Origin of the sequence: Caldicellulosiruptor acetigenus, assembly GCF_026914305.1 — a bacterium.
Lineage (GTDB): Bacteria > Bacillota > Thermoanaerobacteria > Caldicellulosiruptorales > Caldicellulosiruptoraceae > Caldicellulosiruptor > Caldicellulosiruptor acetigenus.
Genome location: NZ_CP113866.1, coordinates 337,501 through 394,541, shown reverse-complemented (window position 1 = coordinate 394,541; position 57,041 = coordinate 337,501). Strand labels below are relative to the sequence as shown.

General features: G+C 38.6%; 64 protein-coding genes, 2 tRNA genes, 2 rRNA genes, 2 pseudogenes and 1 riboswitch (2 of these 71 only partly in view). Of the genes and pseudogenes, 14 read left to right on the top strand and 56 right to left on the bottom strand.

All coding sequences use genetic code 11. From position 1 onward, the window contains the following. From OTK01_RS01725 to OTK01_RS01700, 7 genes and pseudogenes are all read left to right on the top strand, one after another. Positions 1-75: the end of a YopX family protein gene (locus OTK01_RS01725; protein WP_269011678.1), read on the top strand. Its footprint begins 339 nt before the window's first position; 75 of the gene's 414 nt are visible here — the last part of the coding sequence; its start codon lies beyond the left edge, outside the window; its stop codon occupies positions 73-75. 5 nt (positions 76-80) lie between these two features. Beyond that, a complete protein-coding gene (locus OTK01_RS01720; RefSeq protein ID WP_269011677.1) occupies positions 81-455 on the top strand; it encodes a hypothetical protein in 375 nt (124 codons plus the stop codon). Positions 456-457: 2 nt separating this feature from the next. Then, positions 458-718: a hypothetical protein gene (locus tag OTK01_RS01715; RefSeq protein ID WP_269011676.1), complete on the top strand. Its 261-nt coding sequence runs from the start codon at positions 458-460 to the stop codon at positions 716-718. Positions 719-825: 107 nt separating this feature from the next. Further along, positions 826-1,041: pseudogene (locus OTK01_RS13265) on the top strand (hypothetical protein); the annotation flags it as partial. Between the two features lie 25 nt (positions 1,042-1,066). Further along, on the top strand, positions 1,067-1,342 hold the full coding sequence (locus OTK01_RS01710) for a hypothetical protein (protein ID WP_269011675.1): 276 nt from the start codon (positions 1,067-1,069) through the stop codon (positions 1,340-1,342). A 21-nt stretch (positions 1,343-1,363) separates the two neighbouring features. After that, positions 1,364-2,125, top strand: a complete 762-nt coding sequence (locus OTK01_RS01705) for a radical SAM protein (RefSeq protein ID WP_269011674.1) — start codon at positions 1,364-1,366, stop codon at positions 2,123-2,125. 116 nt (positions 2,126-2,241) lie between these two features. Then, positions 2,242-3,944 (top strand): annotated as a pseudogene (locus OTK01_RS01700) (IS1182 family transposase). Here the strand turns inward: OTK01_RS01700 and OTK01_RS01695 are convergent. From OTK01_RS01695 to OTK01_RS01500, 40 genes are all read right to left on the bottom strand, one after another. Next, positions 3,935-4,462, bottom strand: coding sequence for a hypothetical protein (locus tag OTK01_RS01695; RefSeq protein WP_013433336.1), 528 nt, complete (start codon positions 4,460-4,462; stop codon positions 3,935-3,937). The pseudogene OTK01_RS01700 and the gene OTK01_RS01695 sit on opposite strands and share 10 nt — an antisense overlap. A 65-nt stretch (positions 4,463-4,527) precedes the next feature. Next, a complete protein-coding gene (locus OTK01_RS01690) occupies positions 4,528-4,833 on the bottom strand; it encodes a hypothetical protein (RefSeq protein WP_269011672.1) in 306 nt (101 codons plus the stop codon). A 25-nt stretch (positions 4,834-4,858) separates the two neighbouring features. Next, on the bottom strand, positions 4,859-5,293 hold the full coding sequence (locus tag OTK01_RS01685; protein ID WP_269011671.1) for a hypothetical protein: 435 nt from the start codon (positions 5,291-5,293) through the stop codon (positions 4,859-4,861). A gap of 64 nt (positions 5,294-5,357) precedes the next feature. Further along, positions 5,358-5,927: a thymidine kinase gene (locus tag OTK01_RS01680; RefSeq protein WP_269011669.1), complete on the bottom strand. Its 570-nt coding sequence runs from the start codon at positions 5,925-5,927 to the stop codon at positions 5,358-5,360. A gap of 55 nt (positions 5,928-5,982) precedes the next feature. Next, on the bottom strand, positions 5,983-6,468 hold the full coding sequence (locus tag OTK01_RS01675) for a hypothetical protein (protein ID WP_269011668.1): 486 nt from the start codon (positions 6,466-6,468) through the stop codon (positions 5,983-5,985). Between the two features lie 68 nt (positions 6,469-6,536). After that, entirely contained in the window at positions 6,537-7,061 is a 525-nt protein-coding gene (locus OTK01_RS01670) for a hypothetical protein (protein ID WP_269011667.1), read from the bottom strand. Positions 7,062-7,129: 68 nt separating this feature from the next. Further along, a complete protein-coding gene (locus tag OTK01_RS01665; RefSeq protein WP_269011666.1) occupies positions 7,130-7,315 on the bottom strand; it encodes a hypothetical protein in 186 nt (61 codons plus the stop codon). Positions 7,316-8,528: 1,213 nt separating this feature from the next. Continuing rightward, entirely contained in the window at positions 8,529-9,071 is a 543-nt protein-coding gene (locus OTK01_RS01660) for a hypothetical protein (RefSeq protein ID WP_269011665.1), read from the bottom strand. 125 nt (positions 9,072-9,196) lie between these two features. Then, positions 9,197-9,526 (bottom strand): hypothetical protein, encoded by a 330-nt coding sequence (locus tag OTK01_RS01655; protein WP_269011664.1) that lies wholly within the window; start codon positions 9,524-9,526, stop codon positions 9,197-9,199. A 167-nt stretch (positions 9,527-9,693) separates the two neighbouring features. Beyond that, a complete protein-coding gene (locus OTK01_RS01650) occupies positions 9,694-10,080 on the bottom strand; it encodes a hypothetical protein (RefSeq protein WP_269011663.1) in 387 nt (128 codons plus the stop codon). Next, the gene (locus OTK01_RS01645; RefSeq protein ID WP_269011662.1) at positions 10,077-10,442 is read right to left on the bottom strand and encodes a hypothetical protein; all 366 of its coding nucleotides are present in this window, start codon (positions 10,440-10,442) and stop codon (positions 10,077-10,079) included. Before OTK01_RS01645 ends, OTK01_RS01650 begins: the two co-directional genes overlap by 4 nt. Positions 10,443-10,583: 141 nt before the next feature. Then, positions 10,584-11,084 carry a hypothetical protein gene (locus OTK01_RS01640; protein ID WP_269011661.1) on the bottom strand — a complete coding sequence of 167 codons (501 nt, stop codon included), beginning with the start codon at positions 11,082-11,084 and terminating at the stop codon, positions 10,584-10,586. A gap of 65 nt (positions 11,085-11,149) precedes the next feature. Continuing rightward, a complete protein-coding gene (locus OTK01_RS01635; RefSeq protein ID WP_269011660.1) occupies positions 11,150-11,644 on the bottom strand; it encodes a hypothetical protein in 495 nt (164 codons plus the stop codon). A 40-nt stretch (positions 11,645-11,684) separates the two neighbouring features. Then, complete coding sequence (locus OTK01_RS01630; protein ID WP_269011659.1) at positions 11,685-11,966, bottom strand: hypothetical protein; 282 nt, start codon at positions 11,964-11,966, stop codon at positions 11,685-11,687. 54 nt (positions 11,967-12,020) lie between these two features. Further along, positions 12,021-12,299, bottom strand: coding sequence for an HU family DNA-binding protein (locus tag OTK01_RS01625; RefSeq protein ID WP_269011658.1), 279 nt, complete (start codon positions 12,297-12,299; stop codon positions 12,021-12,023). Positions 12,300-12,359: 60 nt separating this feature from the next. After that, the gene (locus tag OTK01_RS01620; RefSeq protein ID WP_269011657.1) at positions 12,360-12,686 is read right to left on the bottom strand and encodes a hypothetical protein; all 327 of its coding nucleotides are present in this window, start codon (positions 12,684-12,686) and stop codon (positions 12,360-12,362) included. 80 nt (positions 12,687-12,766) lie between these two features. Continuing rightward, positions 12,767-13,918, bottom strand: a complete 1,152-nt coding sequence (locus tag OTK01_RS01615; RefSeq protein WP_269011656.1) for a Druantia anti-phage system protein DruA — start codon at positions 13,916-13,918, stop codon at positions 12,767-12,769. Positions 13,919-14,040: 122 nt separating this feature from the next. Then, positions 14,041-14,346, bottom strand: a complete 306-nt coding sequence (locus tag OTK01_RS01610; RefSeq protein ID WP_269011655.1) for a hypothetical protein — start codon at positions 14,344-14,346, stop codon at positions 14,041-14,043. A gap of 126 nt (positions 14,347-14,472) precedes the next feature. Then, positions 14,473-14,637, bottom strand: coding sequence for a hypothetical protein (locus tag OTK01_RS01605; RefSeq protein WP_269011653.1), 165 nt, complete (start codon positions 14,635-14,637; stop codon positions 14,473-14,475). Between the two features lie 16 nt (positions 14,638-14,653). Further along, the gene (locus OTK01_RS01600; RefSeq protein ID WP_269011651.1) at positions 14,654-15,424 is read right to left on the bottom strand and encodes a S1 RNA-binding domain-containing protein; all 771 of its coding nucleotides are present in this window, start codon (positions 15,422-15,424) and stop codon (positions 14,654-14,656) included. Positions 15,425-15,498: 74 nt separating this feature from the next. Beyond that, positions 15,499-17,403, bottom strand: coding sequence for a VirD4-like conjugal transfer protein, CD1115 family (locus OTK01_RS01595; RefSeq protein ID WP_269011650.1), 1,905 nt, complete (start codon positions 17,401-17,403; stop codon positions 15,499-15,501). Beyond that, positions 17,400-18,362: a hypothetical protein gene (locus OTK01_RS01590; protein ID WP_269011649.1), complete on the bottom strand. Its 963-nt coding sequence runs from the start codon at positions 18,360-18,362 to the stop codon at positions 17,400-17,402. Before OTK01_RS01590 ends, OTK01_RS01595 begins: the two co-directional genes overlap by 4 nt. A gap of 98 nt (positions 18,363-18,460) precedes the next feature. Then, complete coding sequence (locus OTK01_RS01585; protein ID WP_269011647.1) at positions 18,461-18,676, bottom strand: hypothetical protein; 216 nt, start codon at positions 18,674-18,676, stop codon at positions 18,461-18,463. A gap of 232 nt (positions 18,677-18,908) precedes the next feature. Then, complete coding sequence (locus OTK01_RS01580) at positions 18,909-19,655, bottom strand: hypothetical protein (protein WP_269011646.1); 747 nt, start codon at positions 19,653-19,655, stop codon at positions 18,909-18,911. 63 nt (positions 19,656-19,718) lie between these two features. Further along, positions 19,719-19,964: a hypothetical protein gene (locus OTK01_RS01575; protein ID WP_269011645.1), complete on the bottom strand. Its 246-nt coding sequence runs from the start codon at positions 19,962-19,964 to the stop codon at positions 19,719-19,721. Between the two features lie 265 nt (positions 19,965-20,229). Beyond that, on the bottom strand, positions 20,230-21,180 hold the full coding sequence (locus OTK01_RS01570) for a ParM/StbA family protein (RefSeq protein ID WP_269011644.1): 951 nt from the start codon (positions 21,178-21,180) through the stop codon (positions 20,230-20,232). Positions 21,181-21,407: 227 nt separating this feature from the next. Further along, on the bottom strand, positions 21,408-21,983 hold the full coding sequence (locus tag OTK01_RS01565) for a hypothetical protein (RefSeq protein WP_269011643.1): 576 nt from the start codon (positions 21,981-21,983) through the stop codon (positions 21,408-21,410). Between the two features lie 5 nt (positions 21,984-21,988). Beyond that, on the bottom strand, positions 21,989-22,537 hold the full coding sequence (locus OTK01_RS01560; RefSeq protein WP_269011642.1) for a hypothetical protein: 549 nt from the start codon (positions 22,535-22,537) through the stop codon (positions 21,989-21,991). Between the two features lie 130 nt (positions 22,538-22,667). Next, on the bottom strand, positions 22,668-24,755 hold the full coding sequence (locus OTK01_RS01555) for a hypothetical protein (RefSeq protein WP_269011641.1): 2,088 nt from the start codon (positions 24,753-24,755) through the stop codon (positions 22,668-22,670). 138 nt (positions 24,756-24,893) lie between these two features. Beyond that, a complete protein-coding gene (locus tag OTK01_RS01550; protein ID WP_269011640.1) occupies positions 24,894-25,832 on the bottom strand; it encodes a JAB domain-containing protein in 939 nt (312 codons plus the stop codon). A gap of 72 nt (positions 25,833-25,904) precedes the next feature. Further along, positions 25,905-27,776, bottom strand: a complete 1,872-nt coding sequence (locus tag OTK01_RS01545) for a VirB4 family type IV secretion system protein (RefSeq protein ID WP_269011638.1) — start codon at positions 27,774-27,776, stop codon at positions 25,905-25,907. Further along, complete coding sequence (locus OTK01_RS01540) at positions 27,724-28,518, bottom strand: hypothetical protein (protein ID WP_269011637.1); 795 nt, start codon at positions 28,516-28,518, stop codon at positions 27,724-27,726. The genes OTK01_RS01545 and OTK01_RS01540 overlap by 53 nt, the downstream gene beginning before the upstream one ends. Before the next feature lies 1 nt (position 28,519). Beyond that, positions 28,520-28,813, bottom strand: coding sequence for a PrgI family protein (locus OTK01_RS01535; RefSeq protein WP_269011636.1), 294 nt, complete (start codon positions 28,811-28,813; stop codon positions 28,520-28,522). Positions 28,814-28,884: 71 nt separating this feature from the next. Then, positions 28,885-29,232: a hypothetical protein gene (locus tag OTK01_RS01530; protein ID WP_269011635.1), complete on the bottom strand. Its 348-nt coding sequence runs from the start codon at positions 29,230-29,232 to the stop codon at positions 28,885-28,887. A gap of 21 nt (positions 29,233-29,253) precedes the next feature. After that, a complete protein-coding gene (locus tag OTK01_RS01525) occupies positions 29,254-29,538 on the bottom strand; it encodes a hypothetical protein (protein WP_269011634.1) in 285 nt (94 codons plus the stop codon). Positions 29,539-29,638: 100 nt separating this feature from the next. Next, positions 29,639-29,712, bottom strand: a tRNA-His gene (locus OTK01_RS01520). A 53-nt stretch (positions 29,713-29,765) separates the two neighbouring features. After that, complete coding sequence (locus tag OTK01_RS01515; protein ID WP_269011633.1) at positions 29,766-30,020, bottom strand: hypothetical protein; 255 nt, start codon at positions 30,018-30,020, stop codon at positions 29,766-29,768. Between the two features lie 10 nt (positions 30,021-30,030). Next, positions 30,031-30,555 carry a hypothetical protein gene (locus OTK01_RS01510; protein WP_269011632.1) on the bottom strand — a complete coding sequence of 175 codons (525 nt, stop codon included), beginning with the start codon at positions 30,553-30,555 and terminating at the stop codon, positions 30,031-30,033. 27 nt (positions 30,556-30,582) lie between these two features. Beyond that, positions 30,583-30,942, bottom strand: a complete 360-nt coding sequence (locus OTK01_RS01505) for a helix-turn-helix domain-containing protein (RefSeq protein ID WP_269011631.1) — start codon at positions 30,940-30,942, stop codon at positions 30,583-30,585. Beyond that, a complete protein-coding gene (locus OTK01_RS01500; protein ID WP_013433363.1) occupies positions 30,939-31,133 on the bottom strand; it encodes a helix-turn-helix domain-containing protein in 195 nt (64 codons plus the stop codon). Before OTK01_RS01500 ends, OTK01_RS01505 begins: the two co-directional genes overlap by 4 nt. 194 nt (positions 31,134-31,327) lie before the next feature. Here OTK01_RS01500 and OTK01_RS01495 point away from each other — a divergent pair, with 194 nt between their 5' ends. The 5 genes from OTK01_RS01495 (at position 31,328) to bioB (ending at position 34,833) form a co-directional block, all read left to right on the top strand. Next, the gene (locus OTK01_RS01495) at positions 31,328-31,765 is read left to right on the top strand and encodes a helix-turn-helix domain-containing protein (RefSeq protein WP_013433364.1); all 438 of its coding nucleotides are present in this window, start codon (positions 31,328-31,330) and stop codon (positions 31,763-31,765) included. A 7-nt stretch (positions 31,766-31,772) separates the two neighbouring features. Next, the gene (locus OTK01_RS01490; RefSeq protein WP_013433365.1) at positions 31,773-32,207 is read left to right on the top strand and encodes an ImmA/IrrE family metallo-endopeptidase; all 435 of its coding nucleotides are present in this window, start codon (positions 31,773-31,775) and stop codon (positions 32,205-32,207) included. Beyond that, positions 32,204-33,331: a tyrosine-type recombinase/integrase gene (locus OTK01_RS01485; protein WP_269011630.1), complete on the top strand. Its 1,128-nt coding sequence runs from the start codon at positions 32,204-32,206 to the stop codon at positions 33,329-33,331. Before OTK01_RS01490 ends, OTK01_RS01485 begins: the two co-directional genes overlap by 4 nt. A gap of 146 nt (positions 33,332-33,477) precedes the next feature. Next, positions 33,478-33,573 (top strand) — tRNA-Ser (locus OTK01_RS01480). A 243-nt stretch (positions 33,574-33,816) separates the two neighbouring features. Then, positions 33,817-34,833, top strand: a complete 1,017-nt coding sequence (gene bioB / locus OTK01_RS01475; protein ID WP_029228280.1) for a biotin synthase BioB — start codon at positions 33,817-33,819, stop codon at positions 34,831-34,833. 76 nt (positions 34,834-34,909) lie between these two features. Here bioB and bioA read toward each other — a convergent pair whose 3' ends face one another. The 4 genes from bioA to OTK01_RS01455 all read right to left on the bottom strand — a co-directional run bounded on the left by bioA (position 34,910) and on the right by OTK01_RS01455 (position 39,783). Then, positions 34,910-36,259, bottom strand: a complete 1,350-nt coding sequence (gene bioA, locus OTK01_RS01470; protein WP_029228279.1) for an adenosylmethionine--8-amino-7-oxononanoate transaminase — start codon at positions 36,257-36,259, stop codon at positions 34,910-34,912. Further along, positions 36,253-36,984 (bottom strand): dethiobiotin synthase, encoded by a 732-nt coding sequence (gene bioD, locus OTK01_RS01465; RefSeq protein WP_029228278.1) that lies wholly within the window; start codon positions 36,982-36,984, stop codon positions 36,253-36,255. Before bioD ends, bioA begins: the two co-directional genes overlap by 7 nt. A gap of 23 nt (positions 36,985-37,007) precedes the next feature. Then, positions 37,008-37,586 carry a biotin transporter BioY gene (locus OTK01_RS01460; RefSeq protein WP_029228277.1) on the bottom strand — a complete coding sequence of 193 codons (579 nt, stop codon included), beginning with the start codon at positions 37,584-37,586 and terminating at the stop codon, positions 37,008-37,010. A 466-nt stretch (positions 37,587-38,052) separates the two neighbouring features. Continuing rightward, positions 38,053-39,783, bottom strand: a complete 1,731-nt coding sequence (locus OTK01_RS01455) for an ATP-dependent nuclease (protein ID WP_029228276.1) — start codon at positions 39,781-39,783, stop codon at positions 38,053-38,055. 421 nt (positions 39,784-40,204) lie between these two features. Then, positions 40,205-40,426, top strand: a riboswitch (cobalamin riboswitch). A 266-nt stretch (positions 40,427-40,692) separates the two neighbouring features. Here OTK01_RS01455 and metE point away from each other — a divergent pair. Next, on the top strand, positions 40,693-42,966 hold the full coding sequence (gene metE / locus OTK01_RS01450) for a 5-methyltetrahydropteroyltriglutamate--homocysteine S-methyltransferase (protein ID WP_029228275.1): 2,274 nt from the start codon (positions 40,693-40,695) through the stop codon (positions 42,964-42,966). A gap of 72 nt (positions 42,967-43,038) precedes the next feature. On the opposite strand, the gene OTK01_RS01445 is transcribed toward metE, so the two are convergent. The 10 genes from OTK01_RS01445 to OTK01_RS01400 form a co-directional block, all read right to left on the bottom strand. Then, complete coding sequence (locus tag OTK01_RS01445) at positions 43,039-44,547, bottom strand: response regulator transcription factor (protein WP_029228274.1); 1,509 nt, start codon at positions 44,545-44,547, stop codon at positions 43,039-43,041. Continuing rightward, entirely contained in the window at positions 44,522-46,312 is a 1,791-nt protein-coding gene (locus OTK01_RS01440) for a sensor histidine kinase (RefSeq protein WP_029228273.1), read from the bottom strand. The genes OTK01_RS01445 and OTK01_RS01440 overlap by 26 nt, the downstream gene beginning before the upstream one ends. A gap of 60 nt (positions 46,313-46,372) precedes the next feature. Beyond that, entirely contained in the window at positions 46,373-47,275 is a 903-nt protein-coding gene (locus OTK01_RS01435) for a carbohydrate ABC transporter permease (protein WP_029228272.1), read from the bottom strand. A gap of 26 nt (positions 47,276-47,301) precedes the next feature. After that, the gene (locus OTK01_RS01430) at positions 47,302-48,228 is read right to left on the bottom strand and encodes an ABC transporter permease (RefSeq protein WP_013433374.1); all 927 of its coding nucleotides are present in this window, start codon (positions 48,226-48,228) and stop codon (positions 47,302-47,304) included. A 124-nt stretch (positions 48,229-48,352) separates the two neighbouring features. Beyond that, the gene (locus OTK01_RS01425) at positions 48,353-49,999 is read right to left on the bottom strand and encodes an ABC transporter substrate-binding protein (RefSeq protein WP_029228271.1); all 1,647 of its coding nucleotides are present in this window, start codon (positions 49,997-49,999) and stop codon (positions 48,353-48,355) included. Positions 50,000-50,243: 244 nt separating this feature from the next. Beyond that, positions 50,244-51,230 (bottom strand): glycoside hydrolase family 130 protein, encoded by a 987-nt coding sequence (locus OTK01_RS01420; RefSeq protein ID WP_014041916.1) that lies wholly within the window; start codon positions 51,228-51,230, stop codon positions 50,244-50,246. A gap of 71 nt (positions 51,231-51,301) precedes the next feature. After that, entirely contained in the window at positions 51,302-52,309 is a 1,008-nt protein-coding gene (locus OTK01_RS01415) for a substrate-binding domain-containing protein (protein ID WP_029228270.1), read from the bottom strand. Between the two features lie 103 nt (positions 52,310-52,412). Beyond that, on the bottom strand, positions 52,413-53,585 hold the full coding sequence (locus tag OTK01_RS01410; RefSeq protein ID WP_029228269.1) for an AGE family epimerase/isomerase: 1,173 nt from the start codon (positions 53,583-53,585) through the stop codon (positions 52,413-52,415). A gap of 170 nt (positions 53,586-53,755) precedes the next feature. Next, the gene (locus tag OTK01_RS01405; RefSeq protein WP_029228268.1) at positions 53,756-54,400 is read right to left on the bottom strand and encodes a ThuA domain-containing protein; all 645 of its coding nucleotides are present in this window, start codon (positions 54,398-54,400) and stop codon (positions 53,756-53,758) included. A gap of 30 nt (positions 54,401-54,430) precedes the next feature. Beyond that, on the bottom strand, positions 54,431-54,886 hold the full coding sequence (locus OTK01_RS01400) for a VOC family protein (protein WP_013433380.1): 456 nt from the start codon (positions 54,884-54,886) through the stop codon (positions 54,431-54,433). 265 nt (positions 54,887-55,151) lie between these two features. Between OTK01_RS01400 and OTK01_RS01395 the strand changes: the two genes are divergently transcribed. Then, the gene (locus OTK01_RS01395) at positions 55,152-56,099 is read left to right on the top strand and encodes an AAA family ATPase (RefSeq protein ID WP_029228267.1); all 948 of its coding nucleotides are present in this window, start codon (positions 55,152-55,154) and stop codon (positions 56,097-56,099) included. A 149-nt stretch (positions 56,100-56,248) separates the two neighbouring features. Here the strand turns inward: OTK01_RS01395 and rrf are convergent. Then, positions 56,249-56,365 (bottom strand): 5S ribosomal RNA (gene rrf, locus OTK01_RS01390). A gap of 62 nt (positions 56,366-56,427) precedes the next feature. Beyond that, a 23S ribosomal RNA gene (locus OTK01_RS01385) occupies positions 56,428-57,041 on the bottom strand; it runs 2,337 nt beyond the window's last position.

The window sequence follows — 57,041 nt, the reverse complement described above, 5'->3', positions numbered from 1 at the left end:
CGGCAGGATTTAGGCTACTGGGTTAAAAAATGCAGGGTCACAGGAGATATATTTTCAAACCTTGAAGGAGAGTGATTCTGATGATTTTGTCTCTTGAAGATGTGAAGCGTTACAGAGAAATGGAATTTGATGTTACGATTACAAAGGGTACTGTTTATCCTGAACGTGATAGAGACATAATCAAAAACCTGTGTGAGACAGCGGAGTATCTCTACGGCAGAGTACTGGAAACACAGGAACTAAAACAGATTAGAAATATCTTATATGGTGTTTCTGTGGAACAGCGCAATTTGAAAGACACACTCAAGAGGAAGGCAGCAAAACTGAAAAGAAGTGGTCTGAATGAAGCAGCAAACTATGTTGATACACTGGCTTTTATTGTTGATTTAAAGCTTGGTGATATCGAGAAATTGATTGCAAAAATTGAAAAAATTCTTTCAAAGGAAAGTGATTAATTATGTCGTACATTTATTTCAGGGTAAGCGAACAGGCAAAATGGGGTGTTGATGGGAACGGCAATTATGTCACGGTGTATTCAAAAATCAAAATTAACCGGTCCGTTGATACAGTCGAGAAAGTAGAAGCTCTGCGTGAATTTTTGGCTGACGTCATGCACATCAAAAAGGAATACATCACTGTGATTGACAGAGAAGAATATTTGCAAAATGTTGAGGAGGATGATGAAGAAGATCTGGAAGATGAGGAGTGTGATGAATAATGCCAAGACCGGTAATAGAAGAGCTTCTTGAGAATCTGATCTATAATGCGGTTGTTGAGTACCGGGAAGAGCTTGAGAACAACTAGGAGTGGTGCAGGACAAAAGAAGAGTTTGAAAATCTTGTCAGGGAAATAAAGAAGAATATTGAAATTTTAACTTCGACTGCTGAGGACGAACAGAAAGTACTGGATCTTATTAACAAGCTGCTGGACAGGCACATGTATCTTATGAATCTTGCGGAGCTAAACAGTTACCGGAATGGTTTTCATGATGGTGCGAAATTGATTTTAATGATTCTGAGCGGTCAAATAGTTTCGGGCTGAAAATAGCTACTGGGGGTTGAAAGACATGGAGTATTGCAGGTATTGCAGATACAACAAGAAGATAGGTGGTACACCGCACTCATACTGCAAGCTTTTGTATGATTTTGGGCTGGAGTGTCCTGTTAAGGATGTTGTGGAAAAACTCTGTGGAAACTGTGATTATAAAGAGTACATGCAGCACAGATGTTTTTCCTGCAGGCACAATCCAAAGCCATGGGAACCTTTTGCTGTGTGTGAGATAAAACAGCAGTGGGTGAGCCCTGACGATGGTGCCTGTGAGAAGTTTGAACCAAGATTTTGAACCACAGGGGAGATGATACAGTTGGAGAAAGTTATTAGAAAGCAACTGCTGTACAGAACCGGTGTTGAATACGGCGACTATGCATTGAACCATGTCCTGGGCTGTGCTCACGGCTGCAGATATCCCTGCTATGCGTTTTTGATGAACAAGCGGTTTAGAAACATCACGTACGAAGACTGGACCAAACCTAAGATTGTTGAAAATGCAATTGAGCTTCTGGAAAAAGAACTGCCGAAACTCAAAGGGAAAGTCAGATACATCAACATGTGTTTTGCGACAGACCCGTTCATGTACAACCGGCCGGAAGTTGTGAAACTTTCCTGCGATGTAATTGCTTTTATTAACTCTCATGGTATTCCTGTGAGAACACTGACAAAGGGCGTTTACACACTGGATGTAGCAAAAGTCTCAAATCATCCCGAAAACAGTTTTGGTATAACTCTGGTGTCGCTTTCGGAAAAGTTCAGGCAAAAATACGAACCAAACACAGCACCTGCCAATGAACGGCTCAAAAGTCTTTTTGCAATGCACATGTGCGGTTTTAAAACATGGGTTAGCATTGAGCCTTATCCAACTCCCAATATCATCGAACAGGACATAGAAGAACTGCTGGAAAGCATCAGTTTTGTGAACAGGATAGTTTTTGGGCGGTGGAATTATGGAAAGCTCAATTATCCAAAACCAGACCAATTCTATCGTGAAATGGCTTTGAAAGTACTTGAGTTTGGGGAGAAGAAAGGAATAGAAGTGGTGATTAAGAAGGAAGTTGAGAATGTGAGATAAAAGAAAAGGGGCTGTCCAAAAAGATAAGTGGATAGTCCCTTTAATTTTGCTCTTTTGACATAGTGATATATTTTTGATATAATATATCAAAAATGATAATACAAGGGGATGCGACAATGGCTCGCAAACATGATAAAGTGGTCTTCAAAAATTACAATCCAAACCAATATCTAATGCCAATTGACCCAGAGGCCTTTATCCCTCAAAATCACTTGGTACGAACAATTGATAAAATCATTGATAAACTAGACATCTCAAGTTTAATAGAAAAATATAAAGGTGGTGGCACAAGCAGCTACCACCCATTGATGCTCCTAAAGGTTTTAATCTATGCCTACATACAGGGTATTTATTCATCAAGAAAAATAGCAAGGGCTTTGCAAGAGAATATTACCTTCATGTGGCTTGCCAAATACCAAACGCCTGATTTTAGAACCATCAACAGATTTAGAAAAGAGATTTTGGGAGATACAATTGAAGATGTTTTTGCCGAAGTGGTTGAGCTTCTTGTAGAGTTGGGGTACGTAAACTTCGAGTATTACTATCTCGATGGGACAAAGATTGAAGCTAATGCAAACAAGTACACATTTGTATGGGCTAAAAGTACAAGAACTTTCAAGAAGAAGTTAAGAGAAAAAGTGAAAAACATACTTGAAGAGATTGAAAGGATAAATGAAGAAGAAGATAAGGCATTAGGAGATTTAGATGTGAAGTTAGAGACTGACTATGATAGCAAGCAATTAGAAGAAAGTGTTGAAAAAATAAATCGAAAGCTTGAGGAGGCTGAATTTAAAAGCAAAAGGAAAGAGAAAAGAGTGAAGAAGTTGGTAAAAGTGTTGAAGAACGATTGTGTTTTCAGACTTAAAAAGTATGAGAATTACGAACAGATTTTAAATGGCAGGAACAGTTTCTCTAAGACAGACAATGACGCCACATTCATGAGGATGAAGGAAGACCATATGAAAAATGGGATGCTAAAACCTGGGTATAATGTGCAAATCGGCACACAGAACCGATTTGTGATAGGTTTTAGCATCCACCAAAGTCCCACAGACACTGTCTGTCTAAAGGAACACCTTGAGCTTGTGGAGAAGATAACAGGCCACAAGCCCAAGAACCTTGTAGCAGACAGTGGCTATGGGTCTGAAGAAAACTACCTTCATCTGAAAGAATGTGGCATAAATAGCTACATTAAGTATAACACATTTGACATGGAGCAGACAAGAAGATTTAAGAAGGATATTTTTAATGTAAAGAACTGGGAGTACATAGCTGAAGAAGATGCCTATATTTGTCCTGCGGGTAAGAAGGTTAAATATTTGTATCCGAAGATAAGTGCAAATGAGAGAGGATTTGTAAGTTATGAGAAGGTATATCAATGCGAAGAGATTTGTAATGGCTGTGAACACAGAGAAAAATGTTATAAAGGTAAAAGATGGAAGAAGAGATTTAGTATAAGACCTAGGTTAGAGAAATTGAAGGAAGAGGTAAGGCAAAGGCTATTGAGTGAAGAAGGCAAAGAGATTTACGAAAAAAGGAAGATAGAAGTTGAGACAGTATTTGGGATAATAAAGAACAATAAAGGGTTTAGGAGATTCCTGCTCAGGGGTATGAAGGGTGTAAAGCTTGAGTGGGGTTTGGTTTGTATTGCCTATAACATAGAAAAATTAGCGAAGATAATAATAGGGGCTGGAGTAAAACTGCCACCCAACCCTCTTTTTGTTTACTGCATAGTTCAATATTAACATTTAATGGCATTAAATCCTCGATTCTGGTTATTAAAAATTATTGTTTTTGGACAGCCTCTTTTCAGTGGTGATTTAGTATCATCTGTGGAATGATTATAGCTGCAATTATACCTGCAAAACCCATCAGTAGCGCTGCTATTATACCGACAGTGTTCCAGCGAAAAGTGTTTTTGATATCGGCAATTTCGTTCCTGATTGCTGCTATCTCGTTCCTGACAGCTGCTATTTCGTTCCTGATTGCTGCTGTCTCGTTTCTTACGCCGTTTACTTCTTTTGCGGTATCATTTTTGAACCCGGCTGTTTCACTTTTGATATTGCCCATTTCTCTTGCAATGTCATTTTTAAGGTCAGCTATATCGTTTTTTAATTCTGCCCTGACTTCGTTGATTCGACTGCTCAATTCAGTTCTTGTTTCGTTGATTTTAGAACTAAGTTCTGTTCTTGTTTCAGCAATTTCACGTCTGATATTTGCTGTTTCCTGTTTCAGTTCCAGACGCAGCATGTCAATCTTGTTGTCAAGCAACCTTGCAGTTATTGCTGGCAATTTCCCTGGTTTGCTGTTCTGGTTTGGCATTGTACCTGTCTCCATCTATATGCCCCCTTTGCTAACTTTGTTTGGCAAACTGCCGGGCAAAGGGGAAGTTTCTAATTTGATTATACCACGTTAACTCCCCTTATGGAAAAGCTAATTTTGTTTTTACCAAAAACTTCTTCTAAAGCATGTAGACCAATTTGATACATACTGTGATAATATTTGAGTTTCTCGGCAATCTTAGCAGCATCTTTATATGAGAATGCTCTTTCTACTGCGTCTACTGGCAGGGTTTGCAGGATATCCTTAATTTCCTCAACCTGAGATAACAGGTACTTTCTATACTCTTCTAAAAATGTTTCTACTTCTTTTTGCGTGATGCTCAAATTAATCCCCCTTTCTGCAAACAGTTTTTGGCAAACCACCACAGGCAGGGTTTACTCCCCTGCCTTCTTAATAAGCATACATCTTTACAAACATATCGTTGATACTGCCCAGATCTGTATCGAGTGCTCTTTCTATTGCTTCTATTGCTTCTTTTGCCGGTGTACGTTCAAACTGCTGGAAAAGCTTGTAGCATTCCACAAAGCCATCGGGTGTTCTGACAATGCTAAACAGTACCCTGTGCCTTGCAAGTTCCAGTGTTTTACCGTCAAATCTTGCTTCTATCAGTTTGATGACGTCTTTATCCGGATACGGTTTTCCTTTGCCATACCTGTTTCTGTAAGAGTTATCGTCCGGTAGTTTGCTGTTAACTGTTTTCCATACCTGCTTCCAGCCAAGTTTTTGAACAGGGTACTTTGGGTTGAACAGTTCCTGCAGCGTGTCCAGAAAAGCATCTTTTACTTCTTTGATTTCCCTTGCAATTTCCCTCGCCAACTCGGACATGACAAACCCTCTCCCTTCCAGCTAACTTTGTTTGGCTAACTTCCAAAAAGGGAGAGGGAAGATTTTACTTCCCCTGAGTGACTCTGTAGAAGCACCTTCTGCACAAAGGTTGATACTTTTCTTCTGCGCCTATTACGATTCTCTCCCCTTCGTCTGTTGTACGGTGAGAGATCCATGCGTCCTGTCCGCACTTAACACATATTGCATGCAGCTTGTACACATAATCCGCAACAGGCAGTACTTCTTTCATACTTTCGAATGGTCTTCCCTTAAAGTCAATGTCCAGTCCTGCAATAATTATTGTTTTATCCCTGAGAAGCAATTTGTCGATTGTTTTCAGAGGACCAAATATTGATTTGATAAACTGGAACTCGTCTATACCAATAACCTGGACACTTTCAGCATATCGTTCTATGTCTTCTATATATTCGATACTGACAGCAGAAAATCTGTAGTTTTTGGGATGGTTAACAACTTCCGAAATACTGTACCGTGTATCTATTGATGGTTTGAACAGCATAGTTGAATATCCCGCTATCTGGAACCTTCTCAGGGTTTCCAGAAGTTGCGTCGTTTTCCCGCTGAACATACTTCCGGTGTATACTATCAGTTTGCCAACATAGTTATTAATCACACTTATCTCCCCCTGCAAACTTTATTTTTGCAAACTTCCAAGCTACTGGCAGAGCTTATAACCCTGCCAGTAGCTTTTGAATTTTTTGCCTGATTTCTTGTTTTTCCCTGATTATCCTGAGTATCTTGTTCTGGACTGCTGTGGTGTTTTCTGTGTAGCAGATTGTTGCTACATCTCCGTGGATCTCTACGATAACGATATATCCTGTCGTTAGAAGTTTGTGCGGGTACTTTTCGAAAACTTTCCAGATTTGCAGTTCGAAAAACTCAAAACCGTCTACTTCTTCTATTGTACCATCTGTGTGTATGAGATACGTTTTCTGGCAGTGTTCCCATGGTTCGTACGACCACACTGTCCCACCAAGCGGCCAGTTATCGTTTGTTACCCTTGCCCAGTAGGCAATGTCGTAGATAATGTCTTCTGATTTGAAAAACTGCAGGCAGTTTACGCCTTCTTCCTGTTCAAAGTACTCTAAAAACTTTTGTAACTCTTTTTTTGCCTTTTCTTCTGGCACAGGAATTTTGTAGATGAGATTATCCATTACTCATCACCCCTGCAAACCTTGATTTGCTAACTTCCAGAGCAAGGGAAACTCCCTTGCACAACTTTTTACCAGCATACAAAGTCTCTTATCAGCTTTTCAACTTCTATTACGCTTTCCTGCAGGATTTTAAGAAGCATGTTGACATAGTTTTCTGCTACTGTCCTGTCGAGTGTGTGAATTACAGGGTACTCTTCAGAAAGACTGTTTTCAATAAATACTGTATATTCTTCTCCAAATGTTGTTTTTTTGCTGTCTATCCTTACCTGTCTGATATACTTTGCATTGACCCAGTAGATATCATCATCAGAATATGTTGTTTGCACAAACAACGCTTTACCCAGATCGTAGTCTTCCAAAGGTTTGTAACTTCTAAATACCTGTATTCTTAGTTTTTGTAGCAACAATTCTACGAACCTTGCTGCCGGTGAGCTTTTCAAATCAGTTCTCTGGTTGTATATGCTGAAAATTCTCATGATACCGTTGAATGTGCAAACATCCACGTTGTCCATATCAGTCTTCTGGTCTCTTATTACTCTGATGGACTTGAAGTTTTCGGGACTTACCAGTATACCACCGCAGGATAACTTCATTTTTTTCCAACCTCCCTGCAAACTATTTCTGGCAAACTGCCATGGGAAAGGAGATTCCCTTTCCCTGCTTACCGGTCTTCTTTTTCTTCTCCTGTGTCCAGTTCTTTGTTGACTTTTTGTCTGAGATACTTTGCAAGCAGCCATGCCGGACAGCGCTCATCGTTATTCAACATTTTTAAAACTTTGCAACCCGGGTATTTTTCAGAACCACCATACGGACAAACTTCGGAACAAAATTTTTGGATCAGGTTCATATCCAATACCCCCTGCAAACTATTTTTGGCAAACAGCCAATTGCGGGGGTAATAAAAACGAAAAGCCCTGAGAAGGAAGCTTCCGCTTCCCAGCTCAGGGCTAACTTTCATTGGCAAACTTTTCGATATTCACTTCCTGATTTTATTATACCACAAAAACTTTTGTTTGCAACAGCTTTTTTCTACCGGGCAGGAATACCAGTCCGGGCTTTTTAGCTGGCTTTTCTGCTGCCCAACGCTGCAAAAGTCTAAAACCTGCCTTGTGATTGCCTTCTAACTTTAAGCTAACATTTGTTCGCTATTGTCGGTTTTCCCCTTTGAAAACTCCGTCGCTGTTTGTCGTCTGTTGCTGTTTCGGCTGATTCCAAAGCCCAGATCGGCATTTTTATGAGCTTGAAACTTAGTATTTTCAAGGTTTCCGGGGAACACCCAGGTCTTGAAATTGAAGTTGGAAGTTCAGCATATACACCCCCAAAAATACCCCATGAAACCGTTTGCTTTTTCCCTACATTGAACGATTTTTGCATGAAAGGTAATTTTTTATATTACCTGCACATTTGCAATGCGATTTTTAAGCCTTTATTCATTTTGCGAATTTGCAGTTACCCAAAATCCTTGATTTTACTGTGTTTTTGCCCATGTGCTGTTTCCTGTCCGGGCTTTTGAGCTGACCTGCCCCAGACTACATTTGCAAAGACCTGCTTTTCATGTGCTTTGCTTTTAAATAGCGAACAAATGTTGGCCTTTCTTGTAGAACTGTCCTGAACGGGGAGTTCTGAACCTTCTGGCAGGGGATGGCTGCACGAAAAGCCCGGACAGAACTTCCGGGTATCTCAAAATGTTGTGTTTTCAGGTCTTTTGAACATGACAGTGGTTTTGCAAACAAAATGTTAAAATTTAAAATTCTCCACTGTACAGCTATCTTTAGCACATATAAACATAGGACCTATTTCGCCACGCAGATATTGAATTCGCATCTTTAATTTAATCGTAACATTGTACACTTCGCAGTCTAGAAAGTTTTTGCAGTTTGGTTTCTTTTTGTTGATCGGGATATCATTGTTCAGGTAATCACATTTCAGACATCGTCTTCTTTGCAGCTCATCCAAGAAAAATCATCTCCCTTTTGGATTCTAATTGCTACTGGGCAGGGAATAGTTCCCCACCCAGTAGCCTGTATGAAAACAGGCAGGCTTTGGACCTGCCCAGTGGTTTACTCAAACTCTCTCTTGTCTATCACTGCATTGCAGCGGTAGTATTCTTCTATTTCGTATTCGTCTTTTGAGAGTCTCTTGAAAATTGCTGTGATTTTGTCTTTTTCTACATCGTAGTATGCTGCTTCTTCGCCTATCGGTGTGTCATCATTCACAAGGCACTCTAATACAAACTTGAGCACTTTGTCTTTTGGTGGGTATTCGTCTTCTTCGGCGTCTTCTAACAGATCTTCTGGCGGGAAGTATGGTGCGAAGCAAACTTTGACTTTTCTGCCGTTTGGAAGGGTATATTCTTTGAACTCTCTTGGTTCGTTGTCTTTGAAGTATTCGCTGATTCTTGTGTACCACTCAATGACGTATGTCTTATCTTTTCGTCTTATCACTCTTGTTGCAAGGTCTTCTTCTTCGCTTGTAAATGCAAACATCGGCTCTTCTTCTTCGAATGTTTCGTTGTCTAAATTGTATTCAGCTATCTGTCTTTCTACAAATTCTAACACTTCTCTGTCTTCTTTTAAACCTTCTGCAAACTTGACTGTTGCCATTTTCTATCTACCCCTTTCATAAGGTCTTATTAAAGGCAAAAGGGTGGAAAGCGACAACCGGGCTGTCTTCCCACAGCCTTTGCCTCCACCCTGTTTGCCTTTTTACTCTCCATTTATTCACTTTTTTACTCAAAAAATCTTTTGTCGATTATTATGTCTGTTTCTTTTTTGGGTGTTACATTGGACTTGTCAATCACTGTTTTAATATGTATTTCGATATCTGTTCCGTTGCATTTAACTATGATTACTGGGGCAAACCATTTTGCCTGAATAATGATCTCTGTCTCAGTTGGATAATCAAGAATTTCGGGTGATATTTCTAACAATTGCTTGATTTTATATTCCGGTACTTTTCTTCTGGCGCAGCGTGAAAGTGCATGGTCTTTCCACTCAATTTTGCATTTAATTCCGTCTATTATTACTCTGGTTGGTACGTATGGTGACTTTTCTTCCATCTCTTCCACTCCCCCTTGCTTACTTTGATTGGCTAACTTCCATGCAAGGGGAGTTTGCATTTTCCCGGGGAGTGGAAGAGACCTTGTTTGCGCCTTCTGTTATTTATTATACCACGTTTTTTAATTTTGGTACCATAATTTTTACTTTACTTTTGCAACGAATGGTGTCACAGTTGAAGAATGGAAAAGTAAAAATTCACTTTTCGCTTCCCACTTTCACGGAAGACGACAGCAGGGGAAATGGTTACAATGTCTGCTTCTCTAATTGAAAAATCTGTTACCGGCACAACAATAATGTCAAGCTGTGTTTTGTTTTGAATATACTGTTGTACTCTGTCTCTCAGTTTTTGTACAAGTGTCAGGTCGTTCAAATTGAGAGTGGTGAAAAATATTCTTATTTTTTCTGGCCAAAGATACTGTTCAAACACATGCACTTTGTCATCGTTTTCTTCTCTGTCATATCCATCGTATTTTTCGTCATGGTATATGATTATTGTGTCTTCCTGGATTGTCTCTGGAAGACCGATTATAAGTTTGCAATCAGGTGGGATCATTGTTTTTCGTCTCCTTTCATTCTTTTTCGTATTTCCTCTGCGAAAAGTGCATCACTTATCTGACCTGCAAATTCGTATACGCTCGCTCCATCTTTCAGGTTTATTTCTTCACCCAGTTCCTTTGCCGTATCATGCAAAACCGCTTTCCCCAGGTATCTCAAAACTATCAAACCTGCGAACTCATCCATGAATGCTGTTCTAAGGTTTTCGTACAGTTCCTGAAGTACACCATCGTATTTTATGTCAAGCAGTGCCTTTCTGAACAAACTCATTCCACCTTCGCTGCGTTTTATCCTGTCTACTATCTCTTTAACACATGATGAGTATTCACACTTGTAAAACATTCCAAACATACGAAACAAAGAACTCATTCCAATCCGACATAAGAGAGTGTCCAGAATGTCTGATACACAGAGTTTCTCTTCAGTACTCCATTCTATGTGATTGCTGGGAATACATTTGATGATTCTTTCAATTTCGTACTTTTTTTATCCTCATTTCTGTTACTCTCCCTTCATAAGATGATGACTGTATTTTCTCAAGTATGCAAAGAAGTCAAGGAATGCTTTTTTCTCGTCTTCATAGAAGATTCTGTCCGGGAAAAGTCTTAGAATTTCGCCTCCTGATTCCCTCGCACGGTCAAAAACCGTATCATGTACTTTTCTCCATATTTTCTGTGCTACATAAAATATAAGCAGTTTTATCAACGTTTCATGTGTCCTTCCTCTGCTGTACAGCAGTTCGGCAAGTTTTTCATCATCTTCAAGTGCTTCATCTGTAACTATGTCTGCAATTCTGTTCGAATACCCGTGGAGTCCCAACCTTGCTTCAAACGTCCTGCATTCATTCTCGTCAAATTCCATGTTTAGTGCTTTTATATACCGTTTGTAAAATTGTTCATCGTTCTCCGTATCTTCTGTGAAAACAACGTACACTATTCTGTCAACTTCACTCAGTCCTTTAATTTCACCAGTACACTTTTCCCAGAAATCCTTTACACTCATGGTTGTATCCTCCTCTCACTGTATGTTTTTAAAGAAAACAGGCAGGCTTGGAACCTGCCGGGCGATTACTCAGTACCTGTTATCATTCCCCATGCAACAATCATGACAATTGCAAAGATGAGAACTATTATCAGATCATAAACAACAAGGTAACTTGTTATCTCGTTATCTACTGCATTGTAGAATGAAGTGTTCGAAAGCTCAGTAGTTTTTTTGAACTTTTCTAAATATTTCTGTACGTGTTTATCACTCTGCAGTCTTTCGATAACTTTCTTTTGAACCCTGTATGGCTGCCGGAATCCTTCTGAGTCTACCGGGAAGACAATGTATGAGTTTGTATCATCTCTGAACACCATAGTCTTCCCTTCATATATCAGTCCAAGCAACTGTGATGCATTTGCTTCTTTTGCTTTGCTGACCATGTACAGGCTCTGTGCGCTTTTTAGTGTGAAATTTTCAGTGTATATTCTGTTAACAAGAGACAGTATACTGATACAGAGAACTAAAAAGCCAGTTTCTACAACCAGCAGTGTTATTAGCTGTTGTTTTCTGGTACCCAAAATCATCGCCTCCGGCAAATAAAACAGGGCAGGTTTGATTTTACCTGCCCTGTCTTATTAATCTTGTCCTCAGACTTGCAAAAACTGCTCTGGCTATATCGTTTGGAATGTCAGCAAGTAAGTTGTTTAAATTTCCCTCATTGACCAGGAGTATTTTTAACACTTCATCTGGATTCTGTTTTTCCGCAGGTCTTGCTTCTTTCACATATGATACCAGTGCCCTGAGCAATTTTATTTCTGCCTGTCCCCAGAACGGGTCTCTTCCTGTTTCTGCTCCAATTGTTGTTTCCAGCTCATTCACCATGGTATCCAGAGTTTTCACTTCTCATTCACCTCCCCTTCTTAAAGTAAACAGGGCAGGTCTGTCTCCCTGCCCCTACTTTGCAACTACAGCCTGCTTTAACATTTTGCCTGCTTTGAATACAGGCACCTTTGTTGCCGGGATGATGATCTCTTCTTTTGTCTGCGGGTTTCGACCTTTTCGCTCTGCACGCTGTCTTACTTCGAATGACCCAAAACCTACAAGCTGAATCTTTTCACCCCTTGCCAGGGTTTCAGTAATAACGTCTGTTAATACGTTCAGTGCCTTCTCACAATCCTTCTTTGTCAGTCCGCTCTTCTGGGACATTGCTTTGATTAACTCTTCTTTTGACATCTAAAACACACCCCCATCAGAGTTTGTTTTTATTCCAACAGGCTTTTTGCCTGTTGTTTGTTAGGTGTTCTGTATTGTTTCTATTTCTATTATGTCTTGCTGGATTATGGCTTTTAAAAGTTGTCTTACATATTCTTCAGCTTCCTCATGCTTCTTGAATGTAGAAAGAATGTAGCGTTGAGCTTGTACTTCTAAGATTATTTTATAACAAAGTATTCCATCTTCTATCATTATCTTTCTTATTTTGTTAACTGGCAACCATTCGTCTTTAATTCTTAGCCATTTCATGTTCACGTTTTCACCTTCTTCAAATTCAAAAATTTCCTCATTCTCTTGTTCTCTCCACCATCTCTGCAAAATAACAAACCAGCTGTAGTTGTTTGACATTATTCAACTTCCCTTCTTCTTTTGCTTCCATTATAGTTATACCACGCTTTTTAAAAACTTTCCCTGCTTTTAAAAAAGACTCATAAGAACCTAGCAATGTCCTGCCATGCCTGTTCCTTTCGCCATGCCTGCCATTCCCTGTTTCTTTTACTCCTGGGCAGGCAGTATCTTTCCTTCCAGTAGTTCGCCAGCTCAGAAAACGGGTAATCGTAGTAATCTGGTCTAGTTGTATCCGGTGCTCTGACATACTCATGCAGGTTTTTAATCAGCGGGAACACGTACACTTCTCTCTGCACACCATGGGTTACAAGTTCAATCTCAATCCCTTCCAATTTTAGCTGTTTTGCCAGCGCTTTTGCAAGTCTAAACTTGTAGTTTGGTCCGTTCCCATAGCCGCTTTTAACTTTCACGCCTTTGTTTTGCAGGTATTCTCTTACTTTTTCGCATAGACTACTGGTCAGGAACAATGTACCCTGCCCTTCTGTATACCCAACAGGTATGCAGGTGAGATTGCCTTTGTATTTGACTCTATTGTAGATGGAGCTTCTGCCGTATGCAGATGTGGTTGTCAGCATTATCAAGCGCCCGTCTATTGTATTCTTCTCTATTTCCGTTGTTTTTCCTTCATACCTGCGGCGATATGCTTCCCTCACTTCGTTCGAAACTGCACTTAATACCATCAGTTTCCCGCCCAGCAGAAAGTTGTACGGTGGCACTGCCCCAAGTGTGTATATGTCCATTGTACGGTTGAGCACCTTGAGTTTTTCTGCACCCGTGCCAAGTCCCAAATACTCGTTCCTTGCCTTCAGTCCCAGCACCGGCGACTGCAAACCTAAAATACCCATCAGCTTGCCGTTGTGATTGTCGAATATCAAAAACTTTAACCGTCTGCCATAGCCTTCTGTATATGGCAGGCTCCACGTGAATCGTGCAGTCTTGAATATGCTGTTCTGTGCGTCGTTTTCTACCGGGATGAGAACAGGTTCTATCTTCTCAGGTTCTATTTCAAAGCCGTCTGCAAAAAACGTGTTTACTATCTTTTGACTTTCGCTTAGAAGAAAATCTCTGTGCTTTTTGATTTCTTCGCTTCTTGCAATCTCGTGAAGTTTTCTCATGCTTTCTTTGTCTGTGGTATTTAAGCACTTTTGGAATTTTTCAAGTTCTTGCAAAATTTCTTGTTTGAGTGCATCGACATACTCAGCAAAGCAAAGTTGATATGCTGCCATGCTCATTTGGCAAATTCTCCTTCTCTGCTTGCTATTATTGTTATACCACCATTTTTGAAAATGCACCCCAAAAAACAAAAAGCTCTGGCTTTTTACCAGAGCTTTTTTCTCTGCTGCAGGTGCTTTTGCTAAAACAGACCGCCAAAGAAGTTTTCGGGCTTTTTGCTTACAACAGTTTTGCCTGTACTTGCTAAAAATAACAGTATCTCACCTGTTACCATTGACTGAACATGTCCTATCAGCCAGGTTTCAAATTTGTATTTTGGTTTTGAAAATTTTTCTACAACTACTGGAAAAGGTTCTATTATTACTCCTTTACTGCCTGTCGGAAGTTTTTTGAACGTTCTTAAAACCCTGCCCTTAAATCTGGCGTCTTTCAATGTTTCTTCAGCTAAATTCAGATAATCATCAATACTCTCAAACAAATTCGCCATGTTCGCATCACTCCCTGCTAAAAGGTTTACAAAAAACAAAAAGCTCCGGTTGAAAAAGGCCGGAGCTTTTATTTTTACATTCCTGTAGATACTTTTTTCTTGCATTTTACCCATCTGTTGTTATTATTATACCACTCTGTTTTTTCTTCTGCAAGCTGTTTTGATTTTTATTTTGATTTTGATAAGCATAATCTGCAGATGGGTTATCATATCAGATATTTTCTTCTGCCATGCCGGTCTTTTGTCGTACTTCTCAATTAATTGAGAGACCGGTATAAGTTTTGGTGCCAAGCCCCATCATCCTTTCTTATCTCAGTATTCTCTGTATCGTTCCAAAGATTCTCTTTTTCTCTAAATCAATTTTCTGTATCTGCACCACCACCTTTGTGCCAATGGTTGGTATTTCTCTCGCATTCGAGTACGGCGGACACAGACACTGTTTGCCGTCGTCCAGCCTAACTAAAAACCCGAAAGGTGCAATGGCGTCTACTGGCGCAGCAACAACCTGACCTACCGACACAGTTGGTGGTGTATCCCACGGGTTTGACAGAGTTTCTTTGACGCTTATTTTCGGTGGATCCTTGCTTATCACTTTTGCCTTAACCCTGTCTGCTATCTTGAAATGCCTTCTCAAATCATTTGTGTAGTTCCACAGCATTTCTTCTGCCGGCAGGGCAAATTCATACCCTAACACTTCAACAAATGCGTTGCGTGGTGTTACTCCTGTTATCCTGCCTTCTATAATATCACCTTCTTTCACTTTCTCCTGCCAGATTTTTCTTCGCTTCTCCATTGCCTTTACCCTTGAAATGTAAAATTTGCCGTGCTGCTGGGCTACCACAACAAACTCAATCAAAGCTCCAAGCAGGGCGTCCGCTTTGTTTTTCACCTGTTCCTGCAGCCCAAGCTCCGCCTCATCGCAGTACAGTCTCAGTCCTTTCCATTTCACAACTGCATACCATTTGTCGTTTTGCTGTTCTTTGGTTATTACTTCACCCAGTAGAATTTTCCCTGTTTTTAGTGCCTGCTGGAGTTCATAAATCCTTCTGTCTGTTTTTGTTTGTGATGTGCTTTGCATTTTTCATCTCTCCCTTCCCTGCAAACTTGTTTTTTAAAGTGCCAGTAAAAAAGCCCTGAGTGTTTGCTCAGGGCTTATAGCAGTTCATCTTTTTCTGTTGCTTCCTGCTCTTTACTTCCTACTGGCGGTGGAGAAATAGTTCGTGTTTGTGCAGTGTTTACCTGCGGCTGGACTGCTGACGCTCCGGTTTCTACCTGTGAATCTGCATCAGTTTTCTCTGCTGTCGCAACTGTATTCTGATTTGACTGCTGGCTTAAAACTTCTACTGCCCACGGTCTTAAATAGTCTTTCACAGGTCTGACCGTTAATTCCCTGCTTTCTTTCAGCTCGCTTATATCAATCTTCTCAACCATAAGTGGTTTTTGTCCCCTGAGTATCACAATCGCATTTTTGTTGTCAAGCCTTGCCACTTCGTCAGGAGTGAGCAGTTGTCTTTTTCCCACTGACTGTGTTATCCTTTCTATTTCACTTAATCCTTCAAAACCGCCTTTTCTTGATTTGCTGCTGGTGTGGATTGATTTAACCCCAAGGACATTTGATATATATTCCGCCGTCCTTGTATCGTTGCAACCCAAAAAGTATTTAGTGTCACAGCTTCCAAGAATCTCTTCCCATTGATTGTTAGGGTATCTGTTTTCAAGCTGTGATATACTTTGAAATATGATTGCACAGTGCAATCTTCTTGAACGAATGGTTGAAATCTTTTTTGTAAAGTCCGGTATCTCACCTATGTTTGGGAATTCATCAAGTATAAAGTATACTTCTCTATTTCTTATTTCCTGGTCGGTGGTTGTGTCATGTAGATTTACTAACTTTATAAACAGGAAACTGAAAAATAGTGACGACAAAAAATCATATGCGCTGTGAGTATCTGACGTGATACAAAAATATGCAACTTTTCTCTTCTTTGGTGCCTCCAAATCTATGTCGCTCACCTGTGTCATCTTCTGGACAAGCCTGTTCTGAAACACCTGCAGTCTTGTACCAAGCCCTATAATAACACCTGTCCTTACCTGTTCTGAAGCCTGTGCAAATATGTTGTATGCCATTTTACTCGCACGGTCATTCGGTATGCTCATGAACATGTTCTGCAACCCTGCCATGTTTGTTGTTGCCAGCAACCTGTACAGTTCTCCAAGATTCTGTTCCTCCGGTGGTCTGGTTTCTTTGATGTACAACACAAGAGCTTTGAGCAGGTTCAGTTCCGCCCTGTCCCAGAACGGATCTCCGCCTGCTTTCTTCACCCCTGTCTGGGTGTTCCTGATAACTACATCCGCAAACACTGTGGCATCTAAATCGTCTTGAATCACGTCCAGCGGGTTCCACCGGTCTGAGCACTCAATATTGACAAGGTTCAAAGCCTTTGTATCATACCCCTGCTTTTCCAACCACACCGCCATGTCCTCGAACAGTTCTCCCTTCGGGTCTGTGATTATCATGCTCTGTCCCATCTTCGCTATCTGTACTATGTTCGGTCGCGCAAACGTTCTTGACTTCCCTGTTCCCGGTGCACCAAAAATTGCTATGTGTTTGTTGTACTTCGTGTCTGCTGGCAGCACTATCTTCTGCCCATTCACCTTGCCCAGCAGTATTCCTTTTTGTTCACTTCCGAATTTGAACACTTTCTTCGCTTCCTTCATCTTCATCCAGTCCGCAGAACCATATGTGTTTCTTTCATCTGCCGGTACTTCCCTGCCAAAGTGCATCTTCAACTCTTCCCTGTAAGCAAATATGAACACTACCACTACCACAAGCAGCACAGTTGCAATGCCAAACCAGATCTTTAAAACTTCTGGACTGCGAAATACGTTACCCAGCGCTACTGCCGGGTCTGTCTGTATCGTTACCTTCGGACTCTTGCCTGCCATCAGCATTTCCCATGCGTCCTGTGATATTGCTCCGCGGAACATCCCTATCAGGTATGCCATCATCAAATAGTAAATTGCCAGTATTGCTGCAATTCCAAGTACTTTTTTCATACCTTATCTGCCTCCTGTTTTGTATTGTTGTTGCTGGATGCGGCAGGTTGTCCATAACCTACTGCCTGTAAAAAATCTTTGAATGCTATCGTTCTTATCTTCACTCCTGGTATGTCCGCAAATCTCCACTCCTGCTTCGCTAAGCACAGCACTTCTACCTCTGCACGTATCCCGCTTATAACGTTACTCTTCACATTGCTTTTGCTAAGTATTTCTCCATCTATACCTACATACACCTGCCTTCCCTTCGCTTCACAATCAAAAAATGGGTATCTACTGGGCATAACATTGCTGTAGACTGCATTTATCACTTTTTGTTTCCAGTCAGGAATGGCCACTATAACATCCATCAGCTGCATCCCGCTACTGCTGTAAGGTAACACGTGTATCGCCCTGGCTTTTGAGTTTTTACTGCTTGCTACTTCTGTAAACTCCTGTAACCTTTCCCCGCTCTCACAAAGCACTATAAATCTCTCTATCCTGTGGTCGCATAACTCGTCTACATCTGTCAGTATCTCTGTCATCGCCTTCTTGCTCATGTTCTGCGGTATCTTGAATATCCCGTACCCATTTGCAATGCCCAGTACTTTGTTCTTGTCGCTTATTCCTTTCTCTGACTTAAAATCCCAGCATGTAGTAAAATTGTTTCGTATATGCGGTCTGTAACCTATCTCGAATACGCTCTTCCACCTGCTCACTGTCATCGGGCTCCTTGGATTGGGCAACGGACTAAATTTTATACCATATTCATCTTCAACATACTTTATACCTTCTTCGCCCAATGTTACGTATTCCTTGCTTATCTTCCTTACTATCTCATCATCTTTTAACTTCTCAAGTCTGTGATATGCACTCCTCTTCCCTGTATTGTAAACTTCCTTCACTACTTTGTACGGTAACATCTTGTACTTCAGTATCAAATCTATCAACTGCCTGTCTTTTTCATTTATCTGTACCATATCTTATAACACACCCCCTGTTATGTTTTTGCTAAATAAGTCCAATTGCTTCATTTAACATGCTACTGGGCTTTTTGTCTGTTGTGTGCTAATTGCTATTATTGTAACTTGTTCCCTGTAAATAGCCTGTGTCCATTACTGATGGTATCTACTGGTTTTATTGCCAGCAAAACTTGGGGTTTTGCTGGCTTGTTGCTGGTAATTACTACGCTACTGGCTTTTGTTACCATGTGTCTGCCTGTACCATTTCCCTGCCATTTCCATCTCTCCGTTACTCTGTTGCAGTGGTAAATATTCACTGCTTTTGTACGCAAAACTTAGTTTTGCGTTCCTGTTTCTTTCCCACTGTTTTTAAAACTGCGGCACAGATAACAGTTCTGGTGCTATCTCAGACAGTGGTATATTATATGGTATAATGGGTGGTGTTATGGATGGTATGATAAACTGTGTAAACTTATGGGTTTATACCATATGGTACATCGGATGGTATACAGGGTGGAATAGTTTATAAACTTTTGGCTTTTATGCACCATTTTTTATAATAGTTTACAGCCATTCTTCTTCATCTATCTGGTATTTTTGCTGTTTGCTTTCCTGTAAATTGCTATCCTCTTTCTGGTATTCTTGCTCATTTCTCCTTGGCAATCTATCTGTTAGTTTCTTGTATAATTGTTCTGACTTTACTGGTTCTTTGTTTGCTATTTCGCTGCTGGGTTGAGCGGAGATTATTTTGTGCATGTTTGAAAGGTCGGTTACTTTGATTACAGTTTTGGGGTAAGGATTGTCAATAGGAAAGCCAATACAACCGAAAGCCATGTGGTTCATTGTGTCATCGGGTATAACTCGTGTAGTAACAAGAGCATTTATAATAGTTTTTACCATCCTGTTGTCTGTATCCGCTTTTATTGCAACTGAATCAGGCACATAGAATTCAAACCAGATGAATGCCTGTTCAAAATGTGGTTCTTGTTCGAGAGAGTATACTGCATTGGATATTAGTTCCCGCCAGTAAATGGTTTCATAATTATTGGTAACTTTATACCTTGGTGGTATGTCGTATATGAGTATCTGCAAAATGTTGTCGTCCCAGGACACTTCAAAAGTATCCATAAGCAGTGTTGGGTTGATGTGTATGCCCTGTTCCTCAAGCAGTGCAGGGTCGAGGAACAGTAAAGTGTTTTCACTTCTCTGCAAAGCCCTGCGTACTTTGTAAATGTTTCTTTCTATGTCTTCCATAGCTTTTTCGTAAGTTTCTATTAATTCTTTAAAACTTCTGGTGATTGGGTCTGACACTTTCAGCACACTCCTTTAATTTGATTTTTCTCAACAAAAAAAGGCAGGGTTTTAAACCCTGCCTTACAGTTTTGAAAAAGCGTCAAGGAGGGATTTGACCGATTTTTTGTCAAGACCAAGTCCAGTTTCCAGCTGTTGTTTGTTTTGCTCAGTGTTGTCTATCTGGATTGTTTTGAGCTTGATAGTTCCTGACACGACCGCTTTTGTTGCATAATATAACTCCAGAGCGTCGAGAATCACTTTCGTTTTCTCACTTTCTTGCCATATCGGATGTTCCTCAGGTATTCTTATTGTTAAGTTTTTCTTCATAAAATATCACCTTTGCAATGCAACTCTATTGCTTATTTTATCACACATCCGAACACTTTACCATCTTATTTTGCAATGCAATATTGCAATGCAAGTCTATTGCTTGTAATTACCATTATGATAGCCATTTATACTTTGATTTTTGTAATGCAAATTAGTTTTGAAAAGTGAATTTTTCAAATATCTGCATTACAATTTTGATTATTTGATAACTTGTAAGCTAATTGTCACAAGCCTTTACAACGCATTGCATTTTAGAACAGTGTTACTCGTACATGTGAAGAAGATGCAGATATCCTTTTGCATTTGCAAACTGTGCGTTGTCGAGTACCTGAACATTATTAAATTCCTTCTGGAGGACAGATGCAACGTTGAAAGCTCCACCGCCTGCGACAAGCACTCCGTCGAACGTATCAAAACCACGTTGCAGCCTTCTTGAAATAGACTGTACTATGTCGTCTGCTATAGCACCAAAAACTTCTTTTTTGTGTGGTTCAATATCTATCTTTCTGCCACGAACAGATATATGCGAGCGTTCATGGATGTCAAAAAGCAGGCTCGTGTCGTAGCTCACACCGTACTTTCTTTCAATCATGAGACCAAGTCTTTCAACTGCTAATGACATTCCTTTGTCAACAGTAAAGCACATGTCAAGCAGCGGATTTATATTTTTGTTTTTGATTTCAACAACAATCACGTCTGTTGTTCGAAAACCAACATCTAAAATGCAGTATGTTCCATCTTCTACTGGGGATGAGATTGAAAATAAAGCTCCGACGCCCTGAGGAAACACTTCACATCTTGCAATGTGATAGCTGTGTGCTATATTGTTGGCGTCAATGATTATTTCTTCTGCAAACTCAAAGTAGTTTTTTACCTTGTCTTTCAGTTTTGGATAAAGCATTAACGGAAGACCAAGACCAAGCTCAACTTCTTTGTCGCTTTCGAGTGCCATAAGTGCTGTCAGAACAAGCAATTTTGAAAACTCATTTACAAATCTGTCTTCAGAAAAGCTTGTTTCTGTAATCAAGCACTGTGTTGCTGCTTTTCCTACTGCATATGTTTGATTCATGTAGGTTACAAAGTAGTCACTTGTGGGCTTTAGCCCAATGTCGGTCATAAAAGTTTTTGCTACTGCAGATGGGAAAATCACTTCTTTTCCCTTTTCATTCACTGCCTTTGTAAAACCAAAGCCAACATCAACAGCGCATTTCATTTCTATCCTTCCCCCTTTGAAATTTTTGTTGCCCGCAAAATAAAAAAAGCCTGTGAGAAAAGTCTCATTCTCACAGGCAAAAATTTTTCAGTGTTCGGTTTTTTGTTCGCATTCTATTCTGGTATACTGAAATTGAGCAGTTAGCCAAAATATGAGTTTGCGTTTAAATAGTTTGCAGAAAACAGTTGGGGGTATTCTCCTCCCCCATGCATATAACTCAGCCCTGATTAGAAATCATAATCAGGGCTTTTATTGTTTATTTGTACCTTCTTGAGCAGTCCTTTTCTAATCACCCTTTGTTTTATAAATTCCCACTCCTGTTTTGTAATCAGACAATCATGAACGGGTATCATGAAGGTTATGAGTTTGTTATCAATCCAGTCAGCATATGCAACTCCACTGCAACTCCTCACAACTGTCAGAAATGTCTCTTTATCCAGTCTGAAGTTTCTAAACCCAACATCTCTGAAGTAGTATTGAATTCCTTTCATCAATTTGTCATCGAACCACACTTCAAGGTTGATATTTTTATCTTTATACTCAAGGTACAGAACTGCAAGCGGGTCCATTTCAATAAGATACCTGTCAATGAAATCCCACAGTGAACGATTTAAAAGCTGATTGTAATGGCGTGTACAGAACCATGCAGGTGTTCTGGAGAGTCTGTAGTGCGCTTTTTCCCCGCAGATTGAACAGTGCATGTTATCAGATAATTCGTATTCAATTTTTTCTCTCTTTGACTCGTTCTTGGGATAAAGCAGAGCAATTCTTGCTCTGTCCAGTATATCAAGCATATCGTTCATGCTATTTACTCCCCCAATCTCTGTTTTATTTCTTCCCATTCTTTTTCGGTTATTACATACTCGTCGTTAAATTCGTCCAGAAGATAGGCAAATATTCTGTCTTCAATCACGTCCGCATATGCAACCCTGTCATAGGACCTGAGCATTGTCAAAAAAGTCTCCTGATCCAGCACTTCTTCGTTTTCAAGCAACCCCATTGCTTTGAGATATTCTTCAGTTTCCTGCAGTATGCTGCTGATTTCACCAATGTATGAGACTTTTGTTTTTCTGTTTTCACCAAAGATCACCGGTATTTCTTTAACACTGCTGCTATCAAGGATGTTTTCGATAACATAGCAAAAAGTGTTTGTCCTGATAAAATCATAATGCCTCTTGCATAAATACACTTTTTCATCTCCATCTTCGTATACGACCATGTACCTGGCATCTTCAATGCATTCCGGTTCGGTGCAAAGTTCTTTTTCATTTTCGGGCAGTTTAACCACTTTAGCGTAGCATTCGCCTATATCCACCATCACATCAAATGGATTAAAATTGGGGTTGTTATTTTGCATGAATAGAATCTCTCCTTTCGTATTTTGTTTTTTCAGAAAAATACCACAGCAAAACTGCAAAAACTACCGGGAACATGTTTTCACAAAAACAAAACCCTGCTACTGTCCAAAAGTAGCAGGGTCTGTTTTTTTAGACTTTGAATATAAACGCTTCTGCTGCGTCTTTGTAGGGATGTTTTTGTGCAAAGTACCTTTCAAAGTTTTCGTAACCATGTCCCAGCTTTTTAGCAGCAACTATTTCATTGATACCCAGTTGTTTCTTTGTAATTTCTCTTTCGCCTTTGAATGCCTCAGAGAGTTTCAAAACAGAGTTTGAAATCTCATCTGTCATTGTAATCCCATTCATTGCAAGAATGCTTGCATCACCTTTTCTTATAGCGTCCATCACAACACCATATTTGCCTTCGGAAGTCAATTTATTGACTACTGGGGCAAGGTTAGCAAAGTGTTGTTTATACTCCTGCATGTGTGACATTCGTTCAAGGGTTGTCAGGTCTATAGCCTGTCCTATCCTGTTACCTGCACCGACAGATTTCATTACGCCTCCTGCAAGGTATGAGAAGGCCTGGAAAGCGGGATTGTCTCTGCCCAGTGTTTCCCCAATACCCTGCAGGAACTGTCCTGCTCTGTATAATTTGCTTCCGGCTGTCATTGCGTTTAAATTTCTCACGAAAGCTTTCCTTGTTGCGTCGGTATCTGCGTAGATATTTCTGTACCCTGTCGGACTGTCCAATGGGCTTGTTGTTGAACCACCGTGGGCAGAACCTGAAGCAGATGCAAATTCAAGTTTTGGACCACCGGTAGCAGGCACACCTGAAAAACCGCCCATCGGTATTGGTCCACCTTCGAATGTTCTGCTGGTAGAGCCAGTAAACGTTGCACCTGAACCACCGCTGCCGCTACCACCACCTGTCGGGCTAAATCCGCCTGCCGGGTTGCCAGTATTTGATTCACCACTGCTTGTTGCAGTAGACCACTCACTTGTTTTAGATTGAGCGCCAAATGCATGAACAAAACCGTTCTGAGCGCCTTTCATCATTGCGAGTGTACTGCTGAAGAATGGGTTAGCCAGCAACATTTCATCTACACCGGAAAGTCGTTCAAAATAGTTCTGCAGCAGATTTCTGAGTGTATCAGCTATTTTGGGCACAGAATACATGGCTATCGCTCCAAACAGCCAGCCATCAAGACCTACTGCTGTGAAAAGGTGCAAAACTGCAAGCAGTGTAAACGCGTAGAAGAATGCCATTGATGCATTTGTGATGACTTCTCCAAACCAGACGTTCATGACGTTTGCATCTTTTTTAATCCCCCACATAGCAGCAGCAAACGGTGTGAACAGAAAAAACACACCAAGGATGATTCTCCGGGTTAGGAATATAAGGTTGATTTTGAAGTACAGTAAAACGTATATAAATTTTACAATAGCAGTATTGAGAGGGTTAGATGTACCAAGGTTCAGTGCCAAGGTGTCTATGAATCCATTCTGTGCGATTTTGTTTTCGTCCAGTCCGAATCCAAAGAACCGTGCTATGCTTGAAGCAGTACCTTCCACGTTACCAAGATACGTTGTCTCAGCTCTGACATAAGCATACAGCCAGTCAGTGATTTTTTCAAAGAACCAGAACATAAAGGAAAACAGCAATGGTGCTGCAGCAATCAGCAAAACAACATAAAACCATGTTGTGATTTCTTCCATTAGATTTACTCTTTTTCTTGTATTAAGACCTGATACAGTGAGCTGGATAGCAGTTTTGCCAACCATAAGAACAATGAAAGCTGTGGCACAGACAGCAGCAAATGAATAGAATGTAAGCAAAAACTTAAACTCCTGTTCAGAGAACACGGTATTGTTAAACAGCAGTTGGTTAAGTGGTTTAAAACCTGCCAGTCTTCCAATCCACTCAAGTAGCTGGATAATTGCATTTAATATCCATGTTATAACCCTGCCAATGAAAGTTATGTCTTCGTCGTCATTTATCTGGTTTGTTGAACCACTACCTTGCTGGTTTGATGGCAGCACTTTCATTGCATCTGTGAATTTCTGTTCAAACCCTAAAATTACGCCTATGATGGATGTGAAAATTCCCAGAATAACGCAGGCAATGACAATATACTTTAGCCATTGAGCTGTCTGGACATGTTCCTGTTCGTTTTGGGTGAACATTAACTTTAAAAATGCCAGCATAAAAGCAATGACAACAAGACCAATACCCACATAAACTATTTTGTTAGAAAGGTTTGTAATAAATGTTTTACCTGTTGCTGCTGGGTCGGCAAAAGAGACTGCAGGATAAAAGAAAGAGTCCTGACAGGAATGCTGTCAGGACTGTAAGTCTTAACTTTTTTAATCCCGTCATCTTGCAAAAACCTCCTCTTTTTTAGGAGTATTTTTCTTTTCGCCATACAACAACCTGATTCCAATCATTGTGGGATGCAAAGGTTTATCTTCTTTGAATGTGTTAAACACTTCCCTGAAATACAACTTTGGTAGCCTTCCAAACCTTTTCTTTGGCAGCAGTTTATTTGTTGCAATAGAGAAAACACGTTCATGGTTGAGCGCTGGAAGTACAAGGTCGTCAAGTACTCTCACGGGATGGATAGCATGTTTGATAAACTCATGAGAGTTATAGTCGCTCTTGGAAGGAAAGGTTGTGCTCTCGACGTATACCATGTTTTTATCAACTCTTGCGGGGTGTGTGTGAGCAACTATAACTTTTTTGCATTTGCCGTTGAACGATGTATTGTAGCTGTAGACCACTTCGTGTGCCATTTGCCTTACTTCCCAGCAGTCGCCGTGGTTGTCAATGCAGGCAAGTAGAAGTTCATTGTTCTCGTCCAGCAGCAGTGACATCGAAATCTCGTGGCAGAGTATAAACTTCTTCAGGTTTCTGTTGTAGTTTTTCAAAGTATTCAAAACTCTTATTGCATCCTTCTGCGAACTAATTGTTATCTTTCTCCTGGGTACAAGGCAGAGCACAACACCGGGTTTGAGATTGAATACAGGCATTCTTCTTGCGTTTCGTGTTAGCCACATAAAAGCGTATCTAATTTTCTTTACAAGCCAGATGTATATTGCTGTTTCTATTACAATCAGGATAACCTCAAGAACAAGAGCAGTACCAGGGGAATCCGAAAGTGCAACAGCCGGTATCTGGTTGATTATCTGTTCGTATTTTTGTCTGTCAGTAAAGAAATAGAATATAGCAATCAGAGACTTTATTCCTTCAGAACCAAAGAGAAAATACAGCACTTTTTTGACCCAGTAGAAGATGGCAGAAATAAATTGTTCCACTTCACACTTCTCCTTAAAAGTTTTGTTCTATTCTTCTTTATACCACGGTTTTCAAAAAAGTGACCTTAATTTTTAAAAGTTTGTTGTTGTGACATAATCCCATTCAAATGCGAATGGAGTCACCTGCAGAAGAACCTTTTCTTTTGAATTTACCAGAATTCCCTGCCCTTTCTCAGCAGTCATCAGGAAGTTTTTAGCTGCGTCCGAAAGTTTGAAATACTCTGCCGTCTCTTGAGCTAAGTCCGCTTCCTGTTTAAATATGAACTTTGTCGCACACATGTTGAGCATTGTTCGACCAGCAGTGGTATTCAAGAACTCGAGTATTGTCTGTGAGGCAATTAAGAGCGATATTTTGTATTTTCTCCCGCGTCGGGAAAGCGACTCAAGGTAGTCATTTGTCGATTCGTACTTTGTAAACATCCAGGCTTCATCAAAGATAACAACCTTTTTTTGCTGTCTCATCTTAGCGTGGGAGAACTTGTTCCAGATCCAGTTTAGTATGTTCACTGCTGCGAAAAACTTAAGAAATGGATCCTTGTCAAACTCTTTCAGGTTAAAGCCTATTATTCTATCGCCTTCCTGCAGGTCAATCTGTGACTCACAGTCAAACAAAGCAAGAGTCCCATCGCCTGTGAACACTTCCATCGCTTTTGCAAGCTGCTGTGTTTCTTGCTCTTTTAAAAGTTCCTCTCTCAGGTCACTGAGTGTCGGTAATCTCTTCTTTACCTTGCCAATGTAAAACCTTCCCTGACTGTCGGTAGCAAAACTTGTGTACAGGCTTTCCGGGCTTTTATCAATTCCCCTGTCTGCATATAGTTTTCTGACAGCCCTTTCGATTATAGCCAGCTGTATTCCATCCAGCTTTTTACCAATAAAGTTTTCAGAGATGATGCCGAGTATAAACCTGATTTCTGAGATCTTGGAGTCAATGTCTACAAATCTTTTACCCTCATCTTCTTCTACTTCCAGCTCAAACGGGTTTAAGCCAATCTTTTCCCCACTTTTGACTTTTACATATTTTCCGCCAAGCATGTTTATAAGTTTCTCGTATTCGCCTTCCGGGTCAAGGACGCAGGCAGAAAATCCGAACGCAGCTGCCCGTGCAAGCATTGTTTTCATTGTCGTGGACTTACCACTGCCAACCGTTCCGAAAATCGCCATATGTGGACCGGTAAGTTCCGGTGCAAACTGGTTATAAAAAACAGGTGCACCGGTGAGCAGGTTATATCCCAGGAATACACCCCCTTCATAGTAGACATCTGTATTACCTACCGGGACGGTGGACGCAGCAGAACCTGTTGTGTACGTCCTTTGATGCTCGGAATACTTTTGATTTCCGAGCGGTAACGTTGTTAACAATCCTTCAAATTGTTCGAAACTCAAACAGCGTGGTTTGATATTGTAGGCAGCGCAACGTGATTCAAATTCTTCACATTTCTCTTTCAACTTTTCCAAGCTTTCTGCAAAGATTGTGAAGAAAACCTGGACATACAGGGCTTTTTCGATACCCCGCTGCAGTGCCGCCCTTAGCATTTCGTAGTCTTCTGCCTGGGTCATCTTGCGGTAGTCCGGTTTTTTACCTCGCTGCATACTCACAATCTCATTGGATTTCAATTTTGTAATTTTCTTTGTAAGGTCCACTATTACTTCGCCTGTATCAGCAGGTTCAACATAGATTGAAATTGATATTTGACCCAGATTGAAGAATGAGTTGAAAAAGCCAATATTGATTTCATACGGATGCACTGCCAGAACATACACTCTTGCATATCTTTCTGAACCAAGATAGATGTAGTCTTTTTCAAGGTGCAGGCAGTCAGGGATTACAAGTTCTAAAAGTCCCGGAGCGTTCTTGTCAAGTCTGCTGCTCTTTGCTGGTTGATTTTGGGCTTCATGCTGTTTTGCCTGCTTTTTCCCCGAAGACTTCTTCAATAACTGAATCATCTATAGCGATCCCCCTTATTCCCGAGTTATACAAATCAAGGGCATGGTTCTTTATAGCTTCATCAACTTTGAAGATTTTGTTTTTATTAAGTTCATCGTGCAGAAGTTGTAGCACTTCTGGCATGGAAAGCTGATATATTTTTATTCCAGCGTTTTTAAAAAGTGAGAGTACCTTTTTTGTTCTGTCGTTCAACTTTTCGAAAACTACTTTTTCATTTTGTTCTTGTACCCAGACGGTGACAAAACTCTTGCGTACATACAAACTCTTCTGTTTTTGCAACTGCAAAAGTTCGTTTTTGAGCATTTCGCAGTACTTCTTCAGACTCTCATTGATAGTTGCTGTGTTTTGTGCCAAAAACCTGTCAATTTCATTTACTTGCTGGGTTGTTTCAATTCGTTGAGTTGTTACGAAAAATTGAACGGGTACATCAAGTGCACGCATGAGCGACATTAGACTCAGTTCAAAAGCTTCCTGCTCCGCTTCACTCATTAAATCGAAATCCTGTGATGACAGTCCAAAAATTCTGACATATCTGAAATTGTCCATAACTACAGTTCCATCTGGCAGAATATTTTTTATCTCCAGTACTCTTTTTAACTGGTTTCTATCATCGACCTTTTGTATTCCCTGTACTTTTGACCCGGAAGGACTTAGATTTGCCTTTGTTTTTATTCTTTTTTCAAACAACTTGTAGCCAAGTATCAGTAGTCCGCCGATGAGAATAATAAGCAGATCTGACATGTCAATCATCACTCCTGTACAGGATTGTTCTTTTGCCTGTGTAAAACTTGTAAAGCTTTTTCAAAAACACATCCAGTTCATCGCCGTTGATTTTAAGAAACGCAAAAGCAGCACCTGTGGCAAGGATAAAGATTTCGAGTATTGCAGCAAGCCAGAATGGGAATTTGAACTCAGAAAATAATCCAAAACCGACAACCGCAGGCACAACAGACACTAAAAACTGTTTCAATGTCATAATCCCACCTATGACTTTGTCTTCTATTTTTTCATCCAACGGGATCTTGAATGTTCTCATTGCTTCACCTTCCCTTCCAGGTTTCTAAAAAAGAAAACCTGCTGGAGGATTACCAGCAGGCTTTCGAGCAACTAACCATTTATTGCTTTCACTACAAAACCAATGATAGATGCTGCAAAGAATACACCGATTAAACCAATAATCATAATACCAAAAGACTTTTTAATCTGCGCCTGTTTGTGTTCGTCCTGAGTTGCAGCCAGCAGTGCACTTCTTACCATGAATAAGATCACAGCTGCACCAACTGCTATGATTTGGATTGGTGTTTTAACCTTGGTAACAACATCTTTGACAACTGTTGCTGTGTCTTTTTGTTCCACGATACCAGAAAAATCGACTGTTGCAAATGCAGTTAACTGTAACATTGCAAGAGTTAAAGCAGTCAAAACAGCAAACCATAATTTTTTGATTTTGTTCATTTTAAACTGCACCCCCTCATTTCATTTGACTGAGTTATAAATGACGCCAAGTATATATGGAGCGAGCAAGTAGATTATCACCACAAGTCCCACACCGCCAAGTATCGAAGCACCCAATTTCTTAGCAGTACTCACGTGAAAGATATAGCCTACTAGCAAGAACAGCACAGCGATTGTTATCCCTAATCCGGTAATTGGTTTAATGAAATTTTGAACCACATGCAAAAGATTTACAAAAAGCCGTGTCAGGATATTTGAAAACTCTTCTGGTGTGACAGGTTTTACAATCCCATTCAGGTCATTCAATATCTCACCCCCTTGACAGACTCTAAAAAAAACAAAAGCCGTGTAGAAGGGTAGAAGAACCCCTTCCACACGGCTAACTTTTGCTGGCAAACTTTTCTTCTGGGGTAGGCAGTGGGGTTTGAACCCACAATACCAGAGCCACAGTCTGGCGTGTTGCCTTTACACTATGCCTACCGCATCTTTATCCATGTGACCAAACTCAGATGCCACCATGCAGGACAGCATGGCTATCCCCGCCTTTTCTTTTTCCAGAACCCAGAAAAGTTAACAGTCTCAACAGTTTTAACAACACTGATGTTTGCATCATCGTATATAATCAGCACAGCTTTACCGTGCTGGACAGCTCTGTATTTTCCCTTCCGGGAGAGGAGAACGCCATGGGTAGCAGCTTCTAAAATGCGCAACTCAGCTTCAAGGTCAGAACAGGAAGGCATAACCCGCTCCTGGTAGCGTTTTATGGCATGCCTTGTTATCTGTATCATAGCAAACACCTTAATATGCAAGAGCGTTATTGGCTGTATTGATGACAGTATTTCTTTTTCGTTTTAAACCTTCTGCCAGTGTATGTATCGGTCTGATATATTTGGGCAGTGTTGTTGGCACAAGGGTACCATCTTCTAAACAGTCTTTTCGCACAAATTTCCCCCTTACCCATTTGTAACACGAACGGACAAACTCATATAAAGTGGGCACGGACGGCCATCTGTGGGATGAGAGTTCCATTACAGCCTGGAAATGTTCTTTTTTCATAATCTCGTATGTTTCGTCCCACAGTTCCCTTTTTGTTTTTTCCCTGCGTTTTTGTTGATAACTACGCCATTGAGCTTTTCTACGATTCTTAGCTTCTAATACTCTGTATGTTACTTCATCCCAGTAGCGGGGATCTTCTTTAATGTACTTGTTTATTGTGGGTCGAGAGATCTTAGTCAATCTGTGTATTTCTATTCTCTTTTTGTGCTCTTCATAAAAAAGTCTCAGAATTTCATTAATTTTTTCTTGTGAGAGTTTTCTTGCCATGATACTCTCCTCCCCCATCTGCTTTTTTTATTTAATGCTCGCTAAATACTCTTGAAGTTTATTCTCTATTTCCGACACTTTAGATTTACTGCTCTGCATATCTTTTACACTATTTTTCTCTGAATGTATTTTCTTAGAATTGTTCAAATACTCAATAAAGGACTTCTCGCTTATGTAATACTTCCTGTTCAGATACCTGTTTTCCACGTAATTGTTCTTGCAAAGCCAGTACAAATAGTTTTTGCCAACTTTATACTTCTTTCTCACTTCTTCAACAGTTAAAAAATCTCTGTTTTCTTCACCTTTAAGGTTCATAATCCAGCTTTTTATCTCGGAGATATTTTTCTCAATTTCATCAATCTTTTTTACCAATTCATCAATACTCATTTTGACTCACCCAGAAATTTTTCAATTTCAAAACCTTCTGGTCTAAGCTCCAGCATTTTTATAACCAGCTTTGGACTTATCTTTCTGCCCTGTTTGATTCGAAATATTGTTGATGGATGCACACCCATTTGTTTTGCAAATTTGTACGTCGGTACTCTGGAAATAAACTCTTTCATGTATTCATAGTTCATTGAATGCACCCTCTTTATTGCGTATTTGCAACTTCAAAAGTATTATAACATAATTATCGATTTTGTGCAATACTTTTTATATATACTAATGTGCAATTTTATAATTCTTGCATTCCAGCAATACAAAAACGAAGTGATACTGTATTACTGCTCAAATGCAATGTAAAATAAAAAGTGAAAAAGGGGGATGTGGCATGGCAAAAAAGAATAAAATTGCAAAAGCACTGGGATTAAAAATAAAAAAACTTAGGGAAGAAAAAGGATGGACAATAAATCAACTGGGACTTTACGCAGGAGTAAATCCCACTTCAATTATGAGAGCAGAAAGAGGAGAAAGTGAACTTTCACTCGGGAATCTTTTGAGAATAGCAAAAGCATTGAAAGTTGATCTTAACACGCTCGTAGAAGAAAGTATGGAACAGATAGTTCTTGGTGACGAAGAACTTGTCCCGAATGAAAAAGATAAAACACCGGATATTTATGAAATTATCAAGAAAGCAGAAAATTTGAATTTTAAAGGAATACCGGTCACTGATCCTGATGTAAAACAGGCAATCGTAGAAGCAATAACCTTTGCAATTAGACTAAAAGCCAAAGAAAAAACACAGGAAGATAACGAGATAAAGGAGTGAAAAATAAATGAGTCACGAGCAACTCGTAAGAAAAGTAATTTCCTTTATCGAACTTGTTGACACCGAGTATGGTACTCGTGACCCTGAAAAAATTACTGCAATAGAAAATATTTTTTGTTTGGGATGGGAACTTCCAAATTGTATACAGGGATTCTCTTTTGTTTATAACGGGGATAAGTATATCGTAATAAATAAAAAGCTTTCCGGTAGAGGAAAGTATTTTGTAATGTTACACGAACTATACCATCTTCTAAAATTTCACACCAATGAATACAACCGTCTTTTATTTATGACAAACGCATTTTTGAAAACTACAAAGATAGAAAAAGAAGCCGATTATTTTGCATTTCTATGCATGAACTATAAAGACTTTGATAACATTAATCTATCAACAATAGAAGACGAAATTGCTGTTTTCAAGAGGAGGTACCTGAAAATATGAGAGGACACATCGCTAAAAAAGGAAAGAAGTACTACATTGTTGTTGACATTGGTATAGTTGACGGTAAGCGCAAGCAGAAATGGCTTGGTGGTTTTGATACCAAAGCAGAAGCAGAAGAAGCATTGCCAGGGATTCTCAATATCATCTATCAGAATAAAAACAAACTGCTGGAACGAAAAACTTTTGGTGAACTTTTAGATTTATGGCTCAACACAGTAGCAAAAAACAGGGTTTCTCTGAGTACCTTTCAATCGTATTCAAGTTCGATTGCGCTGCATATAAAGCCTTTTCTTGGTGATTATGAGCTAAGCAAACTCACTCCTATGGACCTGCAGAAGTATTATCAGCACATCATGACCGAAAAAGGACTTTCGTCGACGCTTGCTCTTTACCACCATCGAATAATACATCAGGCATTAGACTATGCAGTTAAAATGGATATGCTGGAGAAAAATCCAGCTGACTATGTAGACCCTCCTAGAAAGCGAAGTTATCAACCTTCAATCTGGGATGAAAAAACAGCAAAGAAAGCTCTAGAAATCTTTAAAGAAACCAACATTAGAATTCCTGTGCTGCTGGCAATTTATACAGGAATGAGAATTGGGGAGATAGCTGCTCTCAAGTGGGATGACATACACTTAGAACAGGGATATATAACCGTCAACAAGACACTTATGAAAATTAACGGTCAGACCTATATCAAGGAGAAAGCAGAAAACAAGAACAGTTATAGAATTGTAGCAATTTCCAACCAGGTTGTAGAAGAACTAAAAGAGTGGAAAGCAAAGCAGGAGAAGCTAAAAAAAGAACTGAAAGAGCTTTATCACGATGAAGGTTTTGTATGTACGTTTGAAGATGGCAGAGTTCAGGACCCCAAGTATATCACCAAAGTATTTCAGAAGACAATAGAAAAGCATGGATTGCCGAAGATACGATTTCACGATCTCAGGCACACCCATGCTTCACTTCTTCTCAAACACGGAATAGACCCCAAGCACATCAGTGACAGGCTGGGGCACAGTACCATCACTACCACACTCAATATTTACAGTCACGTATTTGATGAAAAGCGGCGCAAAGTAGCAGAAACTTTTGAAGACATTTTGAATAACCAGCAAAAGTAGTTTGTCCCAACTTATGTTTCTAACATTCTTCTAACGACAGTTAGAAAATGACTTAAAGCGAAATGGTAAATTTCAATAATTTACAGTAACACCATTCTGCCAGGTCAGAAATATCAAGGCTTTGAGAAAATCTACTGGCAGGATATGGATAGAAAGCTGTAATAAAGCACGGAAGATATGACTGGAAATCGTGTGTACCCCCAAAAGGGGTACCGTGGGTTCAAATCCCACTCTCTCCGCCATTTTTATTGGGTTTTTGGGTGGTTTAAGTTGGAAAAAATCCGCTCTCCCTTCAAAAATCTTGCACCAGTAAACAACAATTTTTGTATGAGTTTGTTTTTATTATTAGACATCTTTCGTGTCTTCTTCTTAGGAACAATTATTTTTTTGCGCTTCTATGTAAACCATATTTTAATTTATAGTTTACTATTTGTAATTTCTATGCTATTATTATAATTAAACATTTTTGCTTGGAGATGATTCAGTTGCTGAATTTTCTTCAATCAGTTCAATTTGTTAAAGAAGTTGAAAAAAAGATAATTGAATATGAGAAAGACATTGACTTCAATGAGGCAATCATGCTTTATGAAATTGCAAAACATGATGCCGATTTGGTAAAAAACCTTGCCAATACAATCAAACAACATTATTTTGAAAATACTATTGAGCTTTGTTCTATTTATCCTGCAAAAGTGGGTCTTTGCAGCGAAGACTGCAAGTTCTGCTCCCAGTCTATCCATCACAGTTGTTCAATTGAAATAAAAGACCTTGCAACGCTCGATGAGGTAATAGAGTATCTTGAAAATGTAATTATTTTTCCGGTAAAAAGATTTTCCTTAGTCACAAGTGGTAAAAAGCTTGATGATTTTGAATTTGAAAAAATTTTAGATATTTATTCATACATCTCAAAAAATTATAACATACTTCTGTGCGCATCACTCGGCTTTCTCACTCAAGAAAGGGCAAAAAAGTTATTGAAAGCCGGGGTTGTAAAGTATCACAATAATTTAGAGACATCCAGCACGTATTTTAAAAATATCTGCTCCACCCATACTCAAGACCAAAAGATAGAGACTTTAAAAATCGCAAAAGAGACAGGGCTTCAAATCTGCAGTGGCGGAATAATCTCAATAGGTGAAGACATGATTGAAAGAATCAAGCTTGCATTTGAGCTGAGAGAATTAGACGTTGACTCTGTTCCAATCAACATATTAAACCCAATAAAAGGCACACCTTTTGAAGATATGATGATCATAAGTCCAAACGAAATTTTTATCACCCTGGCACTATTTAGGATTATACTTCCTAAAAAGACTATTCTTCTTGCAGGTGGAAAGGAAAATGCACTTGGAAATATGGAAAAAATAGCATACGAGTGTGGCATAAATGGTTGCATGGTTGGAAACTATCTTACAACAAAGGGGATAGGAATAAGAGAGAAGATTGAAATGCTGGAGTCGTTGGATTTAAAATTTCAAACCAATATACACAACTGTAGCTAATTATAAAGGAACGCAAAGGGGCTATCTAAAATTTCTTTTGATAGCCCCTTTTAAATTTTTAATTTCCTCCTGTAACTTACAGACCAAAAAATTGGTTTATTGATTCAAGAGTATTATTTACCATAAAATCAATTTCATCTTCTTCAATAATAAAGGGAGGCATAAAATATATTACATTTCCAAGAGGACGAATAAGCAACCCTTTCTTCAAAGCAGTTTTATAAATGTGGTATCCTACTCTCTTTCTCCAATCAAATTCCTTTTTAGTAGCCTTATCTTCAACAAGCTCAATTGCTCCAATAAATCCAAATTGCCTATATTCACCCACAAACCTATGGTTCTCAAAAGTTTTTCTAGCAAGCTCTTCAAGGTAGGTTGCTTTTTCATTTATTTTCTTGAGGACATTGTATTCCTCAAAGATTTTCAATGATTCTAAAGCAACAGCGCAAGCAAGAGGATTTCCAGTATAGCTATGACTATGCAAGAAAGCTTTCAGTTCCACATAGTCAGCATAAAACGCATCAAAAATTTCTTGAGTGGTAAGTGTTACTGCCAACGGCATATATCCAGCAGTCAAACCTTTTGACAAACACAAAAAGTCTGGAGTTATTCCTGCATGTTCACATGCAAACATCTTTCCTGTTCTACCAAATCCAACAGCTACCTCATCTGCAATGAGATGAACATCATAGCTGGTGCAGGCTTCTCGCAATAGCTTTAAAAATTTAGGTGGGTAAATTTTCATGCCACCTGCACATTGGATAATTGGCTCAATTATGACAGCACAAATCTCTTTATAGTGCTTTTTTAAAACCTTTTCTACTTCTTCAAAACATTCTACATCGCAGCTATATCTTGTTTTGTGGTATTTACATCTAAAACAATCAGGACCTTGAATTTTTATGGATTCCTTCATAATGGGTTTATATATCTTTGAATACAGATCTATACTTCCAACAGACAATGCCCCTAAGGTTTCTCCATGATATGAATTTGTAAAACATGCAAACTTGAGCTTTGTATAATTCTCCTTCTGTTGATGATATTGAAAACTCATCTTAAGAGCAACTTCGACAGACGTTGAACCATCATCAGAAAAGAATACTTTCTCCAATCCCTTTGGTGCTATTTCAACTAATTTTTGAGACAATTCAATAGCTGGTTTGTGTGAAAAGTTTGCAAATATTACATGTTCTAACTTGTCTGCTTGAGCTTTGAGAGAATCATTTAATCTTTTATTACAATGTCCAAAAAGATTTGTCCACCACGAAGAAATTGCATCAAGATATCTATTACCTTCAACATCGTATAGCCATACTCCCTGGCCTCTTTCTATAACGATAGGTGGTAGTTCTTCATAATCCTTCATTTGTGAGCACGGATGCCAAATATACTTTAAATCTCTTTGTTGCCATTCATTTAACATTCAAAAACCTCCATTATCTTCATTATTGCCATATCATCAAAGCATTTTTTAAAAACATTTTTAAATTTATTCTCATCTACATCACTTGGAAAATCATTTATAAAGTCTACTTTGGCTAATATTGGGATATTGGTAAACTTTGCTATTGTATTTATTACCCTATTTTCATCAGGTTCATTCTTATACATATTCGCTATGATCCCCTTTAAACAAAGTCCGTAAGCTTTTGCAAACTCAACTGTCAAGAGAGTGTGATTAATTGTTCCTAATTTTGTTGTGGTAACTAATATAACATTGTTGCAAATTTCCTTTATCAATTGATATTGCATATAAAATTGGTTTTTCTCTTCTTTTAATGGCACTGCCAATCCGCCACAACCTTCAATTACTACGAATTCGTAGTTCTGTGATAAATCTTCAAAGGTTTGTTTTATTTGATTAACATTAATATCTACGTTTTCATCACTTGCAGCTATATGAGGGGAGGCTGGTTTCTCAAATACAAATGGTGTGAGTCTGTAAATATCCCCTTTTATTTTTGCAAAATTAACTACAAATTCTGTATCTTGAGGTATTAGCATCTTTCCTCTTCTTTTAGCCCCACTTAGTACTGGTTTGAAATATCCTATATTATATCCTTTTTCTTTTAAAGCCCAACAAAGTCCAGCACATATAAACGTCTTTCCAACATCAGTATCAGTTCCAATAATGTAAACAGATTTCATTTTCTTTCTCTCCTTGAATAAAACTATTCTTTGATATCTTGTAAATATCTTGTATTTATAATCAAAATTTTTTCTAATATTGGTTTTAATCTTTTTGCAACAATGGAAGCAACGATGCATAAAAATATATCTCCAGGCACACATACTAAAAATCCCCAGTATAAAGCCCAGCTAATGGTTTTTGGTATTTTTAGATAATAATTGTAAATTACATACAGGTAACTAACTCCTAATAAGTATACAAAAAACAAACCAATCAATGAACCTATTATGTTTGTGCTTATATTTCTGCTTTGCTTCAAATGAGATATATAGCCAGCTACATATGCACAAACGATAAAACCAATTAGATAGCCAAAGGTTGGTTTAAAAATATACAACGGACCTCCACCTTCTGCAAAGATTGGAACGCCAAGTAATCCAGTTGCAACATATACTATTTGAGAGAGTCCACCAAGTTTGGGGCCTAAAAGAAGCCCTGCCAATACACAAAACAGAAGTTGAAGAGTAAATGGTACATAAGGAATAGGAATTTTTATATAGGCTCCCACAGCAGTCAAAGCCGCAAAGAGAGAAACCAAGCAAATACTTTTTGTATTCATGGGATTGATCTCTCCTTTCTGTTTTGTCATTTAATGTTATTTTTACTTTATTATATTTCCCGCATTGAGATTTGTCAACCTATTTTAAGATAATAGTTTACTAATCAGATAAAAAAATAATCAAATAAAGTAGATACTTAACGGCTTTCTAACTTTAAACATTTCAAAAGTTACAAAAACAAACAATTCTCTTCTACAGTGATAATTATTTGCACTTCTGACCAATTCTTTTATTATCTCTCTCACACCATATACTAATTCTGAAAGCTCTTTTATAATCCCACCTTCTGCTTAACTTAGGTGTTTAAATTTTCTTCTCTTTGTTGTATGATTATTATAGGCCATAGCTTCAAACCTCCTGTGTATGGGTTTGTCTTTTCAACTAATATCATACATGGTTTGAAGCTATGGCTTTAATATTTTCTTATTCTGTTGCATTTAATTTTACAACAAATATTTTTAACTTTCATTCTATAAGTTGTTTTACTTTCTCGATTAAATCTTCTAACTTTTTCTCTTCTATCTTATTATGGAAGTAATGCCATAGTATATTAATTGGTTTCTTCCAGCCTTGTTTTACTTGAGCCACATTTAAAAAGTCCTCAATATTTTTTTCAAATAAATCTATCTTTTTCGTATAATCATTTTTATTGTTAAAAATAAAATCATTTACAATTTCATGAAGATTTCTGTTTTCATCTTTATCCATTAAAACAGAATGGTAAATTCCTAATTCTTTAAATAAATTCATATACCTATGAATATTAAATTTTCCCATTGCATCCAAAACATAAATCTTTTTTTCATTTAATTTTTGCACTTTATTTCTTATAAGATAATCAATAAACACCTTCTCTGTAGCACCTTCACATATCAGCACTAAATCAGCAAAAAATGCACAACATCTTTCTGAATCTAACCAAGATAAGTATCTAATTGATTCTTCTTCTAATCTTCTTTCTTCTTCCGTTTCTCCAATCAATTCCCTAATCCTTTCCTTAATTTTCTCATCTGTTTGCGGATCATCTAATTTATTTTTTAAAATAACAAATAATTCATTGTTGTTTTTTATTAATTCATCTATTTTTTCGTTTGTAATTTGAAATATTTCTGTAACCCCTTCTTCTCTTTTTAATTTTATAATTGACGATACTTCCTCTATATTTTTGCTAACAAAAATAGGAGAATGTGTAGTTATAAGAACTTGGTGATTTTCTTCACTTGCCAGATTCCTCAGTCCAACGTTAAGAATCTCCTGTTGAGTTGGATGAAGGAAAAGCTCAGGCTCTTCAAATAAGATAAGTGTGAAATCTGGCGAAAAATCTTTCTTATTATTAGATTCTTCTTCTGTCTCTCTTTCTATCTGGGAAGCAATTCTTATAAGTGTATAAATTAAATGACGCTGTAAACCCAAGCCATATTGAGTAACATTCTTTTCTTTATTTAATGTTTCATCTATAAAGTTAGTTTTAACTAAACTTTTAATTACTTCGTCAGGCCCAATAGGTTCTATATTGACATTAAATTTTACATTCCACTCACGAAGGCTATTATTTATTTTGTTTTCTATATTTTTTAGAGACAATCCATCCTCTGTTTCTTCATTTTTCAAACTAATGTTAAATTTTTCAAATTCTTCGTAAAGTCTTTGAAAAGATTTACTCTTTTTTGATAATTCCTTAATTATTAAATTCAATAACTTTCTAAATGGAGATGGTCCTGTGGTTTTTAAAGTTTCGTTTGTTGTTGCAAGTGCAGGAATATATATCACTGTTCCCAATTTTGCTTGTGAAATATTTCTCGCTCCATAAAACAAATTTTCTGAAAGCTTACCATTTTCGTACGCATATATGTTACTTTGATTAGCTTTAACCTTGTTTCTATCTTCTGATTTTAAATACTTTCTTACTTTTAACATATTATTGTCATATACGTATTCTTTTTTAATACTTTTCACTTCTTCCTCTGATAAGACATACTCAATTTCTATCCAACTTTCATTATCATCAGTTTTAAACTTAGGAAAATCACTGTTTTCATCATATTTAATTTCATCTTCGTAAAAAATCCTTAACGCAGTTAGAACATTTGATTTACCAGAATTATTACTACCTACTAACACATTATAGTCATATAAGTCAAATTTCCCATCCTTTATTGACCTGAAATTATGAATATGAACTGATTTAATCTTCAAACTCAAACACCTCCTGTTTTTATTTTTCTATTTCTCAGATTGTCCCACCAAAATAGGAATTGTGCAAGTTTTTGAATATAGTTTATGTTATGTCGTTTTGAAAATTTCGACATTTTTCGACACAGAAATTCCCATTTAGAGATTTTATTTTATACTATTATAATTCTTTCTATAAATTAATACAAGATCTTTTTTGTTCAAATCTTCTGCTTTAAAGTCGGATAATGATTTTTTAGCAATCATACTAAATTATTGAAAATAATCTTCCAAATAATAATTTCCAATCAGTTCTTTTTAGCATATTGACAATTCCTAACTTTTCAATTAACATGTTTGATATAAAACATGTCGCATAAATGCAATTGTCAATTTTCATTGCAAATATGCAATACAAATAAAAAATTGAATATTTGCAATAGGCACCTTTACCTATCAAGCAGGTGCTGCCATTTGGCGGCTTAATAGGGAAAGCGGTGAAAATCCGCTGCAGCCCCCGCTACTGTGAGCACTGACAAGCCCTCAAAAAATTTTTGCCACTGGAAGGTTGGGTTCCTCTTTTGAAAGTGGAGCTTGCCTTCTGGGAAGGTGCTGAGGGTGAGGATGAGGTGCGAGCCAGGAGACCTGCCTGCTTGAGATGCCTTGACTTTACTTCGGTGGGAAGCTGAGTCAAGGTGGTAAAGACCGCAGGGGGATATTTTGTCCTTTTTAGCCCCTACCATACCTTATTTCTCAAAGCTTTTTGCTTCTTTAAAAAAGCATTTTAAAAGCACAAAAGCTTTTTTGAAGAATGGTAGTGATGGGTCTTTACTGCCTTGACGAAATTTGAGCCTTTATTGGCAGCAGTAAAGACCCATTTTGTTTTTTCTGGCTGTAGAATAAAATTTTTAGTTTGGAGGTTGAAAGTGCAAGATGATTTCAGTTGTCGGTTTTCCAAGAATAGGACAAAATAGAGAGCTTAAAAAATGGGTTGAGAGCTATCTGGACAAAAATCTTTCAAAAAAAGAGCTCATTCAAAACTCAAAAAACTTAAAAAAGACTCACTGGCAACTTCAAAAAGAGTATGGTGTTGACCTGATATCATCAAATGACTTTTCGCTTTACGACACTTTTTTAGACCATGCAATGCTTGTTGGCGCAATACCCGAGGAATACAAGGCGGTTTTCTCAGATGATCTCGAGCTCTACTTTGCACTTGCAAAAGGGTATCAAGACCAAAACATTGATCTTAAAGCTTTGCCTATGAAAAAGTGGTTCTTTACAAACTACCACTATCTTGTGCCTGAAATCACTGAAAACACCAAATTTGAGCTTTCATCAACAAAACCTTTTGATGAATTTGTCGAAGCACTTTCAATAGGAGTTAAGACAAAACCGACAATAATCGGTGCTCTGACATTTTTAAAGCTTTCCAAAAAAACGAATGTTGATATGTACGACAAATCTTTCTGGGAAAAGCTGCTTGATGTATATATTCAAATACTAAAAAGGTTTGAAGAGTTAGGTAGCGAGTTTGTTCAGATAGATGAACCGATACTTGTCACAGACTTAAGTACAAAAGACATAGAGCTTTTTGAAGATTTTTATCGCAGCCTTCTTCTTAATAAAGGAAAGCTGAAGGTACTTCTTCAGACCTATTTTGGAGATGTCAGAGACTGCTTCGAAAAGATAATCTCTCTTAACTTTGACGCAATCGGCCTTGACTTTGTTGATGGAAAGTTCAATTTAGAGCTCATTAAAAAATTTGGTTTCCCACAGGATAAGCTCCTGGTTGCTGGAGTTGTGAATGGCAGAAATGTGTTTAAAAACAACTACAAAAATACGCTTGAGCTTTTAAATATGCTCTCCTCATTTGTTGACAAGAAAAACATTGTAATTTCAACATCATGTTCCTTACTCTTTGTGCCATACTCTTTGAAGTTCGAAACACAGCTTGACAGCAATAAAAAGAAGTTTTTAGCATTTGCTGAGGAAAAGCTAAAAGAGCTGTCTGAGCTAAAGCTTTTGTTCTCTCAAGAAAGCTTTACCGCAAACAGCATCTATGTTCAAAATGTTCAGCTTTTTGAAGAGCTGAATAAAAACAAACTATCAGATGTTAGCACAGCTGTAAGTGGTCTTACAGACGATGACTTTGAAAGAAAACCGTGTTTTGAGGAGAGAATCAAGCTTCAAAAAGAGGTTTTGAACTTGCCCCAGCTTCCGACAACAACAATTGGGTCATTCCCGCAAACCCCAGACGTAAGATCAGCACGAAGCAGACTTAAAAAAGGTGAAATAACACTTGAAGAATATAAAAACTTTATAAAATCCAAGATTGAAAGAGTAATAAAGCTTCAAGAAGAAATCGGGCTTGATGTGCTTGTCCACGGCGAATACGAAAGAAATGACATGGTAGAGTTTTTCGGTGAAAACTTGGAAGGGTTTTTAATCACTCAAAACGGTTGGGTTCAGTCATATGGTACAAGATGTGTAAAACCTCCTATAATATTTTCTGACATTAAAAGAAAAAAATCACTCACAGTGGAATATATAAAATACGCACAAAGCTTGACTTCGAAGCCTGTAAAAGGGATCTTGACAGGACCAGTGACAATCCTCAACTGGTCATTTGTGCGCGAAGATATACCATTGAAAGATGTAGCTTTTCAGCTTGCTCTTGCAATAAAAGAAGAGGTTTTGGAGCTTGAAAGAGAGGGTGTAAAGATTATTCAGATTGATGAGGCAGCACTGATTGAAAAGCTTCCGCTCAGGCGCTGCCAGCATAGTAGCTATCTATCATGGGCGATAAAGGCGTTTAGGCTCACATGCTCAAAGGTAAAACCACAGACGCAAATCCACACGCATATGTGTTACAGCAACTTTGATGAGCTTTTAGATGAAATAGCAAAGATGGATGTGGACGTTATAACTTTTGAGGCAGCTAAATCTGATTTTACATTGCTCGACAGCATAAACAAAAGCAGTTTAAAAGCAGAGGTAGGTCCTGGCGTGTTTGACGTGCATTCACCTCGAATTGTATCAAAGGAAGAGATGAAAAAGCTCATATTAAAGATGATAGAAAAGGTTGGGAAAGACAGGCTGTGGGTAAACCCTGACTGCGGTCTTAAAACCAGAAAGGAAGAAGAAGTTTTGCCTACCTTGCAAAACATGGTGCTTGCAGCGTGGGAAGTCAGAAATAACTTATAACAAATCTTCCTCTTAACATAAAAGCAAAAGAAGGCTGGGAAAGTGCTTTTTGCAAAAGTCCCAGCCTTCTTTTTATACTTTTCTATATTTTTTTCTAAACTGGTTGGGCGTCATATTGCAAAGTTTTGTAAAGCACTGGATAAAATAGTCTGTGTCGTTGTACCCAACTGCCTGCGAAATTTCGTATATCTTCATATTGGTAGACATCAAAAGCTTTTTTGCCTCTTCAACACGAATTTTTTGCAAATAAGAGTTGAAATACACCCCATAATGCTTTTTGAAAAGCTGACCCAAGTAAACAGGATTTAGATAAAACTTTTGCGCAACAGATTTTAGTGTCAGGTTCTTGTTATAGTTTTCCTTTATATACTTTTCAAGCTCACTCATGATACCGTTAGATAGGCTTGTTTTCCACTGTCTGAACTTGTTTAGTATCCCTTCGCAAAACTTTAATATGCTTTTTTCTATCTCCTCAATGTTTGAAAATTCAAGCCTCAAGCTTGAAAAGTACTCTATCTCATCTTCTAAATTTAGGCCTATCCTGCTAAAATAAGAGCTTATAGATACCACAACAAAGCTCAAATACGTCCTCAAAAAGTCAAGCTGATACCTTCCTTCTTTAATATCCTCCATCATTTCTTTAATTATCTTTTGTAGACTCTGGCTATCTTCTTCTTCGATAGCCAAAATGAGTTTTTTGTCATATTCCTTTGAGTACAAAAGCTCTTTTGAATTGGGCAGACTGCTACTATAAAATGAAATTCCCAACTGGTTGTAAAAAAGTGCAAAGTTTAAAGAGTATGCTGCCTCGTAAATGGCATCAAAAAATTGAGTCCATTTTGAAATCTTTCTTGAAAAAGCAAACACAATCTCTGTTGCAAAGTCCACCATCTTTTTTATGCTCTGATATGCCTTTTTTATGTCCTCTTCAGATGTTGCAACTACGTAGTACTTGCCTTCAATCTCTGAAAATTCATACATAAGTCCTTCTTTTTTTAGCTGCTCAAAACACCCCTTTATCCTTGACAATATATTTTCTATTCTCTCATCAAGAAAGAGACTTAGCCAGCTCGACATTTCTTTAAAATAGACTATTCCAACATAAACTCCATTTTCTATCTTGATGTTGCTACTTTCTATCGTTTCTTTAAAGCTTCTCTCAAGTGCAAGCAGGCTCTCGCCTTCTTTAATTAACTCCCTTTTTTTAAGTTTTGACTTTATTTTAAGAAGCGTGTCAACAAGCTCCTCTTCTTCAATGGGCTTTAATATATAATTGACAACACCATGCTGGATAGCTTTTTTTGCATACTCAAAGTCTGCATACCCGCTGATGATTATCACTTCAGGCGGGTTTTTTAGCTCCTTTTTTACCTTCTCTATAAGGTCAAGGCCACTTAAAAGCGGAATCTTGATGTCGCTGATGAGCACGTCAACCTGCATCTTTTTCAAAAATTCAAAGGCAGTAACTCCGTCTTCTGCCTCGCCCACTATCTCAAACCCAAATTCTTTCCAGTCAATTAGGTTTTTTAGGCCTTCTCTCATAAATACCTCATCTTCAACTATCAACACTTTGTACAGCATCTTCAAAGTCCCTCTTGTTCGGTATTTTTATCACAACTTTTAATCCCCCAAGCTCGCCTCTAAATATGTCAAAGCTAAAATCTTTGTCATAAAAAAGTTCAAGTCTTCTAAAAACATTTTTAAGCCCCACACTGCTTGCCTTGTCAGATGAAAGTCCTTTTATAGCCCGCAAGAGCTCTGCTAACTTTTCATCTTCCATGCCTTTTCCATTGTCCTCAACACGTATTACTATCATATCACCTTCTTTGAAAACCTTGACCACAATCCTTCCTTCACCTTTGCTGTTTTCTATCCCATGAACACATGCGTTCTCAACAAGAGGTTGTATGGTCATCTTCGGTATCTTTGTTGACTTTATATCCTCCTCAACCTCAACCTCAAATTTTAGCTTTTCCCCGAACCTGTACTTTTGTATCTCTAGGTAGTAATAAATAGCCAAAATTTCCTCTTCAATGGTTATAAGGTCGTTTTCCCACCTTATGCTTCGTTTTAAAAGCTTTGCAAGAAGTTTTATGGCATTTGCTGTCTCAAACTCTTTTTTGAGCATACTTCTCATGCGGATTGTCTCTAAGGTGTTAAAAAGAAAATGAGGATTTATCTGGCTCTGAAGCGCATTTATCTCTGCCTGTTTTTTCTCCAGCGCCAGTTCTTTTTGTCTTAGCTCATACTTTATTTCCTTTTCAAGAAGCTCTTTTATCTTTTGTGCCATGATATTGAACTCTTCTATGACCTGGCCTATCTCATCTTTGCCGGCTTCAATGTTGATGCTTTCAAACTGCTGTTTTCTTGCCTTTTTTATGTGTCTTGCTAAAACCGAAAGTCTACTTACCACCGAATTTACTATTAAAAAAAGTGCAAAAAACGCAAGTACAAAACACAAAACCACAATTGCAAGGTAATTTCTCTGATGTTCAAATAGCCTCTTTGATATTCCACTATTGTTGGTTGTAACAATGTATCTCCAGTTTTCAAAGTAAGGAATCTCTGTTGATAGAAGCTTTTCAAACACAATGGTTTGATTTTTCTCTTCCTTCAAAAGGTCGCTGAGTCTTCCAACCTGATTGTAATACAAAAGGTCACTAAAATATACTGTGTCTTCTTCATCTGCTATAAATATGTGACCATCTTTAAACGTGCTCAAAATACTGTTAAGATACACTCTGTTCAGGTCAATTCTTAAAAACTTTTTAATTGTGCTTTGCTGGTATTTGGGTACATATTGCTCATAAAAGTTGAGATTTAGCACAATAGAAACATACGGTTTTTCATTTTCAAGTCCACTTAGCACATAGAGATTTTTACCCTCTTTTCCTCCTTTTTGAAAAAACTTTTTATATTCCTCTGTCAAAAACGCAAGCCCATCTGCATTTAGTATGGTAGGATTGTCACAGTATATTGTTATTTGCGAAATCTGCGGATACAGTATTCTTGCGTTTTGAAGTATGGGTTTTATGTTCTTCTCGTACGCATCATAAAACTCCTCAACAGACAAGTACCGGGTATTTACAGTCTCAATTACTCTCGGGTCCGAATATATGGTATACGCAAGATTGATTGCAAGCTCAATAGCTTTCTTGAAATTTGAAATTGTCATATTTGACGCATTTTCAAGCTGGCTGTGGAGCTTATCGTTTATATAAAAATCAATCTGCGAGATAAATTGGCTGCTCAAAATCAAAAGGGGAATAAAAACAAATATAAAAAATATGGAAAATATCTTCTTAAACAGTGGAATATCGTTTATAATCTTACTTATTTTGCGCATGAATCTTTCCATCTTCTTTTAAGCTAAAAGGATATTGATTTAATTATAACACACTCTTCTTCACTCTTTTATACTACCAATTGTAAGACCGTGTATGAAATATCTTTGCAGGAACGGATATACAAAAAGTATGGGCAGTGTCGCGACTATTGTCATGGTTGCACGGATAGCAGTTGGTGTCACAGTCCTGCCAGAAGATGTAAGTGATGCTGAAAAGTCGGGGTTTGTTGATGCAGACTGAACAGACTGTAAAATCTTTTGAAGCTCAAATTGCAAAGTAGAAAACTCTGGTTTTCCGGAGTTGTAAAGGAAGGTGTCAAACCACGCATTCCACTGACCAACCGCAACCCAAAGTGTCACAGTTGCCAACACAGGAAGGCAAAGCGGCATAATTATCTGAAACAGTATCCTGTATTCGCTTGCACCGTCAATCTTTGCTGACTCAATAAGACTTTGAGGAAGCCCGTCTATATAGCTTCTTATCACAATTATATTGAACGCGCTTACCATACCAGGCAAAATGTACACCCAGAATGTTCCAACAAGATGAAGATTTTTCATAAGAAGGTATGTGGGAATAAGACCGCCGCTAAAATACATTGTAAACACTATAACTCTGGATATAAACTTTCTGAATATATAGTCCTTTCGGCTAATTCCATACGCAACCATCAAACATGAAAGAACATTTGTGATGCTCCCTATAACAGCCCTCAAAACTGATATAAGCGTTGCATGGTATATGTCAGGATTGCTGAGGATGACTCTATAGTTGTTAAGTGTAAATTTTCTTGGCCACAGATATATTCCACCTCTTATGGAGTCAAGCGCATCGTTAAGAGAAATCGCAAGTATATTCCAAAAAGGATATAAAGTAGCAATCATCACAATTATCATGACTGTGTATACCACAATGTCAATGACCAAATCCTCTGTTGTCCTGTACTTTGCTGACGTTTGCACCTCAAAAACACCCCTTAAAAAGTTTTTTAAAATACCCTTTCACCTTCACCAATCTTAGATGCTATCTTGTTTGCGGTTGTAACCAGAATCAGGCTCACAACTGAGTTGAAAATACCAGCTGCTGTTGCATATGACCATCTTCCACTTCCAATACCATATCTTAAGATGTACGTCTCAAGGATATCCGAATAGTCCAAGGTTGATGGTCTTTGCAAAAGGTACATCTGTTCAAACCCAGCGTTCAAAATCCACCCAACGTTCATGATAAGAAGAATCTTGACTGTGGGTAGAATACCTGGCAAGGTTATATACCATATTCTCTTTAGCCTGCCTGCACCGTCTATGCTTGCAGCCTCATAAAGTTGCGGGTCGATATTTGTCATTGCAGCCAAGTATATAATTGCGTTCCAGCCCATCTCTTTCCAAACCTCAGTAATTGGTGCTATGAACCAGAAATATTGAGGTTCACCCAAAAAGTTAATCGGTTCTTTTAGAATATGGAATTTGACAAGAAGCTCGTTTATTATCCCATAGTCAGGTGAAAGCACTGTGTATATAATATTTGCTGCAACAACCCATGAAACAAAGTGCGGAAGGTAGGAAATTGTCTGTACTGTTCTTTTAAATAGCATGTTTTTAATCTCATTTAGAAGTATTGCAAATGTTATAGAAGACAAAAAGTTGAATATTAGTTTCAAACAGCTTATGACCAGGGTATTTCTAAGCGCCTGGAAAAAATAAACATCTGAAAATAGGTCTGCAAAGTTTTTAAATCCAACCCACTCTGAATTTTGAAAACCAAGATACGGTTTGTAGTCTTTGAACGCTAATAGCCAGCCCCACAGTGGAAAGTAGTTAAAAATCAGCACCATAATCAAAAAAGGAAATGTAAGAACAATTAGCTGGCGTTGGTTGTAGATTGTTGAAAAGATTCCTTTCTTAGATGACTGCATCTTACTTTTCCTCCTTAAAAGCTTGTAGCGTCAATTAAATTAAATACTCACGGAACACCTGTAGAATTAGGTGTCCCGTGAGCTTTAAAATTTCAAGATTAAATTTACTGTTATAAACAACTAATTAGTTCCACTCTTTGAGTCTTCTCTGAATCTCTTTTTGTCTAAAGTCAATTACCTTTTTGATAGGAATGTTCTTCATCTTGTTGAGGTATTCATTCCAGATCTTATCGTATTCACCCGGTTTTGCCATTATAGCTTTTGTGATGTACCTTCTCTGCAAGTCATCAGCCTGGTTCTGGATTGCCTGCAGGTCGTCTGGGAGCTTGATATCCCAGCCATATCCGTACGGTGAGTTCCATGTTGGTGAGAACAAGTCTTTGAACGACTTAATCTTATAAGCTTTCAAAACTTCCTTTTCATATGGTTTGTACCTCTGCTCTAATGCCTGGTCTGAATAGTCCCAAGAAATCTTTCCGCTCTTGTCTGAATATGTCCAGTCAAACGGTGGTCTTGGGAATGCAAACCAGATATTTCCGCCAATGCCCTGTTTCTTTCTGTAATCTGGGTTCATGTAGTTTTGAATCTGTTTTGCATCCTTGTACATTTTACCATTCTTTACATAGTAATCCTGGCCTTGGATACCCCAGTTGATGAGTTTCAAGATATCCTCGCCAGCCATTCTGTCCAAGAACTTGAACGCTGCAACCGGGTCCTTGCACTTCTTTGTAATTGATATTCCGGCACCTGTTCCCATTGTAACCACGTTGTATCTATCTCTCTTTACGCCTTTCTTGAGCACTGGCATTGCAATTGGAATTCTGTCATAAAGTCCTTGTTTTTCAAGAGAGTCTATTGCAGACTGTATCTGCCATCTTTCATCATAAAAACCAACAACCCTGCCCGACGAAATCTTTGCTAAGTACTGATCATAGTTTTGTGAGAACATCTCTTTGTCAAGAAGACCTTCGTTCCACATCTGGTTGAGTATCTTGTAATATGTCTTTGCATATGGCATTGTATAGCTGTCTTTTACAACACCTGTCTTTTCGTCGATCAGCCAGCCACCATCGTTTGGATAGCCTTCAAGCCTCAGCGGCTGTTGCATCAGTACATAAATTCTCCAGCTATCAGTCAGCGCTGTAAAACCAATTGTTGGCTTTCCATTGTATGTTGGATGTTTCTTGACAGCGTCTTTTACAATCTTGAAATATGTGTCAATATCTCTTACAACTGGCCATTTGTTCTCTTTGAGAACGTATATAGGTAGCCAGAAACCAGCAAACGAATAGAGCGGGTCAGACTCTTCTCTGAAAGGCGTGAGATAGTAAATGTGCCCATCCTTTGGATATTTGAGTTTTTTAAGCGCTTTTGTATCATACCACTTTTTGATGTTCTTGCCGTACTTAGCAATGTAATTATCCAGCGGAACTAAAGCTCCTGCTTCAATAAACTTGTTTACAACATTGTGTGCATTGATTAAGTCTGGCAAGTCGCCACTTGCAAGCATGATACCTGCCTTTGTTTCCTCGTCGCTGCCGACAATAAATTCAAACTGAAGCCTTACACCTGTGATCTGTTCAACCTTTTTACCAATTGGTGTCTTCCATACATCAACCGGTTCTGCGTTAGAATCACCCCAATAAATCTTAAAAACTATTGGGTTTTTAGACGCTGCTACTGCCTTTGTTGGAGCACTTAAAAATCCCGGAAGAATGATGGTCATCAAAAAGGCAATAGCAACCAATAAAGCAACTCTTCTTTTAAACATACTCAATCCTCCTTTTTAGAATGTAATTTTTGTATAGAAAAACTGCAAAACAACTACATATTCATTATAAAATTTGTGGTGCATATTTAACAACCCGAGAGATTTAAGATTTTATACTGCAGATTTTAGATTTTACTTTACCAGTAAATAAACCAATTTTAAGTTTGGAAAATATAACAAAATCAAAAAGGCCAGCAGCTTTGTCTACCGCCGGCCTTTTTTTGTATGTTTTTATTCAATATTTTTATTCCTGGCTTTCCCTCTTGAGAAGCTCAATTATGTCCTGAACATAAGCAAATGCAAGGTTCACGACAGTATCAGCACCGCCATAATATATTGCAAGCCTTCCTGTGCTAGCATCGCAAAGTGTTGCGCATGGGAATGCTACGTTTGGAACATCGCCAACACATTCATAATACTCCTGTGGTGAAAGAAGATAAGATTTTGATCTTGCCTTCACAATCCATGGTTTTTCCAAATCTAAAAGCGCTGCGCCAAAGCTGTATACATAACCATTGCATGAAAGAAGCACGCCGTGATAAATTAGCAGCCATCCTTCGCTTGTCTCAATTGGTGTAGGCCCTGCTCCTATTTTGAGCGACTGCCATGGAGTATAGCCTGCTGACATTACATGTCTGTGGCAGCCCCAGTGAATCATATCAGGGCTTTCGCTGTAGAATATGTCGCCAAAAGCTGTGTGCCCCGTATCTGATGGGCGGGAAAGCATCGCGTATTTGCCGTTTATCTTTCTTGGGAAAAGCACACCGTTTCTGTTGTATGGCAAAAATGCATTTTCAATCTGATAGAACTTTTCAAAATCGAATGTATAGCCCACACCAATTGTTGGTCCGTGATAGCCATTACACCATGTGATATAGTATCTATCCTCTATGAAAGTTACTCTTGGGTCGTACTTGTACTCACTTACAAGCGGGTCTCTTGTCTGCTGGATGAAGTTGATTGGTTCATCGTCAATCTCCCAGTTGTAACCATCCTTGCTAAAACCACGTCTGATGTTCATTCTTCTTGCCCTGTCATCTACCCTGAAAACACCTGCAAACCCATCTTTGAACGGAACAACCGCACTGTTGAAGATGCTGTTTGCATCTTTTGCCTGATTTCTCTTGATAATCGGGTTGTGTTTAGACCTCCATACAATATCCTTGCAGTCTTTTGGTCTTTCTTCCCATGGCATGTTTGGAAGTGATTGCCCTATAATTTTAATATCCATTAGATCTTTCCTCCTCCATATTTTTTGATTTATGTGAATTTAAAATTTTACCCGACCATCTTGAAAAAGTATTATTTCAAAGCCTTAACTGACTCTCTTACGATAATTTTGCCTTTTATGAGCATCTTGCCGTAATGCTTTTCTCCTTGCTTTATCTTTTCAACCATCATCTTGGCTGTTCTTCTGCCCATCTCTTCCAAATTCACGCGGACGGTGGTAATTTTAGGCTGCGAGAGCACTGCGTGAAGACTGTCATCAAACCCCACCACTGACACATCATCCGGCACCTTGTAGCCACTTGATTTAAGCTTTTCTATAGTAAGATAAGCAGTCTTGTCACAGTTGCAAACAAATGCCGTCGGAAGGTTTTTGGGCAATACAATATCTATGAAATTGTTGTTGTCATCCCTGTCTTTTATTATCCAGTCCTTGTTGAGATCTATCTTGTTCTCCAAAAGCGCTTTGTAAAAGCCCAGGAACCTGTCCTGGATACTGCTTGTTGCATAGATGTTCCCTACAAATCCAATTTTAGTGTGACCATGCTCTATTAGCATGTTGGTTATCTCGTACGTTGCGTAAAAGTTGTCTGTGATGACACAGTCAACGTTAAACTTGTCACAGTAAAAGTCTAAAAATACTGTCGGGTAGCTGTAACTTAAAACTTTTTGAATGTAGTCAAGACTCATCTGACCCAAAATAACAACACCGTCTACTTTCTGTTCCAAAAGCGCGTTGGGGACAGATAGATCATTTTCGTCTGACTGGCTTATGATGTTGAAGGTTGTTGTAAAGCCAAGCTTCTCTAAGCTGTTTGAAAGATGCTTGTAAAGGTCTATGTAGAAATAGTCGTCTTTGCCATAATACTTTTCTGACGATATCACACCGATGGAATATGTTAAGTTTTCTCTTAGCATCCTGCCCTTTGCATTGTAGATGTAACCCATCTCCTGGGCAGTCTTTATGATTTTCTCTTTCAGGGATGAACTGATATCAGGGCTGTCTTTGAGCGCCTTTGACACTGTTACTTTGGAAACACCAAGCTTTTCAGCAATATCTTTCATGGTAACTCTCTTGTCCATTGTACCTTTTTTCCCCTTCAAATAAGGCTTTACAAGCCTTTTCTTTTTTACTTACTATTATACTTTATTTCTCTGTAACTTTACAGAGTCAAGCTTGAAATTTTTAACCAACTCTCTTTATTATCTCCAAACACATTCTACCGTTGTGATATGGACACTTCCATGGCTCAACAATTGGCATATCCAAAGCTTTTAAATCCTCACTTACTTTCCACAGCCACTCAGAGTTTTTTCTTTTGTCAACAAGATACTCTTTTATGAACTCCCATGTCTTGATGGCTGCATCTAAAAATTTTTCCTCTTTTGACTTTTGATATGCATTGAAAAATCCAACAACCGTTTCTGCTTCAACCCACCAGATTTTGCTTCTGTCAACCCTGTCCTCTACCATCTCGTTTATAAGGCTTTTCCCATCAAAGCCTTCTTTTAAAGTTACTTCTGCAAGCTCCAGCGAAAGATCTTCAACCTGCTTTTTCAAGTTCTCATCCTTCAAATACTTAGCAGCTTCATCCAAAAGCCAGCTTGCTTCAATGTCATGTCCATATGATACCATTCTTATGAGTTCATTCCAGTTATCATCGCAGAATGCCTTAAAGTGCCCTGTGCCTTTTTTGTAAATCTTGTTAACAAAGAGTCTTACAATCCACTCAAGCGCCTCATACACTTCATCAAGCTTCAAAACCCTGTAGAGGTTTGTGTAGCTCTCCAGTACATGAAGATGCGTGTTCATTGTCTTTGAGGCAATTACTCCATTCTCGCTCAAAAACCTGTTTTCTTTTTCCTGCCAGTTTCTCTCAAACTGTTCTGTGTATCCATTTTCCCTTTTGCATTTTGTCTCTAAAATCTCGAAAAGCCTCTTTGCCAAATGAAGAGCTTCTTCGTCCCCGGATGCTTCATAGTACTCGGAAAGCCCGTATATACCAAAAGCTTGAACATAAACATGTTTTGTTACATCAACGGGCACACCTTTATGGGATACCATCCAGAAAAGTCCTTCATAGTCTTTGTCCCAAAACTTGTTTTTCAAAAATTCAAACGCATGAAAAGCCAGCTCTTTGCTCTTTTCATCTTTCAGGATATTGTAACATGCTGAGAAAAACCACAATATCCTCGAGTTCAAAATACAACCTTTTTGAGCTTCCCTGTTAATATTGAGATTAAAGTCCATGTATCCATAGTAGCCGCCAAATTCGTCGTCCTTTAAACTTTGCCAAAATGGTATTATCTTTTCTTCAAGATGACTTTTTAGATCTTCTTTAAACCTGGTAATATCCATTTTCTACCTACCTTCTCAAAAGTTTTGCAAATGGGTTACTTAATCGTTCACTTTATATTTCTATATTAATTGTTTTTTTATATCCTGTCAACGGTTTTTTAAAAAGGGCTTATCCAAAAGCTGCAGCCGGACAAGCCCTTGTAAAAGTCTTATTTACATTTTTGAAAGTCCTACTTGAAAAGAAAGGTCAAAACTGCTTTGAGAAGTTCCTGGAAGTTATTATCTAAAAGCCCATCTTCTCTGTGAGCAGGTGTAAGTGCAACCACCTTGCCCTTACCAAAATTGTGCCACCATCCTGCAATTGAACTGCCGTCCTCTGATTCAGAGTAAAGATAGATATTGGTATTGTCTTTGTCGCAAAAAACAAAATAGTGTTCATCCATAATTTCAAAGTCAAACTCTTTGCTGTCAAGAGTAGCTTTATTGGAAGAGTGATATCTCACTGGTTTGTGCTTATCTGGATGAAACTTAAAATATCCCTTTACAAGTTTGCAAAACTCTCCTTCTTCAGGGTATGACGCAAGCCCTGAGTGCCACACAAAAAGCCTTCCTCCGCCTTCAACATACTCTTTCATTCTCTTTTCCACCTTCTCTGTCATCCAGCACCTTACAACTTCATCCTGCGGATTTATCCTGTTTTCTGCAGAGAGCACAATCGCATCCGGATTTTGGGAAAGAAATTGCTCAAAGTTTTCAATGGATGCATCTATTATCTCGCAACTATCTAAAGCAGCATTTGTGGCTTGCTTCAAGGCTTTGAGCAGGTTGTCATGACTGTGGTAAAAATCTCCAACCAAAGCTAAGATTCTTTTCATATTCTTACTCCCCGCTTCCCTAAAAAAATTTTAAAAGTTCTCCAAAAGCTCTAAGATGAATTTGAGCTTATCTGTGCTATCCATGTAAGCATATCTTCCACCTGTGTAATCCCCTTTTTGAACAACTTCAATTCCTTCTTTTTTGAGATTTTCAATCTTCTCGTCCATGTTTTTTACAAACACACCTATATGATGAATACCCTCGCCGTGAGTTTCCAAAAACTCTCTCCATGTAGAAGGATTCTCATCCGGCTCAATCAGCTCAATCTCTATGTTTTTGAAGTTTCTGAAAAAGGCAAGTTTAGCTCTGGCATTTGTGGGCTTTCCTCTATACTCTGTGTGAGTTTTCTCATACTCTTCGGTTTCGATAATCTGGGGAACCTCAACTCCAAAAAACTCTGCAAAGTCTTTTGCTGTCTTTTCAATGTCTCTAACAATTATTCCTATCTGCACAACAACATCTGTCCCCAAAATCTCATTCGCCACTTTTTCTGCCTCCTTTGAAATTGTTTACATGATAATATTGTATCTCACTTTGTTAAGTTATGGGTATACAAATTTTAAATTTGTTTTTGCACATTTTTGATAAAACAGCGTACAATATTTTGTAAGTTTAACCTGCTCACAGTTCATTGAAATAGCTACATAAAAGAGGTAAAATAATCTTGTAGGTAAGGTATGTAAGTTTAAATAAAACATAGTAAGGTCAAAATTTTAATAAAAAGATTTAAAAAGAGGGTAGGAATGAGAAATGGAGATAGCAGATAAAGCAAAAAAGATTATCCAAAACATATCAAAGGTGATTGTGGGAAAAGAAGCTCAAATTGAGCTTGTAATAACATCTCTTTTTGCTGGCGGGCATGTTCTTTTAGAGGACGTCCCGGGCACAGGAAAAACAATGCTATCAAAGGCTCTTGCAAAATCTATAGATTGCAGTTTCAAAAGAATTCAGTTCACTCCAGACCTTCTGCCATCAGATCTGACAGGTATATATTATTTCAACATGAAAACGCAAGAGTTTGAGTTCAGACCAGGTCCAATTTTTACAAATATACTGCTGGCTGATGAAATAAATAGGGCAACTCCGAGAACACAGTCAAGTCTTCTTGAGTGCATGGAAGAAAGACAGGTGACAATTGACAGTATCACACATAAGTTAGAAGACCCATTCTTTGTTATTGCTACTCAAAACCCCATTGAAATCCAGGGAACATATCCTCTCCCTGAGGCGCAGCTTGACAGGTTTTTGATAAAGCTTAGTTTAGGATACACAAACAAAGAACAGACTATCCAGATGCTCACAAGGTTCAGAGAAAAAAATCCACTTGATGAGATAGAACCTGTGGTGGCCAAGGATGAGGTAATAAAGATTCAGGAAAAGATAAAAGAGGTGTATGTAAACGAAGATATTCTATCTTATATATACGAAATTTGTCACAGCACAAGAGAACACGAAATGGTTCAGCTTCCTGCAAGTAACAGAAGCTTCATTGCTCTTATGCGTGCATCGCAAAGCCTTGCAGCTGTCCGAGGCTACGATTTTGTTCTTCCTGATTTTGTTAAGTACTTAGCTCCTTTTGTCCTCAGCCACAGGATACTTCTCAAAAATCAATATATAATCAAAAACACAAAAGCATCAGACGTGATAAATGAAATCCTTGAAAAGATAGCAGTACCAAGTGAGAATTTTGCTTTTTGAAATACACAACAAGTTAAGATAGACTGAACACATTTAAGCTCAGCTCTTTTTAAAAACCTCTTGCAATTTGTAAGACCTGCCATTTGGTGAGCCCAAACTTTTTTTACGCGTATTGTTAAACATTTAACACATATACACAAAAATAAAAAATCCGGCAGCCACCTACTTTCCCGTGCCGTCTCCAGCACAGTATCATCGGCGTTGCGAGGCTTAACTTCCGTGTTCGGAATGGGAACGGGTGTTTCCCTCGCTCTTTCGCCACCGGATTTGTTTCCTGTATTCATTTTTTTCAGCAGCCTCGCAAGTGAATAGGGAGAAAGCTTCTCTTTCGGTCAAGCTCCTCGGGCCATTAGTACCGCCTTGCTCAACGCCTCACAGCGCTTACACATGCGGCCTATCTACCTGGTAGTCTTCCAGGACCCTTACCACCTCATCGGTGTGGGGTATCTCATCTTGGGGTGGGCTTCACGCTTAGATGCTTTCAGCGTTTATCCCATCCGGACTTGGCTTCCCAGCCGTGCACTTGGCAGTGCAACTGGTAAACCAGCGGTCCGTCCAACCCGGTCCTCTCGTACTAGGGTCAGCTCCCCTCAAATACCCTGCGCCCGCGGCGGATAAGGACCGAACTGTCTCACGACGTTCTGAACCCAGCTCACGTACCGCTTTAATGGGCGAACAGCCCAACCCTTGGGACCTACTTCAGCCCCAGGATGCGATGAGCCGACATCGAGGTGCCAAACCTCCCCGTCGATGTGGACTCTCGGGGGAGATCAGCCTGTTATCCCCGGGGTAACTTTTATCCGTTGAGCGACGGCTCTCCCACTTGAAAACCGCCGGATCACTAAGCCCGACTTTCGTCCCTGCTCGAGGTGTCCCTCTCACAGTCAAGCCACCTTACCGCCTTTGCACTCCTACCGCACGATTTCCATCCGTGCTGAGGTG

What these genes read in the sequence shown, in the direction of transcription:
- OTK01_RS01720 (WP_269011677.1), top strand. Translation starts at nt 81, where the DNA reads ATGATTTTGTCTCTTGAAGATGTGAAGCGTTACAGAGAAATGGAATTT.
- OTK01_RS01715 (WP_269011676.1), top strand. Translation starts at nt 458, where the DNA reads ATGTCGTACATTTATTTCAGGGTAAGCGAACAGGCAAAATGGGGTGTT.
- OTK01_RS01710 (WP_269011675.1), top strand. Translation starts at nt 1,067, where the DNA reads ATGGAGTATTGCAGGTATTGCAGATACAACAAGAAGATAGGTGGTACA.
- OTK01_RS01695 (WP_013433336.1), bottom strand. Translation starts at nt 4,462, where the DNA reads ATGGAGACAGGTACAATGCCAAACCAGAACAGCAAACCAGGGAAATTG.
- OTK01_RS01685 (WP_269011671.1), bottom strand. Translation starts at nt 5,293, where the DNA reads ATGTCCGAGTTGGCGAGGGAAATTGCAAGGGAAATCAAAGAAGTAAAA.
- OTK01_RS01675 (WP_269011668.1), bottom strand. Translation starts at nt 6,468, where the DNA reads ATGGATAATCTCATCTACAAAATTCCTGTGCCAGAAGAAAAGGCAAAA.
- OTK01_RS01670 (WP_269011667.1), bottom strand. Translation starts at nt 7,061, where the DNA reads ATGAAGTTATCCTGCGGTGGTATACTGGTAAGTCCCGAAAACTTCAAG.
- OTK01_RS01665 (WP_269011666.1), bottom strand. Translation starts at nt 7,315, where the DNA reads ATGAACCTGATCCAAAAATTTTGTTCCGAAGTTTGTCCGTATGGTGGT.
- OTK01_RS01660 (WP_269011665.1), bottom strand. Translation starts at nt 9,071, where the DNA reads ATGGCAACAGTCAAGTTTGCAGAAGGTTTAAAAGAAGACAGAGAAGTG.
- OTK01_RS01655 (WP_269011664.1), bottom strand. Translation starts at nt 9,526, where the DNA reads ATGGAAGAAAAGTCACCATACGTACCAACCAGAGTAATAATAGACGGA.
- OTK01_RS01650 (WP_269011663.1), bottom strand. Translation starts at nt 10,080, where the DNA reads ATGATCCCACCTGATTGCAAACTTATAATCGGTCTTCCAGAGACAATC.
- OTK01_RS01640 (WP_269011661.1), bottom strand. Translation starts at nt 11,084, where the DNA reads ATGAGTGTAAAGGATTTCTGGGAAAAGTGTACTGGTGAAATTAAAGGA.
- OTK01_RS01625 (WP_269011658.1), bottom strand. Translation starts at nt 12,299, where the DNA reads ATGTCAAAAGAAGAGTTAATCAAAGCAATGTCCCAGAAGAGCGGACTG.
- OTK01_RS01620 (WP_269011657.1), bottom strand. Translation starts at nt 12,686, where the DNA reads ATGTCAAACAACTACAGCTGGTTTGTTATTTTGCAGAGATGGTGGAGA.
- OTK01_RS01615 (WP_269011656.1), bottom strand. Translation starts at nt 13,918, where the DNA reads ATGAGCATGGCAGCATATCAACTTTGCTTTGCTGAGTATGTCGATGCA.
- OTK01_RS01610 (WP_269011655.1), bottom strand. Translation starts at nt 14,346, where the DNA reads ATGGCGAATTTGTTTGAGAGTATTGATGATTATCTGAATTTAGCTGAA.
- OTK01_RS01600 (WP_269011651.1), bottom strand. Translation starts at nt 15,424, where the DNA reads ATGCAAAGCACATCACAAACAAAAACAGACAGAAGGATTTATGAACTC.
- OTK01_RS01595 (WP_269011650.1), bottom strand. Translation starts at nt 17,403, where the DNA reads ATGAAAAAAGTACTTGGAATTGCAGCAATACTGGCAATTTACTATTTG.
- OTK01_RS01590 (WP_269011649.1), bottom strand. Translation starts at nt 18,362, where the DNA reads ATGGTACAGATAAATGAAAAAGACAGGCAGTTGATAGATTTGATACTG.
- OTK01_RS01575 (WP_269011645.1), bottom strand. Translation starts at nt 19,964, where the DNA reads ATGAAGAAAAACTTAACAATAAGAATACCTGAGGAACATCCGATATGG.
- OTK01_RS01570 (WP_269011644.1), bottom strand. Translation starts at nt 21,180, where the DNA reads ATGAAATGCGCTGTTGATGTTGGCTTTGGTTTTACAAAGGCAGTGAAT.
- OTK01_RS01565 (WP_269011643.1), bottom strand. Translation starts at nt 21,983, where the DNA reads ATGAACGATATGCTTGATATACTGGACAGAGCAAGAATTGCTCTGCTT.
- OTK01_RS01560 (WP_269011642.1), bottom strand. Translation starts at nt 22,537, where the DNA reads ATGCAAAATAACAACCCCAATTTTAATCCATTTGATGTGATGGTGGAT.
- OTK01_RS01545 (WP_269011638.1), bottom strand. Translation starts at nt 27,776, where the DNA reads ATGATTCAGTTATTGAAGAAGTCTTCGGGGAAAAAGCAGGCAAAACAG.
- OTK01_RS01540 (WP_269011637.1), bottom strand. Translation starts at nt 28,518, where the DNA reads ATGTCAGATCTGCTTATTATTCTCATCGGCGGACTACTGATACTTGGC.
- OTK01_RS01535 (WP_269011636.1), bottom strand. Translation starts at nt 28,813, where the DNA reads ATGAGAACATTCAAGATCCCGTTGGATGAAAAAATAGAAGACAAAGTC.
- OTK01_RS01530 (WP_269011635.1), bottom strand. Translation starts at nt 29,232, where the DNA reads ATGAACAAAATCAAAAAATTATGGTTTGCTGTTTTGACTGCTTTAACT.
- OTK01_RS01515 (WP_269011633.1), bottom strand. Translation starts at nt 30,020, where the DNA reads ATGATACAGATAACAAGGCATGCCATAAAACGCTACCAGGAGCGGGTT.
- OTK01_RS01510 (WP_269011632.1), bottom strand. Translation starts at nt 30,555, where the DNA reads ATGGCAAGAAAACTCTCACAAGAAAAAATTAATGAAATTCTGAGACTT.
- OTK01_RS01505 (WP_269011631.1), bottom strand. Translation starts at nt 30,942, where the DNA reads ATGAGTATTGATGAATTGGTAAAAAAGATTGATGAAATTGAGAAAAAT.
- OTK01_RS01500 (WP_013433363.1), bottom strand. Translation starts at nt 31,133, where the DNA reads ATGAACTATGAATACATGAAAGAGTTTATTTCCAGAGTACCGACGTAC.
- OTK01_RS01495 (WP_013433364.1), top strand. Translation starts at nt 31,328, where the DNA reads ATGGCAAAAAAGAATAAAATTGCAAAAGCACTGGGATTAAAAATAAAA.
- OTK01_RS01490 (WP_013433365.1), top strand. Translation starts at nt 31,773, where the DNA reads ATGAGTCACGAGCAACTCGTAAGAAAAGTAATTTCCTTTATCGAACTT.
- OTK01_RS01485 (WP_269011630.1), top strand. Translation starts at nt 32,204, where the DNA reads ATGAGAGGACACATCGCTAAAAAAGGAAAGAAGTACTACATTGTTGTT.
- bioA (WP_029228279.1), bottom strand. Translation starts at nt 36,259, where the DNA reads ATGTTAAATGAATGGCAACAAAGAGATTTAAAGTATATTTGGCATCCG.
- bioD (WP_029228278.1), bottom strand. Translation starts at nt 36,984, where the DNA reads ATGAAATCTGTTTACATTATTGGAACTGATACTGATGTTGGAAAGACG.
- OTK01_RS01460 (WP_029228277.1), bottom strand. Translation starts at nt 37,586, where the DNA reads ATGAATACAAAAAGTATTTGCTTGGTTTCTCTCTTTGCGGCTTTGACT.
- metE (WP_029228275.1), top strand. Translation starts at nt 40,693, where the DNA reads ATGATTTCAGTTGTCGGTTTTCCAAGAATAGGACAAAATAGAGAGCTT.
- OTK01_RS01445 (WP_029228274.1), bottom strand. Translation starts at nt 44,547, where the DNA reads ATGCTGTACAAAGTGTTGATAGTTGAAGATGAGGTATTTATGAGAGAA.
- OTK01_RS01440 (WP_029228273.1), bottom strand. Translation starts at nt 46,312, where the DNA reads ATGCGCAAAATAAGTAAGATTATAAACGATATTCCACTGTTTAAGAAG.
- OTK01_RS01430 (WP_013433374.1), bottom strand. Translation starts at nt 48,228, where the DNA reads ATGCAGTCATCTAAGAAAGGAATCTTTTCAACAATCTACAACCAACGC.
- OTK01_RS01425 (WP_029228271.1), bottom strand. Translation starts at nt 49,999, where the DNA reads ATGTTTAAAAGAAGAGTTGCTTTATTGGTTGCTATTGCCTTTTTGATG.
- OTK01_RS01420 (WP_014041916.1), bottom strand. Translation starts at nt 51,230, where the DNA reads ATGGATATTAAAATTATAGGGCAATCACTTCCAAACATGCCATGGGAA.
- OTK01_RS01415 (WP_029228270.1), bottom strand. Translation starts at nt 52,309, where the DNA reads ATGGACAAGAGAGTTACCATGAAAGATATTGCTGAAAAGCTTGGTGTT.
- OTK01_RS01410 (WP_029228269.1), bottom strand. Translation starts at nt 53,585, where the DNA reads ATGGATATTACCAGGTTTAAAGAAGATCTAAAAAGTCATCTTGAAGAA.
- OTK01_RS01405 (WP_029228268.1), bottom strand. Translation starts at nt 54,400, where the DNA reads ATGAAAAGAATCTTAGCTTTGGTTGGAGATTTTTACCACAGTCATGAC.
- OTK01_RS01395 (WP_029228267.1), top strand. Translation starts at nt 55,152, where the DNA reads ATGGAGATAGCAGATAAAGCAAAAAAGATTATCCAAAACATATCAAAG.